The sequence below is a fragment of the Paenibacillus sp. JCM 10914 genome, assembly GCF_001315105.1.
Taxonomy (GTDB): Bacteria; Bacillota; Bacilli; order Paenibacillales; family Paenibacillaceae; genus Paenibacillus_AQ.
This window is the reverse complement of record NZ_BAZR01000031.1, coordinates 1-57,671: the sequence shown is the minus strand read 5'-3', so window position 1 is coordinate 57,671 and position 57,671 is coordinate 1. Positions and strand designations below refer to the sequence as shown.

The 57,671-nt window shown below is 47.1% G+C and carries 47 protein-coding genes and 5 pseudogenes (1 of these 52 running past the window's edge); 4 read left to right on the top strand and 48 right to left on the bottom strand.

The annotated features are described in order from the left end of the window. The 6 genes and pseudogenes from JCM10914_RS23710 to uvrB form a co-directional block, all read right to left on the bottom strand. Positions 1-612, bottom strand: the start of a protein-coding gene (locus tag JCM10914_RS23710) for a copper amine oxidase N-terminal domain-containing protein (protein ID WP_023965560.1). 1,320 nt of this gene lie to the left of the window's left edge; 612 of the gene's 1,932 nt are visible here — the first part of the coding sequence; its start codon is at positions 610-612; its stop codon lies beyond the left edge, outside the window. Beyond that, a complete protein-coding gene (locus JCM10914_RS23705) occupies positions 596-1,687 on the bottom strand; it encodes a S1C family serine protease (protein WP_052019905.1) in 1,092 nt (363 codons plus the stop codon). The genes JCM10914_RS23710 and JCM10914_RS23705 overlap by 17 nt, the downstream gene beginning before the upstream one ends. A gap of 199 nt (positions 1,688-1,886) precedes the next feature. Next, positions 1,887-2,096: a hypothetical protein gene (locus tag JCM10914_RS23700; RefSeq protein WP_023965556.1), complete on the bottom strand. Its 210-nt coding sequence runs from the start codon at positions 2,094-2,096 to the stop codon at positions 1,887-1,889. A 224-nt stretch (positions 2,097-2,320) separates the two neighbouring features. Continuing rightward, the gene (locus tag JCM10914_RS23695; RefSeq protein WP_023965554.1) at positions 2,321-3,727 is read right to left on the bottom strand and encodes an S-layer homology domain-containing protein; all 1,407 of its coding nucleotides are present in this window, start codon (positions 3,725-3,727) and stop codon (positions 2,321-2,323) included. A gap of 150 nt (positions 3,728-3,877) precedes the next feature. Further along, complete coding sequence (gene uvrA, locus JCM10914_RS23690; protein ID WP_023965552.1) at positions 3,878-6,745, bottom strand: excinuclease ABC subunit UvrA; 2,868 nt, start codon at positions 6,743-6,745, stop codon at positions 3,878-3,880. Between the two features lie 108 nt (positions 6,746-6,853). Next, positions 6,854-8,842 (bottom strand): annotated as a pseudogene (gene uvrB, locus JCM10914_RS23685) (excinuclease ABC subunit UvrB). Between the two features lie 240 nt (positions 8,843-9,082). Between uvrB and JCM10914_RS23680 the strand changes: the two are divergent. Together JCM10914_RS23680 and JCM10914_RS23675 are read left to right on the top strand one after the other, a co-directional pair. After that, positions 9,083-9,877, top strand: coding sequence for a flagellar motor protein (locus JCM10914_RS23680; protein WP_023965543.1), 795 nt, complete (start codon positions 9,083-9,085; stop codon positions 9,875-9,877). Then, positions 9,861-10,674: pseudogene (locus tag JCM10914_RS23675) on the top strand (flagellar motor protein MotB). Before JCM10914_RS23680 ends, JCM10914_RS23675 begins: the two are co-directional and overlap by 17 nt. A gap of 87 nt (positions 10,675-10,761) precedes the next feature. On the opposite strand, the gene JCM10914_RS23670 reads toward JCM10914_RS23675, so the two are convergent. The 5 genes and pseudogenes from JCM10914_RS23670 to ftsE form a co-directional block, all read right to left on the bottom strand. Continuing rightward, positions 10,762-12,075, bottom strand: coding sequence for a PDZ domain-containing protein (locus JCM10914_RS23670; protein WP_036719821.1), 1,314 nt, complete (start codon positions 12,073-12,075; stop codon positions 10,762-10,764). Between the two features lie 61 nt (positions 12,076-12,136). Then, positions 12,137-13,603, bottom strand: a complete 1,467-nt coding sequence (locus tag JCM10914_RS23665) for a S41 family peptidase (RefSeq protein WP_023965536.1) — start codon at positions 13,601-13,603, stop codon at positions 12,137-12,139. 133 nt (positions 13,604-13,736) lie between these two features. After that, positions 13,737-15,023 carry a murein hydrolase activator EnvC gene (locus JCM10914_RS23660; RefSeq protein ID WP_023965534.1) on the bottom strand — a complete coding sequence of 429 codons (1,287 nt, stop codon included), beginning with the start codon at positions 15,021-15,023 and terminating at the stop codon, positions 13,737-13,739. 32 nt (positions 15,024-15,055) lie between these two features. Then, positions 15,056-15,964: a permease-like cell division protein FtsX gene (ftsX, locus tag JCM10914_RS23655; RefSeq protein WP_023965533.1), complete on the bottom strand. Its 909-nt coding sequence runs from the start codon at positions 15,962-15,964 to the stop codon at positions 15,056-15,058. Then, positions 15,954-16,639: pseudogene (gene ftsE / locus JCM10914_RS23650) on the bottom strand (cell division ATP-binding protein FtsE). The gene ftsX and the pseudogene ftsE overlap by 11 nt, the downstream one beginning before the upstream one ends. A gap of 205 nt (positions 16,640-16,844) precedes the next feature. Between ftsE and JCM10914_RS23645 the strand changes: the two are divergent. Continuing rightward, a complete protein-coding gene (locus JCM10914_RS23645; RefSeq protein WP_023965530.1) occupies positions 16,845-18,287 on the top strand; it encodes a VanW family protein in 1,443 nt (480 codons plus the stop codon). Between the two features lie 78 nt (positions 18,288-18,365). On the opposite strand, the gene JCM10914_RS23640 is transcribed toward JCM10914_RS23645, so the two are convergent. After that, a complete protein-coding gene (locus tag JCM10914_RS23640) occupies positions 18,366-19,097 on the bottom strand; it encodes a polymer-forming cytoskeletal protein (protein ID WP_023965528.1) in 732 nt (243 codons plus the stop codon). A gap of 288 nt (positions 19,098-19,385) precedes the next feature. On the opposite strand from JCM10914_RS23640, the gene JCM10914_RS23635 reads away from it, so the two are divergent. After that, positions 19,386-20,159 carry an alpha/beta hydrolase family protein gene (locus tag JCM10914_RS23635; protein WP_023965526.1) on the top strand — a complete coding sequence of 258 codons (774 nt, stop codon included), beginning with the start codon at positions 19,386-19,388 and terminating at the stop codon, positions 20,157-20,159. A gap of 180 nt (positions 20,160-20,339) precedes the next feature. On the opposite strand, the pseudogene argH reads toward JCM10914_RS23635, so the two are convergent. From argH to JCM10914_RS23445, 36 genes and pseudogenes are all read right to left on the bottom strand, one after another. Further along, a pseudogene (gene argH / locus JCM10914_RS23630) lies at positions 20,340-21,754 on the bottom strand (argininosuccinate lyase). 132 nt (positions 21,755-21,886) lie between these two features. Continuing rightward, positions 21,887-23,119 (bottom strand): argininosuccinate synthase, encoded by a 1,233-nt coding sequence (locus JCM10914_RS23625; protein ID WP_023965519.1) that lies wholly within the window; start codon positions 23,117-23,119, stop codon positions 21,887-21,889. A gap of 59 nt (positions 23,120-23,178) precedes the next feature. Further along, the gene (argF, locus tag JCM10914_RS23620) at positions 23,179-24,135 is read right to left on the bottom strand and encodes an ornithine carbamoyltransferase (protein WP_023965517.1); all 957 of its coding nucleotides are present in this window, start codon (positions 24,133-24,135) and stop codon (positions 23,179-23,181) included. 55 nt (positions 24,136-24,190) lie between these two features. After that, positions 24,191-25,411, bottom strand: a complete 1,221-nt coding sequence (locus JCM10914_RS23615) for an acetylornithine transaminase (RefSeq protein ID WP_036719836.1) — start codon at positions 25,409-25,411, stop codon at positions 24,191-24,193. Positions 25,412-25,618: 207 nt separating this feature from the next. Then, complete coding sequence (argB, locus tag JCM10914_RS23610) at positions 25,619-26,422, bottom strand: acetylglutamate kinase (protein ID WP_023965510.1); 804 nt, start codon at positions 26,420-26,422, stop codon at positions 25,619-25,621. A 63-nt stretch (positions 26,423-26,485) separates the two neighbouring features. Continuing rightward, positions 26,486-27,712, bottom strand: a complete 1,227-nt coding sequence (argJ, locus tag JCM10914_RS23605; protein WP_023965508.1) for a bifunctional glutamate N-acetyltransferase/amino-acid acetyltransferase ArgJ — start codon at positions 27,710-27,712, stop codon at positions 26,486-26,488. Between the two features lie 20 nt (positions 27,713-27,732). Then, positions 27,733-28,787: pseudogene (gene argC / locus JCM10914_RS23600) on the bottom strand (N-acetyl-gamma-glutamyl-phosphate reductase). Positions 28,788-29,135: 348 nt separating this feature from the next. Beyond that, positions 29,136-30,038 (bottom strand): YitT family protein, encoded by a 903-nt coding sequence (locus JCM10914_RS23595; protein WP_023965502.1) that lies wholly within the window; start codon positions 30,036-30,038, stop codon positions 29,136-29,138. 27 nt (positions 30,039-30,065) lie between these two features. Continuing rightward, a protein-coding gene (gene prfB / locus JCM10914_RS23590; protein WP_148300250.1) for a peptide chain release factor 2 occupies positions 30,066-31,179 on the bottom strand; the annotation gives its coding sequence in 2 pieces (ribosomal slippage) (positions 30,066-31,106 and positions 31,108-31,179; 1,113 coding nt in all). A 267-nt stretch (positions 31,180-31,446) separates the two neighbouring features. Then, positions 31,447-33,957: a preprotein translocase subunit SecA gene (gene secA, locus JCM10914_RS23585; RefSeq protein WP_023965498.1), complete on the bottom strand. Its 2,511-nt coding sequence runs from the start codon at positions 33,955-33,957 to the stop codon at positions 31,447-31,449. Between the two features lie 437 nt (positions 33,958-34,394). Next, complete coding sequence (gene hpf / locus JCM10914_RS23580; protein WP_023965496.1) at positions 34,395-34,958, bottom strand: ribosome hibernation-promoting factor, HPF/YfiA family; 564 nt, start codon at positions 34,956-34,958, stop codon at positions 34,395-34,397. A gap of 263 nt (positions 34,959-35,221) precedes the next feature. Next, positions 35,222-35,419, bottom strand: a complete 198-nt coding sequence (locus tag JCM10914_RS23575) for a cold shock domain-containing protein (protein WP_006213042.1) — start codon at positions 35,417-35,419, stop codon at positions 35,222-35,224. 440 nt (positions 35,420-35,859) lie between these two features. Beyond that, on the bottom strand, positions 35,860-36,840 hold the full coding sequence (locus tag JCM10914_RS23565; protein WP_023965494.1) for a polysaccharide pyruvyl transferase family protein: 981 nt from the start codon (positions 36,838-36,840) through the stop codon (positions 35,860-35,862). 49 nt (positions 36,841-36,889) lie between these two features. Beyond that, positions 36,890-37,945 carry an NAD(P)-dependent oxidoreductase gene (locus JCM10914_RS23560; RefSeq protein WP_023965492.1) on the bottom strand — a complete coding sequence of 352 codons (1,056 nt, stop codon included), beginning with the start codon at positions 37,943-37,945 and terminating at the stop codon, positions 36,890-36,892. A gap of 12 nt (positions 37,946-37,957) precedes the next feature. Beyond that, the gene (locus JCM10914_RS23555; protein WP_023965490.1) at positions 37,958-38,686 is read right to left on the bottom strand and encodes a 2-C-methyl-D-erythritol 4-phosphate cytidylyltransferase; all 729 of its coding nucleotides are present in this window, start codon (positions 38,684-38,686) and stop codon (positions 37,958-37,960) included. Positions 38,687-38,712: 26 nt separating this feature from the next. Beyond that, positions 38,713-39,582: a phosphorylcholine transferase LicD gene (locus JCM10914_RS23550; RefSeq protein ID WP_023965488.1), complete on the bottom strand. Its 870-nt coding sequence runs from the start codon at positions 39,580-39,582 to the stop codon at positions 38,713-38,715. 395 nt (positions 39,583-39,977) lie between these two features. After that, positions 39,978-40,346 carry a hypothetical protein gene (locus tag JCM10914_RS23545; protein ID WP_036719809.1) on the bottom strand — a complete coding sequence of 123 codons (369 nt, stop codon included), beginning with the start codon at positions 40,344-40,346 and terminating at the stop codon, positions 39,978-39,980. 539 nt (positions 40,347-40,885) lie between these two features. Continuing rightward, a complete protein-coding gene (locus tag JCM10914_RS23535) occupies positions 40,886-42,361 on the bottom strand; it encodes a hypothetical protein (protein ID WP_023965482.1) in 1,476 nt (491 codons plus the stop codon). A gap of 142 nt (positions 42,362-42,503) precedes the next feature. After that, positions 42,504-43,610 carry a glycosyltransferase gene (locus tag JCM10914_RS23530; protein WP_023965480.1) on the bottom strand — a complete coding sequence of 369 codons (1,107 nt, stop codon included), beginning with the start codon at positions 43,608-43,610 and terminating at the stop codon, positions 42,504-42,506. Between the two features lie 75 nt (positions 43,611-43,685). Further along, positions 43,686-44,726 (bottom strand): IPT/TIG domain-containing protein, encoded by a 1,041-nt coding sequence (locus JCM10914_RS23525; protein ID WP_023965478.1) that lies wholly within the window; start codon positions 44,724-44,726, stop codon positions 43,686-43,688. Continuing rightward, positions 44,723-46,861, bottom strand: coding sequence for an IPT/TIG domain-containing protein (locus tag JCM10914_RS23520; protein WP_023965476.1), 2,139 nt, complete (start codon positions 46,859-46,861; stop codon positions 44,723-44,725). The genes JCM10914_RS23525 and JCM10914_RS23520 overlap by 4 nt, the downstream gene beginning before the upstream one ends. Before the next feature lie 14 nt (positions 46,862-46,875). Next, positions 46,876-47,196, bottom strand: coding sequence for a hypothetical protein (locus JCM10914_RS23515; protein WP_036719802.1), 321 nt, complete (start codon positions 47,194-47,196; stop codon positions 46,876-46,878). Position 47,197: 1 nt separating this feature from the next. Continuing rightward, complete coding sequence (fliS, locus tag JCM10914_RS23510; RefSeq protein ID WP_023965474.1) at positions 47,198-47,584, bottom strand: flagellar export chaperone FliS; 387 nt, start codon at positions 47,582-47,584, stop codon at positions 47,198-47,200. 66 nt (positions 47,585-47,650) lie between these two features. Next, positions 47,651-49,171: a flagellar filament capping protein FliD gene (fliD, locus tag JCM10914_RS23505; RefSeq protein ID WP_023965472.1), complete on the bottom strand. Its 1,521-nt coding sequence runs from the start codon at positions 49,169-49,171 to the stop codon at positions 47,651-47,653. Between the two features lie 18 nt (positions 49,172-49,189). Further along, positions 49,190-49,528 (bottom strand): flagellar protein FlaG, encoded by a 339-nt coding sequence (locus JCM10914_RS23500; protein ID WP_036719799.1) that lies wholly within the window; start codon positions 49,526-49,528, stop codon positions 49,190-49,192. 76 nt (positions 49,529-49,604) lie between these two features. Continuing rightward, positions 49,605-50,429: a flagellin gene (locus JCM10914_RS23495; protein WP_023965470.1), complete on the bottom strand. Its 825-nt coding sequence runs from the start codon at positions 50,427-50,429 to the stop codon at positions 49,605-49,607. Positions 50,430-50,595: 166 nt separating this feature from the next. After that, on the bottom strand, positions 50,596-50,796 hold the full coding sequence (locus JCM10914_RS23490) for a carbon storage regulator (RefSeq protein WP_231638746.1): 201 nt from the start codon (positions 50,794-50,796) through the stop codon (positions 50,596-50,598). A 13-nt stretch (positions 50,797-50,809) separates the two neighbouring features. Further along, complete coding sequence (gene fliW / locus JCM10914_RS23485; protein WP_036719796.1) at positions 50,810-51,274, bottom strand: flagellar assembly protein FliW; 465 nt, start codon at positions 51,272-51,274, stop codon at positions 50,810-50,812. Between the two features lie 73 nt (positions 51,275-51,347). Then, positions 51,348-51,923, bottom strand: coding sequence for a DUF6470 family protein (locus JCM10914_RS23480; RefSeq protein WP_023965466.1), 576 nt, complete (start codon positions 51,921-51,923; stop codon positions 51,348-51,350). A 13-nt stretch (positions 51,924-51,936) separates the two neighbouring features. After that, positions 51,937-52,830 (bottom strand): flagellar hook-associated protein FlgL, encoded by an 894-nt coding sequence (gene flgL, locus JCM10914_RS23475; protein WP_023965464.1) that lies wholly within the window; start codon positions 52,828-52,830, stop codon positions 51,937-51,939. Between the two features lie 12 nt (positions 52,831-52,842). Next, positions 52,843-54,414 (bottom strand): flagellar hook-associated protein FlgK, encoded by a 1,572-nt coding sequence (flgK, locus tag JCM10914_RS23470; protein WP_023965462.1) that lies wholly within the window; start codon positions 54,412-54,414, stop codon positions 52,843-52,845. 19 nt (positions 54,415-54,433) lie between these two features. Beyond that, positions 54,434-54,934, bottom strand: coding sequence for a flagellar protein FlgN (locus JCM10914_RS23465; protein WP_023965460.1), 501 nt, complete (start codon positions 54,932-54,934; stop codon positions 54,434-54,436). Next, a complete protein-coding gene (gene flgM, locus JCM10914_RS23460; protein ID WP_023965458.1) occupies positions 54,931-55,227 on the bottom strand; it encodes a flagellar biosynthesis anti-sigma factor FlgM in 297 nt (98 codons plus the stop codon). The genes JCM10914_RS23465 and flgM overlap by 4 nt, the downstream gene beginning before the upstream one ends. Positions 55,228-55,312: 85 nt before the next feature. After that, positions 55,313-55,723, bottom strand: a complete 411-nt coding sequence (locus JCM10914_RS23455; RefSeq protein WP_036719793.1) for a TIGR03826 family flagellar region protein — start codon at positions 55,721-55,723, stop codon at positions 55,313-55,315. A 117-nt stretch (positions 55,724-55,840) separates the two neighbouring features. Further along, positions 55,841-56,659, bottom strand: coding sequence for a ComF family protein (locus JCM10914_RS23450; protein WP_036719828.1), 819 nt, complete (start codon positions 56,657-56,659; stop codon positions 55,841-55,843). A 5-nt stretch (positions 56,660-56,664) separates the two neighbouring features. Further along, the coding region (locus JCM10914_RS23445) for a helicase-related protein (RefSeq protein WP_036719790.1) at positions 56,665-57,671 on the bottom strand (1,007 nt) is incomplete at its 5' end.

Genomic DNA, 57,671 nt, shown 5'->3' with positions numbered 1-57,671 from the left:
CGTCCCATAGCCGACAATCATCCACGAAGGATAGTTAATGCTCCAGCCGTAATAACTGTTACCGACCCTGGTCTTGCCGCTACTGTTGTTGATCACGTCCTGGTCTGGCTTATCCTCTTTATCCTTGACCGTGAGGCTGATCGATAGCTTACCGCTGTCAGAACTTACTGCTGCTCCTATTCCTGTGGCGACTGCTCTAAGCGGTACCATGAGCGTTCCGTTGATCATTGTCGGCTCAGCGGGCAACTGCACTTTCTTCCCATCGATCCAAGCCACGCGGTTATCCAACACGAGCACAATCGTATGCGGGCCCTGCAGAAGCCGAACCCGGTTCTCTCCTTCGAGACGAATCTCGCTGCCAAACGCTTTCTTAAACACGCCAAGCGGTACCATCAGCACGCCTTGTCTAACGATGGGCTTCGCTATCGTGTAGGAAGTGCCATTCACCGAAGCCGTGCTGCTCCCACTCTGGACCGTTAATGTTCGTGTCTCCGCAGGTGTATCCGCCCAGGCCGGAATGGACAGGGTCGTAAACAGCAACAAGCTTGACATCATACCTATTGAGACTTGCCGCAGGCGGTGCGGCCATCTTGATTTATTTTCTCTTAACATTGACAAACTCCCCTTCTCCACCCTCGACTGCCATCGCTCCATCCTGACTCAGTTTCAGTGTCACTTCGATGATATCTCCATCCCGCTGCATCAGCAGCCTAACCTGCTGACCCGGCATGAATGATTTCAACCGCTCATTAATGTCGACCACGGAGTACACCCGCTTGCCGTTAATGGCGTACAGCACATCTTGATCTTCTATGCCGGCCTTACGAGCTTCACCAGATCGTACCTTCGTGACGGTTAATGGATCGTCGGATGGAAGCCCCACAATCGCTGACCAGCTCTCCTCAAGTTCCAACCCTAACGAAGCTCTGCGAACCTCGCCATACTTCAGCAAATGATTCGCTACATAAGAAACCGTCTCCGCAGGAATCGAGAAACCCATGTTCTCAATGCCAACCGCTGCAAATTTCTTGCTGTTGATTCCAATAACCTCGCCCTTGAGATTGACCAGCGGGCCTCCGCTGTTGCCAGGATTGATCGCTGTATCGGTCTGAATCAGCCGATAGGAGCCATCCACGCTCCGATTCAGTCCGCTAACGACACCGACTGAAGCTGAATTCCTCAATGAGAAGGAAATCGGGGTACCGATTGCTACCACCGTTTCACCTACAATCGCCTCTTGTGCAGAGGCAGCGAATTTGGCTGGCTTCAGTGACTTCGCATTGATCTTGACCAGGGCAATATCGCTTTTAGGGTCGCTATGCACCGCCCTGGCTTTGTAGGATTTGCCGTCCGATGTGACAACTGTAATCCCGCTAAGCCCGTCCACCACATGGGCATTGGTGATGATCCAGCCATCTGACTTCCAGATAACGCCCGTGCCATGCGCGAGATTATATCGATCATCCACATCATTCATGCTGCCAGGCGTCACCTTGCCAATAATGCCGACTACCGACGGGGACATGCGGCTAATCACCTGTGGTACTCCAGTCTGTTCATATGTACTCTTACTCTTGGATACTGCATCTGCTGTCACGACATTACCGTCAACAGTCATTACACTACCTGCTATCAAAACGCTCCCTAGCAGTACGGCTATCGATTTCTTATGCCGATTCGTATTCATGTACTCACCTGTTCCTCCCCTGTCCCATCCTTTATCCATCATGCTTCTTCAATCTATCATATTCTTCCAATTTCAACCATTGCTTCTAGTCCTATCTTTCTTGAACTCCCGTTGCGTAACAAGCGCGACCAACACAAAAAGACACCTCACACTGCAGCAGCAGAAGGTGTCTTGTTTGTATGTATGAAATTATGGGGCGCTAATTGTTAATCCAGTTCATCACCATGGCGTAGTCAGAATACAGGAACACAAACAAGCTGACAAGACCGAAAGCGATTGCGAATTTATTTTTTTGGCGGGCCATCAGCAAACGAACCACACCAACAAAGATCAGAATCGTAAACAGGATCATGAAAATATCGAAATGCTTAAACGTCGCGCTTGCATCCGCAGCTGCTGCAATGATCATGGAACGTACCTCCTCTTGAGTATCTATCTCCGGCATTTTTGCATATCTTCTTATATGTTATCCATGTGCCCGTCCAGATGCAAGCCCCATACGCCCATAATTGAAAAAAAGTCATAGAAATTTCTTATTTTCAATCCATTTTGATGCGGTTTGCACTTGGATATCGCCTTGGTTTACTGCTATTCGATGGTACTCATGACAATCAGTCACTTCTGACTTCCATGTCAACTTGGCTCTCCGTGCTGATACGGCTGGGCGGGAACAATCGTCCCGGGTACGGTTATCACCGGCGGCTCGTCATCCAGATCATCACTCGGCTCCGCTACGGAAGGGTCCATTATAGTCAATCGATCCTCCGGCTCTTTCTTGACGTGCAGCACGATTTCGTTGGACCGGTCACTGATCATTTTTAAACCATTTAAAGCTACCACATAGATCGTGTACTTACCGGAGCGGCCAGATAATAAATTTCGATTGGCGATGACATACTCAGGTCTTCCGATAAATTCATCATTCAGTCGATAATGAACTCCGTCTGGACTTATGTAGTATACGTTGTAATGAACATCCACCTGGGAATCGGACCATGTCAAATTTATGGATTCCTCTTCCTCATTTAGGATAGCCTGAAGACTACTTACTTTATGCGGACGGTTTGAAACTTCATTGGAAAAATGACTCTTTCCGGCTGAATTAACAGCTTCCACCACATAAAATGTTTCCTCTGACTGAAAAACATCCGTGATCAGGAATGAACCGGCATTCAGATCATTACCACCATCAAGTAAAATGTAATCTGTTCCGGATTCCAAACTGGAGTAAACGTTATAGGTTTCGCCATACTTCTGCGTCCATGTCAAAAGAATTTCCCCGCTACCGTATCGAAATAACAGATCATCCGGTGCCGATGGAATCGTAATTTCAATTGGTGTCACTACTCCGTGAATAGGACCTTCACGCTGCCCAGGCTCGACCGTATCCGTCTGATCCTGACCCGCCTGCGGCTTGTCTCCTTCAACATGCAATTGCTGCTCATAGGTTCTAAACCACTTAGATATGACGGAGATCGTCTCTTCCGATGTTACAGTAGCTTGGGGCACGAAAGTCTCGATCACATCCGGGAATAATCTTGTCTTCATCGCATATGCCACAGCATCTTTGGCATATTGTGCAGCTTGAGTGATATCTTCTGTCTTCGCATCTTCATCTTGAACCGGATCTATCTCCAGCTTCTTCAGGGCACGATAGAATACTACAGCCATGTCCTGCCTGGTTATGGGTTGTTCTAGTCCAAATCGTCCTTGTCCAACACCTTGAATAAGCCCGGCTTGTACCGCGGTCTCGATTGCAGCAAATGCATAATGACCGGAAGGCACATCCTTGAACGTTTCTGATGCAGGTGTACTCTTGATACCATCCAACTTCAGTACATCGACCAGCATGATCACAAAATCCTGTCTGTTGATCATGGTTTGCGAATCTGACGTCCTTGTCCATTTATCTGCATTAAAGTGGGATTGTGCATACTCGCTATTTGATAGCACAGCGCTGGCATGCGCTGGCGTGGGTGAGCTGATGTATAAAGCACTTGCTGTCACAGCAATCAGAATGGATAGCGTCATTCTCTTCATACAATCCCTCCAACAATCAAAATCACCAAAATCATACCATATATTGGGATGCAAAGGAATTGGAGGAGTTTATAAATTTCTTCTAACAGCCCAAATAGCCTTGGTAATTATACCAAAGCTATTTGGGACTATATTGGCAATGAACCTGCTCTACTGCGCTGCGCCAACCTTCTCCAGCGCTGCAGTCCGCTTCGTATCGCGCTCCAAAATTGGCTTCAAGTACTTGCCTGTGTAGGAGTCCTTCACTTTCACCAGATCCTCGGGAGTTCCAGTCGCAATAATTGTACCGCCTCCACTACCCCCTTCTGGCCCAAGATCGATGAGATAATCGGCGGTCTTGATGACATCCAGGTTATGCTCGATCACAAGAACCGATTCCCCGGAATCTACAAGTCGATGAAGTACAACCAGCAACCGATCGATATCATCCACGTGCAGGCCTGTCGTTGGCTCATCGAGGATATACATCGTCTTGCCCGTGCTGCGACGGTACAGTTCAGATGCCAGTTTCACACGTTGCGCCTCACCACCTGAGAGCGTAGTCGCAGGCTGTCCCAACGTAATATAACCCAGACCCACATCCATCAATGTCTGCATCTTACGATGAATCTTGGGTATATTCTGGAAGAAATCAGTAGCATTCTCTACTGTCATCTCCAGCACCTCGGAGATATTCTTGCCCTTATATTTCACTTCCAGGGTTTCGCGGTTATAACGCTTACCCTTGCACACCTCGCAAGGCACGTAGACGTCCGGCAAGAAATGCATTTCGATCTTGATGATGCCGTCGCCGCGACAAGCCTCACAGCGTCCACCCTTCACGTTAAAGCTGAAGCGTCCCTTCTTGTAACCGCGAATCTTCGCCTCATTCGTCTGAGCGTATATATCACGGATATCATCGAAGACGCCTGTATAGGTCGCAGGGTTGGAACGCGGTGTGCGGCCAATCGGAGATTGATCAATGTCAATCACCTTCTCAATATGCTCAAGCCCCTTCATTTCCCGATATTGACCCGGACGTACTTTGGCTCGGTTCAGATCGCGCGCCAACGTCTTATACAGGATCTCATTAACAAGTGTAGACTTCCCTGATCCAGAAACACCAGTTACAGCCGTAAATACACCGATTGGGATCTTGACATTAATGTTCTTGAGATTATTCTCTCTCGCACCCTTAATCTCCAGCCAGCGACCATTCGTCTTCCGCCGCTTACCCGTAACCGGTATGAATTTGCGACCACTCAAATACTGCCCAGTCAGAGAAGCCGGGTCTTCCATAATCTCCTTCGGTGTTCCTTGGGCGATCACCTGACCACCATGGATGCCAGCTCCTGGCCCAATATCAATAATATAATCCGCCGCCATCATGGTATCTTCGTCATGCTCTACAACAATCAAGGTATTGCCCAAATCACGCATATGCTCCAGTGTTGCGATCAATCTGTCATTATCGCGCTGATGCAATCCGATACTAGGCTCGTCCAAAATGTACAATACCCCCATCAAACTAGAACCAATCTGTGTAGCCAGTCGAATCCGCTGTGCTTCACCACCAGAGAGGGTACCCGCCGAACGGCTTAACGTCAAGTAATCGAGTCCTACATTCACCAGGAATCCTAGTCTGCTGTGAATCTCCTTCAAGATTAGATTAGCGATCTGCTTCTCCTTCTCACTCAGCTCCACGCCATCGAAGAACTTCAGCGAATCCCCGATCGAGAGACTCGTCACATAAGCCATGTTGCGATCATTAATCGTAACGGCCAGGCTCTCCTTACGGAGACGATGACCTTTACATACATCACAAGGCTTACTGCTCATGTAGCCTTCGATGTATTCACGAATGCCATCTGAATTCGTATCCCGATAACGACGCTCCAGGTTCGGAATAATACCTTCAAAGGTTACGTGCGCTTCCTTCCGCTGCCCGAAGTCGTTCTCGTAACGGAAATGCACCTTCTCTTTACCCGTGCCATAGAGCAACTTGTTCATATGTTCCTGGCTGAGAGTGCTCACGGGTTTATCCAACGGAATGTCATAATGCACGCACACGGATTTCAGAAATTGGGGGTAATACGTTGATGTCCCCCCGCTCCACGCAAGAAACGCACCTTCTTCGATGCTCTTGCTCATGTCCGGCACCAACAACTCAGGGTCAACAATCATTTCCACACCCAGCCCATCACAATCCGGGCAAGCGCCAAACGGCGTATTGAACGAGAACATTCTTGGCGTCAGTTCTTCCATACTAAAGCCACAGATCGGACAAGCGAAGTTCGAGCTGAAGCGCAGCTCTTCCTGACCCATAATATCTACCAGCAGCTGACCACCTGACAGGTTCAACGCCGTCTCAATCGAGTCAGCTAGACGCGCCTCAATCTCTTCCTTGACCACGATCCGGTCCACAACAACTTCGATCGTATGCTTCTTGTTCTTCTCCAGCTCGATATTCTCTGATACATCGCGCAATTCACCATCTACGCGCACCCTTACAAAACCCTGCTTCGCAATATCAGTAAACAGACTCTTATGCTCGCCTTTACGTCCCGAGATGACCGGAGCCAGAATTTGCAATCGAGTCTTCTCCGGATACTGCATAATTCGGTCTACCATCTGTTCTACGGTCTGGGAGGTAATCTCAATCCCATGCTCCGGACAATGAGGATGACCGATCCGGGCAAAGAGCAGACGCAAATAATCGTAGATTTCGGTTACGGTTCCGACGGTAGAACGCGGGTTGCGACTGGTTGTCTTCTGATCAATCGAGATTGCAGGTGATAAGCCTTCAATCGAATCTAGGTCCGGCTTCTCCATCTGTCCTAGAAACTGACGGGCATATGCAGACAACGATTCCACGTACCGACGCTGACCCTCGGCATAAATCGTATCAAACGCAAGCGAGGATTTGCCCGAGCCGCTGAGTCCGGTCAGCACGACAAACTTGTCGCGCGGGATCGTAACGTCAATATTCTTCAAATTGTGTGCACGTGCGCCTTTGATCACTATGTTTTCAATTGCCAAACGATATCATCTCCTACTCCAAATGGCATGCATCAGTCATTTATATTTCACAAAGAGAACGACCCAACCGGCCATACTCCTTGATATGAACCTCTTGAATCGTTGGTCTTACTCTGCCTGCAGTTCCAACAAAGCATCGCGAAGCTCGGCTGCACGCTCGAATTGCAGGTTCTTCGCAGCGTCTTTCATCTCGGCTTCCAGACGCTGAATCAGACTTTGGCGATCTTTCTTCGACATCTTCTGTCCTTCGCCCACCAGATAGTCTGATTTGCCTTCGGCGACCTTGGTTGCTTCAATCACGTCGCGTATCTTCTTGCGAATCGTCTGCGGTGTAATCCCATGCTCTTCATTATAATTAATCTGCATACTCCGGCGACGTTCCGTTTCCTTAATGGCCCGATCCATCGAATCGGTTATCTTGTCCCCGTACATAATAACCCTGCCCTCTGAATTTCGGGCAGCCCGGCCAATGGTTTGGATCAGAGAGCGGTCCGAACGGAGGAAACCTTCCTTATCGGCATCCAGTATGGCTACTAGAGAGACTTCTGGTAGATCGAGCCCTTCACGTAGAAGGTTAATACCCACCAGCACGTGGAATGTACCAAGTCGCAGGTCACGCAGAATCTGCATCCGCTCCAGTGTCTTGATATCCGAGTGCATATAACGCACCTTAATTCCAATCTCCTTCAAGTAGTCTGTGAGATCCTCTGACATCTTCTTCGTAAGCGTAGTGACCAGCACTCGCTCGTCTCTTGCCACACGATCATGGATCTCGTTAATCAAATCATCAATCTGCCCTTGCGTTGGGCGAACATCAATAATCGGATCAAGCAGTCCGGTTGGACGTATAATCTGCTCTACCATCGTATCGCAGTGCTCTATTTCGTAAGGACCTGGCGTTGCCGATACATACACGATCTGATTTACCTTGTCCTCGAACTCTTCAAACTTGAGCGGACGATTGTCGAGAGCTGATTCCAGGCGGAAGCATGATCCACGAGTACCGTCTTACGGGCACGGTCACCGTTATACATCGCGCGAATCTGCGGCAAGGTTACATGCGATTCATCGATGACAAACAGCATGTCGTCTGGAAAGTAATCGAGAAGAGTGTAAGGTGTCGCACCTCGTTCCCGGAATGTCAACGGTCCAGAATAATTCTCGATTCCGGAGCAGAACCCAACTTCCTTCATCATCTCGATGTCGTAACGGGTACGCTGTTCCAGACGCTGAGCCTCCAGCAGTTTCCCTTCAGATCGCAGCAGCTCCAAACGCTCTTCCAGTTCCCGCTCAATATTCACAATTGCCACCCGCATCGTCTCCTCGCGGGTAACGAAGTGAGATGCAGAAGATAGCTACGTGTTCACGTTCCCCGATGAGCTCACCGGTCAACACGTCGATCTCCGTAATCCGCTCAATCTCGTCACCGAACAGTTCCACCCGTACGGCATGCTCACCGTTCGAAGCCGGGAAGATCTCCACTACGTCTCCTCGTACACGAAACGTACCGCGGACGAAGTTAATGTCGTTGCGCTGATACTGTATATCGACTAACCGAGACAGAATCTGATTTCGCGGTTTCTCCATCCCCACACGCAGCGAGAGCAGCAATTCGCCATATTCATGCGGAGAACCGAGACCATATATACAGGATACGCTCGCAACGATAATGACATCGCGCCGTTCAAAGAGCGAGCTCGTAGCCGAGTGACGAAGCTTATCGATCTCTTCATTAATACTAGAATCCTTCTCTATATAAGTGTCAGATGACGGTATATAGGCTTCCGGTTGATAATAGTCGTAATAGCTGACGAAATAATCCACAGAATTATTGGGGAAGAACTCCTTGAACTCACTGGCCAGCTGTGCAGCCAACGTCTTGTTATGTGCAATGACGAGTGTCGGACGGTTCACGCGGGCGATGGTCTGCGCAATCGTAAAGGTCTTCCCCGTTCCTGTTGCACCGAGCAGGGTCTGATGTTTCTTGCCTTGGTTTAATCCTTCGACCAACGCATCAATAGCCGAGGGTTGATCACCCTGCGGCTGAAATTCAGACTCAATCTCAAAAGATTTGGTACTGATTACTAAATCGCTCATTGTCCTTCATCACCCTCATAATCTAAAATATAAAACAGGCTAAAAGATATGTCGAAACTTCCCGATGATATACTATTGGGAAATTAGTGGTCTAATGATTAAGGAATAAGAATATCTGTTCCCGTCCCATTATACTCCTTCCCTTTTTTGATGCAAACCATTTGTATTCAATGGCAAAAGATTCATCTATACAAATGATAAGTATATAAGACTACTACCTCAAGGAGATGATACTACATCGTGGATATAACAATCATATTAGGTATAATTGCCGGCTTAGCTGCATTGATCGGTGGTTTCTTATGGGAAGGCGGGCACATCAGCGGTTTGCTGCAGGGGGCTGCTGCCCTCATTGTATTCGGGGGCACCTTCGCCGCTGTGATGATCAGCTTCCCACTGGCCAGACTGCGGACCATTCCCGCTGCGCTAAAGCTGGCCTTCGGCCGCAGCGACCGCTCATCTGACGAACTCATCGATTCTATCGTCGAAATGTCGGTCATCGCTCGCAAAGACGGTGTGCTTGCATTGGAGCGGATCTCGTCGGAACATAGCGACCCTTTTCTTAACGAGGGCATGCAGATGGTGGTAGACGGCTCCGATCCCGAGACCGTTCGTCAAATCCTGGAGCTTGAAATCACGGCAGCCGAGCAAAAGCATGAAGGTTATGCCAAGATCTTCGAATCAGCCGGCGGCTACGCTCCGACGATGGGCATTATCGGTACGGTCATGGGGTTGATCCACGTGCTCGGAAGCCTGCAAAGCCCGACAGACCTTGGCTCGTCCATTGCCGTCGCATTTACAGCTACGTTGTACGGCGTAGTCAGTGCCAATATTATCTTTTTGCCCATTGCATCGAAGATTAAAGCACGTTCTGAAGAAGAAATTGCGAATATGGAGCTGATACTCGAAGGAGTCGTGTCGGTACAGAACGGGGAGCATCCGCTGTTGATTCGCAAAAAGCTGACCTCCTTCGCTTCCGGCGGCAGTGCCAATATCCCGTCTTCGAGGGGGATTGCGCATGAAACAGCCGAATAGAAGGCAACGACTGCGTAGAAATCGTAACCACCAACATGATCAACGTGACCGCTGGATGATTACATACGCCGATCTGATTACGCTGCTTCTCATCTTCTTCGTGGTTATGTATGCCATGAGCCGGCTGGACACCGAAAAGTATGAGTTGGTCACGCATGCGCTTCAATCCACCTTTAAGAGCGGAGACAGTGTGCTGGAGATGGGATCGGGAGTAACAGGGACAGCCGATACGGAAAAGCATAAGAATCCTCCTCCGACCGTCGAGCCGACCGAGCCAGAGACACCCAAGGGAGAAGAGCCATTAAGCCAGCGAGAACTCGCCTTCCGGGCGCAGGAGGAAGAACTCGCCGGGTTCATGGAGGTTATACGTCAATATGTAGCCGACAACCAACTCGAAGAGGATATATTCATTGCGGACGAGCCGCAAGGGATCGCCATTACATTAAGCGACCGGTTTCTGTTTGATGTAGCAGAGCGGATCTTAAACCAGGAGCCGCGCCAGTGCTTAGCAAACTCTCCACCTCTTCGGCGACCTTGATTCCATCATCAGCATTGAAGGTCATACAGATAACGTACCTGTCGGCAGCAACTCCAGTTATAAAGACAATTGGGAGCTCTCCGGCGCGCGCGCAATGTCCGTGCTAAGATTCTTCCTTGAAGTCGGCGATCTCAATCCGGCAGGCTTCCAATATGCGGGTTACGCCGACACGCGTCCAACAGGAGACAATGCCACCATGGAAGGCAGACAAAAGAACCGCCGGGTTGAAATCACGGTCCTGCGGCAATTAAAGGAGTAAGGAACAAACGCTTGAATAGAAAAATGTCGGTGTGGGTCATTATATCCCTGCACCGACATTTTTGGTTTATAATTATTTCTCTTCTAATTAGTCCACACTTTCAGAAGTTACTGCGATTTCTCTTGCCGCTGCCGAACTTCGTTTGTTCCGGATATGAAGTTTATTCGCCAAAAGTGCGAATAAACTCACCGGCTTCAGACCGACTGCTATATCATCTCGCGGGTCCGGTGCCACAATGGCACCAAGCTGATGATGATCACCGTCATAAATGGCTCGCTGCAGAAATTTACTCTCCCCGTCATGATTCTGAACCTCCAACTTGCAGAAGGCCGGGCTCTGCCGCAATGCGCCATGCAACTGCTCCTTATTATGAATCAGGGTACCATTAACCTTCAGTATCGTTTCGCCGGGCAGAATACCGAGCTCGTGAGCAGGACTGTCCGGCAATACCGCCAGTACACGTAAACCGCGCACGGGATGCACGTAGATTGGGCTTCGCTGTTGTTCTTCGTATCGGCTGTACCATACTAAGCCTTCGTGCAGGATCAGTGTAGCCAGCGCAGCTACGATCATCAGCGGCGCCCACCAGTCAGCGAGCAGGCTGAGAGCGAGCACAATGGCTCCGTAGAAAATAAGACGCTTTGATGTAATGTTTGCTTTCTCCTGCGTTAGCATACTCTGCGTCATTTCGCCAAAACCGATGACAACAGGCAGCGCCATCATCATGAACCCTCCGCTCCATGCGTCCCCACCAAAGAACGGTGTCCATGGCAGCGTGCCGCCTCCACTGCTTGCAGGCACCAGAAGAAACAACGGCAGCGGCCAGAAACTCTGCATATGATATCCGCCTACCAGCTTCCCACGCTTGCCCTGTAGAAATAAAGGTGTAGCGAAACCTGCTCCCTGTAACCTGACCAGCAGCGCTTCAGCAAAATGAAGGATTGCAGCCAAAGCCAACAGCGCCGGAATATTTAAACTCAGGATCGTGGAAACCACCGTCTCGGTCCAACCTGTTGGCTGCCAATTCGGAAACCAGCTTAAACCGAACTGGATGATACCTAGCAGGCCGATCGAATAAGCAAAGCATAGATATCGTATATGAAACAACATAAGAATAAGAGATGTCACCCAGATGCATAGAATCGCGCCCAAAGTTAATGTAACGCCCAGAAAAGCAACGATCAGAGACACTCCAATGCCGGCTATCAAGCCGCCAAGAACCGTTCTCCAGGTCTGCATCCCCCAGGAATGCAACTTGACGTGGAACAGCTTACGCTCAAGCAGCACCTGTCTTCGGTATACCAACATGACAAACAAAATCGAAATATAATAAAAGGGCTGTGTCAGCAGTTGTAACCCTGCATCCATACCGTACTTTAGAAATTGTTCCAGTGTTTCCAAGGCAGCCTGCCACACTCCTTCCTACGATAAAAGAAAAAAAGAAGGCTAAATTTCAGCCTTCTTATTTGTTCGACGTCTTTGCTGCGATTTCCTTCTGCACCTCGGCAATTCCACGATTCATTTGGTTATCCTCTTTCGGATCCTGAATCTTCTCGATTAATGCTGCTTCTAGCGCCTCAGCCGTTGCGCTGTCGATGATACCATCCGACTTCAGCTTGTGCTTCGTCTGGAAGTTCTTAATCGCCTTCTCCGTATTACGATCAAAGTAACCGTCGGTGCGACCCGTATCGTAACCAACCGCTTCCAGCATGATCTGCGCGCTCTTCACATCCGTGCTGTTCGCGTCGAATGCGTAGGTCTTCTTCTTATCGATTGGAGCGACCGTAAAGTATCCAGGTTGAGCCACGTTAATGTCCGGCTCGATGCCATCCTCATGAATCCAGGTACCATTAGGTGTCAACCATTTAGCGATGGTAACCTTGATCATGCTTCCATCTCCAAATTGCTTGTCGAAGCTGGTCTGCACCGTACCTTTGCCAAAAGAATGCTCGCCAAGCAGCGTAGCGCCTGCTGACTGCTGCAGCGCACCTGCCAATATCTCTGAGGCGCTTGCACTTCCCTTGTTCAACAGAACGGCAACAGGATAAGGTTTCGCTTGCCCTTTCGACAAATGCTCCTCTCGCTTCTCGTTCTTATCTTCAACCTGAACGATCAGCTCGCCCTTAGGAACGAATTGCTCCGCTATGTCGATGACGACGGATAACACACCGCCCGGATTATTCCGTACATCGATCACTAGCCCCTTCATGCCCTGGCTCTCCAGGCTTTCCAATTCCTGTTTGAACCTCTCGGCCGTATTCACGGAGAACTGTGAAATTTCAATCACGCCAACGCCGTTAGCCTCCATACGTGAGGAAACCGTCTCGAGATCCACCTCATCCCGAACGATGGTAAACTCAATCGGCTTTTCGGAACCTGCACGCTTGACCTGCAATACAGCTTCGGAACCCTTCGGGCCGCGTATTTTGTTAACGGCTATATTCAAATCAAGTCCTTGCAGAGATTCGCCGTTAACGGATAGAATGAGATCCTTCGCTCGAATCCCTGCCTTCTCGGCAGGTGATCCCTTAATCGGGGATACCACAATGACATTGCCATCCTGCGAAGATACCTCTGCACCGATTCCAGTAAAGGAGCCTTCGATGCTCTCTTGGAACTGAGCTGCCGTGTCTTTCGCCATATAGTTGGAATATGGATCTTCCAGGGCATCCATCATCCCGTTGATCGCGCCGTCGATTAACTTCGACCGGTCGATATCCTTGTAATAATTGCTCTCGATCAGATCCAGCACCGTGCCTAATTTCTTAGCCTCGGCCTGTTCCAATCCGTTCTTGTCTCCGATACTGGCTAGCAAACCCTCACCATTGCCAGTCTGGCTGGCAGGCAGCTGGGTTAAAGCCATGCTTATCATAATCCCGCACAACATGGCAGCTATGACCAGAAATACAGCCGTTCGTTTTTTGAGCAAGTACCTCACCGCCTTTGTACGTATCAACTGCTAAACACACACGGGGAATCCCGTCCACCTAGTATATGATTGGCTTGTCGGGAATATTTATACAGCGGCCTTGATAAGGTTACCATTCTTGCCCGAAGCCAGGCTACAGATACGGCGAAGGATTAACCGGCGATCCATTAACCCGGACTTCAAAATGAAGATGAGGACCTGTGCTTTGACCGGTTGATCCAACCTCAGCAATCTTTTGTCCTCTGGATACCTTGTCGCCTTCACTTACTTTGATGCCGCCGTTACGGATATGACCATACAGGGTCCAAACTCCGCCCCCATGATCAACAATAACACAGTTTCCGTAGCCGCTCCACCATTCGGCCATAATTACGGTACCACCTTCGGCTGCACGAATATCCGTTCCTTGAGGAGCTGCAAAGTCTACGCCTGTATGCATCTTGCCGACTTGACCCGTTACCGGATGGACACGCGGTCCATAACCGGAGGACAGTCGGGCCCCGGATACCGGAATCGCAAACGGCCCACCGTTACCCGTAAATCCAGCACTCTTGCTTCCACCACCCTTACTTCCACCAAGCTTGGTGGCTTGAGCTTGAGCCCGCTTCGCTGCTGCTGCTTTGGCTGCGGCCGCTTTGCGAGCTGCTTCTTCGGCAGCCAATTTGTTCTTCTCTTTCTGCAAGTCAGAGCGCTTGCTTGCCAGAGCTACGAGCATTCGATCCTGCTCTTCGGTCAAGATATCCGCGTCCTCGATCTCTTGATCATACTGGGCAATCAACACACGCTTCTCCTGTTCCTTCTCGTTCAGGATGCTCTTGCGATCCTCCATCTGACCGTAAAGATCTTTGGCGGTAGCATATTGTCCTTCAAGCTCCTTCTTCTTATCGATCACCAGCAGCTTGTCCTGTTTATGCTGTACAAGCAGATCCTGATCTTGATCAACGATCGTCTTCAAGGAATCCGCCCGTTCAATGAAATCGCTGAAGCTTGTTGAGGAGAGCAGTACGTCAAGATACGATACTTGCCCGTCCATATAGATGAGACGAACGCGAGACTCTAACAGCTTCTCGCGAGATTCAATACGTTCCTCGGCAGCTTCCAGTTCAACCGTAGTTATTCTAAGCTGGTCCTCCGTCTCCTCGATCTTCATGGAGATTTTGGTCAACTCATTACTCACAATACTAATCTGTTCCATCACATATTTCAGATTATTCGTCGTCTTGTTCTTATAGTGCTGCGCTTCTTGTTTATCATCGGCGGCTTTGCTCTTCTGCTCCCGCGCCTTCTTCACCTGCTCCTGCAGGGTCTTCAGTTCCTTGTCTACATCAGCTGCCGTCTTCTTCTGTGCTTCTGAGGCAGTAGGTTGGATCATAACAGTGGCCAGTAATAAGGCTGCTAAGCCAGCGGCGATTTTTTTCAACGTTCGCTCCCCATCCTTTACTCTGTTATTTATTATACTTTCAGGAATTTACGTATCGACATCGTGCTTCCCCAAATGCCTATGATCATGCCAAGTCCAATGATGGTTCCCCCGAGCAGCATCCATAGATCTCCAAGTGGAATCAAACTTTGCGCAAGGGTTATGTCACTCTGAACCGCAGTGTGCAAGCGGGAGTAACCCACGAACAACAAGGCAACGGTAACGATGGAACCAAGCAGGCCGATCATAGCCCCTTCCACGAAAAACGGCCAGCGGATAAAGTTGTTCGTCGCTCCGACCAGCTTCATGATGCTGATCTCACGGCGGCGGGCCAGAATGGTTACCCGGATCGTATTGGATATCAGGAACATCGACATCAAGGCTAGACCACCTACGAAAATAAACCCGATATTCCGCACGGTTCTTGTGATTTTGAACAACGTCTCAACGGTGCCCTCACCATACTTCACTCGCAGGATCGGCTGTTCCGCATGCTTCTCGTTCAAGGCGCTGATCTTGTCCGCCACAAAAGCGACGGTGGTCGGTTCAATGACCGAAACTTCAAACGCATCCGGCAACGGGTTCTGATCCTCTTCGCTAAAGCCTTCCAGCCATTCGGAACTCAAGCTTTCCTCAAGCTGCTTCATCCCCTCTTCCTTGGAGACGAACTTAACCGTACTGACTTCCGGCATGGCTTTGATCTCGTCCTCTACCGTCGAACGCATATCCTCATCCACATTCAGATTGAGGTATGTATTGATCTGTACGTTGCTATCTGCTTTATCGGCTAATGCATTCACATTCATGACAAGTAGGATGAAGACACCCAATATAAATAAAGACACCACGATGGAGGTAATGGATGCGACCGACATCCAGCCGTTCCGGAAAACGCTCTTTGCCCCTTCCCGCAAGTGCCGCAAGAAGGTTCTAAAATTCATATCCGTAATCCCCTCTCTGTTGGTCGCGCACAATCTGCCCCTGCTCAATGGCAAGCACCCGCTTGCGCATCGTATTCACGATATCCCGGTTATGGGTCGCCATCACGATCGTCGTTCCCCTGAAATTAATCTCGTCGAGCAGCTGCATGATTCCCCACGACGTTTCCGGATCCAGGTTACCGGTAGGCTCGTCCGCGATGATAACCGAGGGATTGTTCACGATCGCTCTTGCAATCGCAATCCGCTGTTGCTCCCCGCCGGAGAGCTGGGAAGGTTCACGAGTCGCCTTGGACTTGAGTCCCACCAAATCCAGTACCTCCATCACCCGCTTCTTAATGATGCGCTGCGGCGCTTCAATAACTTCCATTGCGAATGCTACATTCTCATAAGCGGACAGCTTCGGCAGTAATCGATAATCTTGGAAAATAACCCCGATATTTCGACGAACATACGGATTTTACGTTGCTTCAGCTTCCCGATATTAAACCCGTTAACGGATATTTGCCCTTTCGTAGGTACTTCTTCTCTATAAATAAGTTTCATAAATGTCGACTTGCCTGCACCTGACGGGCCGACAACATACACGAATTCATTACGGTCAATCTTAACGGAAACTCCCTGAAGCGCATGAGCACCAGTAGGATAGGTCTTCCATACGTCCTGCATTTCAATCACTTCATCACTTCCCAATCCATAATTAGCCATTATACTTTCGACAGTTTCCATCGAATTCCTTTAAAAATATAGAAAATTCCTCACGACATCACTCATTGTAACAAAATTGTTACCTTTTTTGTACCCGAAAGTTTGAGCCTATCGTGACATATACATGAACAAGCGCATGAACCGTGGCTAATACGAAGTTAAGAAGGTGGTTATCATGAAAAAGATTCATCTAACCCTCATCATTATCATCAGCTTTGCTCTTCTGCTCTCCGTCGGTTTTGGCTTGTTGACGATCTACGTCAATCAGAAAGAACTTCCCAAAGGAGTCGTATTATCGGACTGGAATGTCGGTGGCCAACCGGCTGATAACGTACTGTCGGAGCTGGAAGATAAACTTCAGACAATATCGGCGATGACGATTCAATTGCAATCGGATGCTCTGAAGGGGGAACGCGTGAGTATCAATATGCTGGAGGCCGGGGTTACGTTTCAAGCGGAGGCTTTTCGGGCTGGAGTGCAACAGCTATTCGAAGGATCGCTATGGGAACGCGCCGTGTATAGACGTAATTTCAAGCAAGAATGGCATATCGCCACGGAATGGGACCGGGATGTGTTGAAGAAGAGATTCAATTTGGCATGGGAAAAAGAGCACTTCGGTGAACCCGTGCCCGCGGTACGTAGTATTTCCAAGGACGACATCGTCCGCTATACACCCGAGAAAACCGCCTACCGCATTCACTGGGCAGCTCTTTACGAAAGGCTAAGCGCTGCTCTGCCAAATGAGCATAATATCACGGAACTGCAACAACAGGAGCATCAGGGTATCGTCATTGAGCTACCACTGATTAGACAGAAGCCCGACGTCACCGTGAAGACGCTTCAAGCTGAAGGAATCGCGAGAAAGGTTGTCGAGTTCTCGACCAGTCTGGGCGCCAGCGCGCCTGGCCGAATCCATAACGTTAGCGCCGCGGCTAAGACAGTTGACGGTATGATTCTCAAACCTGGGGATGAGTTCAATTATGCGCATATCATCGATACCGCCAAAAAAGAATACGGATTCAAGGAAGCGCCTGTCATCGTAAACGGCAAGCTTGTGCCTGGCATCGGCGGCGGCATCTGTCAGGTGTCGAGTACGGTTTATCACGCTGCGCTGCTGATGGGGCTGGATATCACGGAGCGTCGTAACCATTCGTTACCTGTTAGCTATTTGCCTAAAGGACAGGATGCTACCTTTGCCGAAGGTGCAATTAACTTTCGTTTCCGCAACAATACAGATAAGCACCTGCTTATCCTGGCCGATGTCTCCAATGACACGCTCACTTTGAAAATGTTCGGAACTTTCCCGGAAAATACGGAGTACGCGATTGAATCCAATACGATTGAGACGTTGCCTTCACCGGAGAAAGTCATTCATAACACCGCGCTGCCACCCGGATTCAAGCAAGTGGTTCAGAATGGGAAACCCGGTTATGTCGTTGAGACCTACCGGACCAAGAAAGTGAACGGCGAGGTCGTGGAGAAGGTCAAAATATCCAAGGACACGTATCGCGCCCAGAACAGCATCGTGGCGATCAATCCAAGCAATGAGATTCCGATGCCGAATACCAAGGAGCCATCAAAAGAGGAAGTTGTCGAGGATGGTGTCAGTACGCCCTAAACCATAACAGGGACCTCACAGGGCTATATAGCCCTGTGAGGTCCCTGTTTATCCGCTCGTTTGGATTCTTCAACGCAATCAGATTCGGTCAGACGCTCCAACCTCCGCTTCGGGATGTTGATTATACTCATCCCGATATTCAACTTGACGCACTTGGCATCCCTTACCCAGAATGACCCGATTGCCGCGGACGATATCCGCTTCCACGTACTCAAGGTCGAGCACATCGCCTTCGATGACACGTGCCTCCAGGCGATTGCCGCGCAGGTTAATGGAGAGCATATCCCAGAAGCGCTGCCCTTTACGGCGAACCGTAATCCGATCCCCCACGATCTCACGCGCAATGCTGCGACCGAGCACCTGGATGTGGGCGGAGCCGACATGTAAACGACCATCAATATTAAACAATCCGTTAAACGTCGCCTTTTCACTCCGTACATCACCATGCACACGTAGATTCCCGTTCACTTCAAGACTTTCCGATTCAGAATCGCCTTTGACACTGGTGTGTCCATCGATCCCAATCGATCGGGAACGCAGGTTGCCTTTTATATTGAGATTACCGGCTACTTCAAGATCTTCGGACTGTAAAGAACCCTTCACGCTGCCCGAGCCGTTCACCACCATCGATTGGGTGGCAACGCTTCCGCTCACATTCGCTGAACCATTTATTACGAAGGACTCACAATCCACGTCGCCGTCAACACGCCCTGCGCCATCGATCCTCACCTTGTTATAGTAACCCCCACTGGCACTCCCAGCCCCTGCGATCTTCATATCCTGACGTTTGTGCTCTTGCTCCATCATCATAAGCCCTCCCGGTTATTAATAGTCATTATCATATTTTGCTATTCACGAATCGTATTATTGTATCTCACTCCCTTTAAGATACCATAATGCGAATATCCGCTAAACCGACCGTTGACGGAATTTGTTCTCGGTCTTAAGACCGAGGTGTTACGTTCTGGTGCCCCAGCACCTAAATTCTAGTAGTGAGATCTCCATTTAAGTGGAGCCCAACCTATGCGATTATGATATGATCCCTGTAGGTAATGTGTTAAATGATATATATGAAAGAATGAAGGGAGAAACGAAGCAATGGCACTTATGCAATGTCACTTTTTCTCTGAGGTACTCGGACTTAGTACATCCATGACGGTGATTCTCCCGCAGCAGACCTCATCACAGATCGGTATGACCAACAACGCACACGGAGGGCTTCACAAGACGCTCTACCTGCTGCATGGCTTGTCCGATGACGATTCAATCTGGCTGCGCCGCACTTCGATTGAGCGTTATGTCGCGGCCATGGGGATCGCGGTCGTGATGCCGCAGGTTCATCGCAGCTTCTATACCGACATGGAATACGGCGGCAAGTATTGGACCTTTATCAGTAAGGAGCTCCCTGCTATCGCCAGATCCTTCTTCCCGTTGTCACATGCAAGAGAAGATAACTTTGTAGCCGGATTATCCATGGGCGGCTATGGTGCATTCAAGTTGGCCCTGCGCTGTCCGGATACGTTCGCCGCCGCTGCCAGTCTATCGGGTGCGCTCGATATGGCAGGAAGGATCGGGGAGGATAACCGGCAGTACGATCATACTTTAGTCTACGGGGAACGGAACATCTCCGGCACAGAGGAAGACCTGCTGTGGCTGCTTCGTGAAGTGGATGCATCCACGGGGCCCAAGCCGAAGCTATACCAAACATGCGGTACAGAGGACTTCCTATATGAAGATAATCAGGTATTCCGAAGCGCCTGCGAAGGCACCACTCTTGATTTCACCTATCATGAAGCACCCGGCGGCCATGATTGGGGCTACTGGGATACCTACATTCAAGATATTCTGAAGTGGCTGCCGCTCCAAGACTAAGGAATTCATGAGCGAAATCTGCTGTTAGGAAAAAGATGCATGCACCTTATGTTAAGCGGAATTCACCCTATTACTTGAATTCGCCGCCATCTGAGGGCTTGCATCTATTTTTTTGAACCGCTTCATAAAAAAATGGACTCGCGGCTTCATGCCGCAAATCCATTCTCTTCAACCCATCCGTTACTCTACATGTCCTTGACGAACACCGAGCCAACCCTCGGTCACTTGCAGCGTCGTTACACTGCGATCGATGGCTGCCTTTACCTGCTCCGTGGCCGTTCCACCGTAAACATTGCGTGCATTTACCACCGTCTCCGGCTGCAGCACCTCATAGATGCTGTCGTCGAACAGCTCGGAGAACTGCTGGAATTCTTCCAGGGTCAGATCGAGCAAATACTTCTGGTTCTGAATGCAATACAATACCGTCTTACCAATCACTTCATGTGCCTGACGGAACGGAAGTCCCTTACCCACGAGGAAATCGGCGATATCCGTTGCATTCGAGAAGTCGGTATTTACCGCTTCCCGCATACGGCCTTTGTTCACCTTCATCGTGGCGATCATTGGTGCGAACAGTTGCAATGCACCCTCCAGCGTAGCCACGGTGTCGAACATCCCTTCCTTATCCTCTTGCATGTCTTTGTTGTATGCAAGCGGAAGCGACTTCAGCACAGTCAGCAGACCGATCAGATTACCGTAGACGCGTCCGGTCTTGCCGCGGACCAGTTCCGGTACGTCCGGATTTTTCTTCTGCGGCATAATGCTGCTGCCCGTGCAGAAGGCATCATCCAGCTCAACGAAGTTGAATTCCGTGCTGCTCCAGAGCACCAACTCCTCGCTGAGGCGAGACAGATGCATCATAATAATCGAGGCATCCGACAGGAATTCCAGAATAAAGTCACGATCACTCACCGCATCGAGACTGTTCTCATATACCCCGTCAAAGCCCAGTTGTTCAGCCACAAAATGACGATCAATCGGGAAGGTCGTTCCCGCAAGCGCTCCGGCTCCAAGTGGCAGTATGTTAATACGTTTGTAGCTGTCGATCAGACGGTCGATGTCACGCTGGAACATCGATACGTACGCCATCAGATGATGCGCGAACAAGATCGGCTGTGCCCGCTGCAGATGCGTATAGCCTGGGATGATGGTGTCCAGGTTGTCCTTCGCTTGTCCAATCAATGCGGTCTGCAGCTCATGCAGCATACCCGTCAATGCCACCACGCGGTTACGCAAATACAAGTGCATGTCCGTTGCGACCTGATCGTTACGACTGCGGCCCGTGTGCAGCTTACCGCCGACTGGACCCACTTCCTCGATCAAGTTCTTCTCGATATTCATATGAATATCCTCATCCGACACCGAGAATTCAATCGTGCCTTCACGAATGCGTTCGAGCACCTTGTTCAAACCTGCCTTGATCGTCTCCACATCTTCTTCCGGTACGATCCCGCATTTGCCGAGCATCGATACATGCGCCAGACTGCTTGAATATCTTCTTCTGCCAGTTGCTTATCAAAACCGATGGAAGCCGTATACTCTTCCACCAATGCGTTCGTCTGCTTCGTGAAGCGTCCGCCCCATAACTTGCTCACAGCACTTGCCCCTCTCTGTTTACAGCAGAGGGCCGCTTCCCGCCGGATCGTCATCCGCCCCACATGCAGTTGCAGGGAAACGGATAACATTCGAGCATGGAAACGGCCTTCAGCCACTTTATGATTATGATCTTATTGATTCTGGTTAACCCCGGTCGCCACTTTCAAACGCAGCGCGTTCAAACGGATAAAGCCCGTTGCATCACCTTGATCGTAAGCTTGCGTCGGATCGGCTTCCATGGTGGCGATGTCCGGATTATACAAGCTGACCGGACTCTTCACGCCAGCGCCGATGATGTTCCCCTTATACAGTTTCACGCGCACGGTGCCGCTGACGTTCTTCTGACTCTCGGTCACCAGCGCCTGGAGCGCCAGACGCTCCGGTGCGAACCAGAAGCCGTTATACACTAGTGTGCTGTACCGAGTGATCAGACTGTCACGCAGGTTCATGACTTCGCGGTCCATCGTAATGGACTCCATCTTGCGGTGAGCCGTGAACAGAATCGTGCCGCCCGGCGTCTCGTAGACACCGCGGCTCTTCATCCCGACGAAGCGGTTCTCTACCATGTCAACCCGGCCGATCCCGTGCTTACCGCCGAGTTCATTGAGCTTCTCCATCACTTGCAGCGGAGTCAGCGACTCGCCGTTCAGCGCGGTTACGTTCCCTTGCTCAAACGTCAATTCCAGGTATTCTGCTTCATCCGGTGCATCCTCTGGGGATACGCTCAGCAGATACATATCCTTGCTATCCTCGGCGCTAGCATCGAACCAAGGGTCCTCCAGCACGCCGCTCTCATAACTGATATGGAGAAGGTTGCGGTCCATGGAATACGATTTGGCCGCGGAAGCCGTTACCGGAATGCCATGTACTTCTGCATATGCGATCATCTCGGCGCGTCCTGGGAAGGAATTACGGAACTCCTCGATACGCCATGGCGCAATCACTTCAATGTCTGGAGCTAGACCAGCGACACCCAGTTCAAAGCGAACCTGGTCATTCCCCTTACCGGTAGCTCCGTGTGCGATAGCCGTAGCTCCTTCTGCACGCGCAATATCCACCATACGCTTGGCAATCAGTGGACGAGCAATACTTGTTCCTAGCAGATACTGCCCTTCATACATCGCACCGGATTGAAACATCGGATAGATGAAGTCATTCGCGAACTCATCGCGCAGATCGTCGATGTACACTTTGGAAGCGCCCGTTGCCAGCGCTTTTTCTTCGAGACCATCGAGTTCTTCCTTCTGGCCGATGTCAGCCGTGAACGCAATGATCTCGGCGTCGTACGTTTCTTTCAGCCATTTCAAAATAACAGACGTGTCCAGACCGCCGGAATACGCCAGTACGATTTTTTGTTTTGCCATGCAATATAACTCCCTCTCATGAATACTCTACTCTATCAATTAGTCCCGTTCATCATTGTTTAAGCCATCAACGCAACCATCAACGCCTTCTGCGCATGCAGACGGTTCTCGGCCTGATCAAAAATCACGGAGTTGCCTCCGTCGATCACGCCTTCACTCACCTCTTCGCCGCGATGGGCAGGCAGACAATGCAGGAATAAATAATCGGATTTCGCGACTTTGACAAGTTCTTCATTCACCTGAAAATCGGCGAATGCCGCTTCACGCTGCGCCTGTTCTTCTTCAAAGCCCATGCTTGCCCATACATCGGTATAGATCACATCCGCGCCTTTCGCCGCTTCAACCGGATCTTGCGTGATCGTAATGCTGCCGCCGGTCTGGGCCGCGATTTCTTCGCTCAGCTTCACGATGCTGGCATCTGCCTCATAACCCTTCGGACTGGCTACGGCCACATGCATCCCCATCTTGGCTCCGCCAATGAGCAGCGAGTGTGCCATGTTGTTGCCATCGCCGACGAACGCCATTTTGAGACCCTTCAGTTTGCCCTTGTGCTCCAGCACCGTCTGCAGATCGGCGAGCACCTGGCACGGATGTGCCATATCGCTTAATCCATTGATGACAGGTATGGAAGCGTATTTGGCCAGATTGGTCACATTGTCATGCCCGAAAGTCCGGATCATAATACCGTCCAGATAACGGGACATCACTTGTGCCATATCGCTAATCGGCTCGCCGCGTCCAAGCTGGATATCGTTCTTGCTCAAGAAGAGGGCATGCCCGCCCAACTGGAACATTCCGGCTTCGAACGATACCCGCGTCCGCGTGGACGATTTCTCAAAAATCAAACCGATCGTCTTGCCCTTCAGCGGCTGGTATACTTCACCGTTCTTCTGTTTGCGCTTAATCTCGATGGCCGAGTCAAGCAGGAACTGGATTTCCTCCGGTGTGTAGTCGTCCAGCTCGATCATATCCCGCCCTTGCAGGCTGAGCTGTTGCACTTGTCCGCTTGCCGTCATAATCGTAAATCCTCCTTGCCGATAACTGTAGTTGTCCTTATTGTATCATGGTTTCTTACCCTTGTTTAATTGCTGAAAACTCGTGAATGAGTTCGGCTAGAATTGATACTGCCTGATCGATCTCCGGTTTGCTCACATAGAGGTTCGGCAGTAGGCGAATGACGTTCGGCCCCGCTGTAACGAACAGCAGGCCTCGGCTCTGTCCTTTCACTACAATATCGCCCACCGGCTCCGCGCATTCGATCCCGATCAGCAAGCCTTTGCCGCGAATCGCCTTCACGAACGGGTTGCTGCCAAGTGCTTCATCCAGCTTCGCCATCAAATATTCAGCAGCATCCGCTGCACGCTGCGGTACGTTATCCTCGATCATTGTCTCGATTGTCGCTTGAATGACCGCGCTGGCAATCGGCGTACCGCCGAACGTCGTAGCATGGCTTCCAGCCGTGAATGCGTCACGCAGGTATGCTTTGCCGAGCATCGCACCGACCGGGAAGCCCGAGCCAAGCCCCTTGGCCACGGTGAAAATATCCGGCTCGATACCGTAATGCTCATGCGCAAAGAGCTTACCGGTTCGGCCCATGCCCGTCTGCACTTCATCAACGATGAGCAGCAACCCGTGCTTCTTGCACAGCGCCACTACGGCTTGGATGAAGTCTGGTTCAACCGGGTGAACGCCGCCTTCGGCCTGAACCATCTCGATCATAATCGCTGCCGTTTTGTTGCCAATCGCAGCTTCTAGCGCCGGTAGATCATGCAATGGAACGCTAAGGAATCCTGCCGGAAGCGGAAGGAAGCCTTCCTTCACTTTGTCTTGCCCCGTCGCCGTCAGCGTTGCCAGCGTGCGTCCATGGAACGACTGCGTGAACGTAATGACTTCATAGCTGTCTGTTCCCTTCACCTTCTGGTGATAACGACGCGCCAGCTTAATGGCTGCTTCGTTCGCTTCCGCGCCGCTGTTGCAGAAGAATACGGCATCCGCGCATGTATTCGCGGTCAGCAAAGCTGCCGCTTTCTCCTGGCCAGGAATGTGGAACAGGTTCGAGACATGCCACAGTTCATCCAACTGCGCTTTCAGCTTCTCTTTTACTTTTACCGGCGCATGTCCGAGGTTCGTCACCGCCAGGCCTGCCATAAAATCAAGGTATTGATTGCCCTTGTCATCCCAGAGCCAGCTGCCTTCGCCTTTGACTAAAGCGATGGGATATCTGGCATAAGTCTGGAAGAGGGAGCTATCATTCCCCGTTACGATGCCATTTGCTTGTGGATCGGTTGTCATTGCGTTCACGCTCCTTTTATATAGTAAGATTCTCAGCACTTCAAATGCGGATTGTTCTTCCGATCGCTGTTGCCCCTGGATTTTCTCGAATGAGTCGATCGCGTAGTTAAAATCCATGGGCAAAGGCGAACGCTTCGCTTCTACAGTACAATTCCGCCTTCTCCGTTGAAGCATTTTAACTAAAGTAAAGTTAGTCCGGTAGATTGATCACGACATGCGTACGATCCGCGTTCCGAGCACCTCGCCTGATAGCACTCGGCTCAGCACGTTCGGCTCGCTGCCATCCACAATGACCACTTCCTGCACCCGTCCATGGATGCAGCTAATGGCCGCCCGTACTTTCGGGATCATGCCGCCGTAGATCTCACCTGTCGCGATCATATCCTCGATCTGCTGTACGGTAACGGTAGGAAGCACCCGCTTCTCGCTGCCCGCGCCTCTCATGATGCCCGGTACATCGGTCACGACGATCATCCGGTTCACGCCCAGATGCGAGGCGACCGCCCCAGCTGCTGTGTCCGCGTTGATGTTATAACGCTGCCCGGATGCATCAACCCCAATCGGGGCCACGATCGGCATATATCCCATCTCCAGCACGCCATTCAGTATCGAAGACTTCACATGGGTAACGTCTCCGACCCAGCCTACCTCCGCATGATTCGAAACAGGCTTCGCTTCAATCAAACCCCCGTCCGAGCCGGACAGGCCAATAGCCGATCCGCCAACGCTCTGAATGCGGCGTACAATCTGCTTATTAATCGTACCTGCCAGCACCATCTCCACAACGTCCAGCACTTCTTCCGTCGTCTTGCGTAGTCCGTTCACGAACTCGGTCTCGATGCCGAGCTTCTCCAGATTGCCAGAGATTGCGGGTCCACCGCCATGCACAATGACGGGATGGACTCCCTTGCGCTGCAGGCTCTTCAGGTCCTCGAAGAAACTGCTCGGCAGCGCAGCAAGCGTGCTGCCGCCGCACTTCATCACAAAAGTATCATTGCCGGTTGTATCCATCGGTTGATCTCTTTTTGATCCGTTGTGCTTGTCATGTTCGTCTCCCCCTCTTCATTCGAAAATCTAAGTACGGTACGCCGCATTAATGCGGACATAGTCATAGGTTAAATCACAGCCCCAGGCTGTCGCTGATCCATCGCCGATGTGCAGCTTCACGTCGATATCGACTGTATCGCCTTGTAGATAGACAAGCGCGGCATCCTCATCGAAGACCACCGGTCTGGACTGCTCGAGCACCGGGATCGGCCCGATGGCAATGTCCACGGTCTCCGGGTTCACAGGGCGGCCAGCGCGGCCCACCGCGGCGATAATCCGGCCCCAGTTGGCATCCGCGCCGAACACCGCCGATTTCACGAGGCTGGATCCGATAATTGTCTTCGCGATCGCCTGCGCGTCGTCATCACATTCCGCTCCATGCACACGCACTTCAATCAGACGCGAGGCACCTTCGCCATCACGCGCAATCGCCATCGCAAGCTGCTGGCATACGTAATGGAACCCGGCAGCGAACGCTTCCCAGTCCGGATGCTCCGGCGACAATTCTTCATTGTCCGCAAGTCCGCTGGCCATGGCTACCAGCATATCGTTCGTACTCGTATCTCCATCCACCGTAATCATGTTAAAAGTCAGATTCGTCGTCCGACGGAGCAGCAATTGCAGAGCGTCATGCCGGATGACTGCATCGGTGGTCATGAAACCGAGCATGGTCGCCATGTTCGGATGAATCATGCCGGACCCCTTTGCCGCACCTGCAATAGTAACCTGCTGCCCGCCAACTTGTACGGTGACGCAGGCTTCTTTTTTCACTAGATCGGTGGTCAGGATGGCTTGGCTGAATGCTTCCGCCCCCTCGCTATCCCCACGAAGCTGCGCAGGCAGATTCACGATCCCTGTCGTTACCCGATCCATCTTAAGCAGTTCTCCGATGACTCCCGTCGAGGCTACCGCCACATCCTGTGCATCGATGCCAAAACGTGCTGCAGCACTGGAACGCATCGTATAGGCGTCCTCTTCCCCTTGTATGCCTGTGCAGGCATTCGCGTTGCCGCTATTCACCACAATCGCACGCAGCTTGCCGTCCTGCAGGCTCTCGCGCGTGACCTTCAGCGGTGCAGCTTGCACGAGATTCGTTGTATATACAGCCGCCGCAACGGCTGGAACATCGCACAAAATAATTCCCAGATCGTTGCGATCCGTCTTCTTCAATCCACAGTGCAGACCAGCTGCCTTGAAACCGCGAGGCATTATGATGCTGCCCCCATCAATAATCGTAAATTGATTGTCTCCCATGTGTGTGTATCCTCAAGCGCTTACGGATAAATCGGTGTAAACGTAAGTCCGAGGCTCTCCTCCCATCCCATCATCAAGTTCAGGTTCTGGATCGCCTGGCCGGCCGCACCCTTCACCACGTTATCAATCACCGATATAATGGTCACTCGGTTCGTACGCGAATCTACTGCAAATCCGATATCACAATAATTGGAGCCGCTAACTTCCTTCGTGGCTGGCCATATCCCTTTATCCCGGATTCTTACGAATGGGCGACCCTGGAAATGTTCGCGATACAATTCAATAAAGTCATCTTCGGTATAAGTGCCGTTCAGCGTGGCATACATCGTCGTCATGATTCCTCGAGTCATTGGAACGAGGTGGGTCGTAAAGGTTACGGTAACCGGCTCCCCGGTCACACGCGTTAATACCTGCTCGACTTCGGGGATATGCTGATGCTTATTCACCTTATACGCCTTAAAGTTCTCGTTAATCTCGGCATAATGCGCCGTCAGACTCGTACCCCGTCCAGATCCGGACACACCCGACTTGGCATCGATGATCAGTGAGGCAGGATCAATCCAGCCCGCTTGGATTGCCGGAATTAGTCCGAGCAGTGTTGCCGTCGGATAACAGCCCGGATTGGAGATAAAATCAACATCCTTCACTTCTTCCCCGAACACTTCGCATAAACCATACACAGCCTGTTCAAGCAGCTCAGCACTTGGAGCGGGGTGTTTATACCACTGTTCATATACAGACCCGTCCTTCAGACGGAAATCGCCTGACAAATCGATGACTTTCAAACCTGCATTCAGCAGATCGGGTACCAACTTCGCGCTAACGCCGGAAGGCGTCGCTGCAAATACCACATCAGCTACCTTGCGATCTCCGCCGGGTCTACACCATCCAGGTCCCGCTTGATAATGTTCGTCAGATGCGGAAAGCCATCCGATATCGGCACGCCTGCACTGGATGAAGATATGACCGATGTTATCTCTACTTGCGGATGCGCCTGCAGCAAACGGATCAACTCCACCCCGCCGTATCCGGTAGATCCGACAATCGCTACTCTCACTGTTGCTGTACTCGTCATTTCGTTCATTCCTCTCCCCACAGAACGGTTAAAGGACCTTAAACAAGGTCCGTCATCCCATTCATGTATTCAATTCATTAACACCATCGCAGCGGATAGTGAACAACTTCAAATCCGTCTCTTAAATATGTATTATTATACGACCGTATTCATATAAATACAATGTATTATTACAATTTGGGTTATTTTAGCGAGCAAAACAAGCTCATTCTTCATTCATTTATAATTATAGGCCCTTTAGCTAAAAAATAAAGAATTATTCACCGTGTTATCAGCAATCAATCCCTATTACGCAAAAAAAAAGGCAGCGCATTCGCGCTGCCCTTTCATCTGAAGGCAATTTGCTCCTTAGATTTTAATATTTCGAAATCCCTCACCCAGCACCTCGTGTGCATTGCTGATGATAACGAACGCGTTCGGGTCCACGGACTGGACCAAGGTCTTCAGCCGTGGAATCTCACTCTGCCCCACGACGACCATCAGCACCGTTCGATGTTCACCGGTATAACCACCCTCTGCGGTCAGCTTCGTGAGCCCCCGATCCAAATCCTCCAATATGGCCTTCGTGATCGGCTCGGTATGATCCGATATAACGTACGCCACCTTCGTAAAACTGAACCCGAGTTCAACAGCATCGATTACCTTGCCTGTAACATAGAGACCGATCAAAGCGTAGAGCGCTTGTTCGAATGACAGCACCAGGGCTGCGGACGAGATGACAATCGCGTCCAGCAGCACGACGCAAAGGGAGAAGGTGAGCCCGCTGTATTTTTGCAACAGCTGCGCAACGATGGTCAGTCCGCCTGTGGAGCCTCGGCCCCGGTATACCAGCCCCATTCCAATCCCGACGCCAATCCCCCCATAGATGGAGGCCAGCAGCGGGTTCGAGGTCGGTACCGGCCAGTCCTTGGTGAGAAAAACAAACAACGGCAAGATGACGCTTCCGAGCAGAGACCGGATCCCATACTCACGCCCAAGCAGCCAAAATCCCATGACGAACAGCGGGATATTCAAAGCCCACTGCGTGTATGCCGGTTCAATGCCAAGCCAAGCCTCAGCCAGTACCGACAGCCCGGATACGCCGCCGGAGGCTATCCCGTTCGGCAAGAAGAACAGGTTGAAGGATAAAGCCATAATGAAGGAACCTACCACGATGAAGACGGTATCCGCCGCCTGCCGCAGCGGACCGTTAATCGGGATGAGCGGTTCTCTTTTTCTTCGATTGATCGTATTACCAGCGGATTGCGCCATAGTTCACTAAATCGCTCCTCAACTTACCTACTCAACTTCATGCTTGATCTGGCTGCGCAAATATCCATCGATGAACGTATCCAGATCGCCGTCCATCACCGCGCCGACATTGCCTGTCTCCACCTGGGTGCGATGGTCTTTGACCATGCTGTATGGATGAAAGACATAAGAGCGAATCTGGCTGCCCCACGCGATGTCCGACTGCTCACCGCGAATCTCGGCAAGCTCTTGCTTCTGCTCTTCAATCTTGCGCTCGTAGAGCTTGGAGCGGAGCATCGTCATCGCGCGCTCGCGGTTCTTGATCTGGGAGCGCTCGTTCTGACACGTCACGACGACGCCCGTCGGCAAGTGCGTAATTCGCACCGCGGAGTCGGTCGTATTGATATGCTGTCCGCCGGCGCCGCTGGCGCGGTACGTATCGATCTTCAGATCCTCGGTGCGGATGTCAACTTCGACATCATCCGTGATCTCGGGTACGACATCGCAGGACACAAACGAAGTATGTCTTCTGCCAGAGGAATCGAATGGGGAGATACGGACCAGTCGATGAACCCCTTTTTCCGCTTTCAAATACCCATACGCATTAAATCCCTTAATCAGCAGCGTCACACTCTTGATACCTGCTTCATCACCCGGAAGATAATCGAGCGTCTCCACCTTAAAACCGCGCTTCTCCGCCCAGCGGGTGTACATCCGATGCAGCATCTGGCCCCAATCCTGAGACTCGGTGCCCCCTGCGCCAGGATGGAGTTCAAGAATGGCATTCATTTTATCATATGGCTGGTTTAACAGCAGTTGGAGCTCGAACTCCTCCACGCGCGCAACCAGTTCTTTGATCGTATCGGCAATCTCGCCAGCGAGCGAATCGTCGCCCTCCTCATCCGCCAGCTCGATCATCACCACCGCATCATCATAATCCTGCTGCAGCTTCAGATATTGATCAACCGAGGATTTGACCGCATTCATCTCAGCGATCACGCCCTGCGCTTTCTCATTATCATCCCAAAAATCAGGGGCAGCCATCTTCTCCTCGAAGTTCTCAATTAATTCCTGCTTGAGATCTAAGTCAAAGAGACCCCCTAAGATTGGTTAGTTTCTTGCTGATTTCGCGCAGGTCTTGCTTCACACTTGGATCGATCATGTTCCTCGTCCCTTTCTTATCGCACATATTATCTACACAGTATACCCTGTATGGCTTGAAAAACGTTCCAATCCCGGACCAAAAATATACATGCCGTTATTTATTCAGATAAACTCCCTTAAGCGTAACGGAGGAAACGCAGAAACGATGGCTGCTTCAGCCACCATTCCTCGCCCCAGCTGCTCTTAAGGGAGTTGAAAGTCCATGTCTATTCGTTAGACAGGATATATAATGTTGTTCAGACAAACACTCCAGGCACGTTAGGGCTTATGCACCCTGCCCATGACAATGCTTGAACTTCTTGCCGCTGCCGCAAGGACAAGGATCGTTACGTCCGATCTGATCGGCCACTTGTACCGGACGCTTCTGTGCAGGCTCGCTGCTGTTCGTGGATACCTTGTTCTCATCCACAACGGCTTGACGCTCCTGATTGGTTGCGATCTGTGCTTTCATGACGTACGTCGAGACTTCCTCTTGAATCGTAGCAATCATGGCGTGGAACATCTCGAACCCTTCGAACTGGTATTCGCGAAGCGGATCGGTACCGCCATAAGCACGGAGATGAATACCTTGACGAAGTTGGTCCATCGCATCGATGTGATCCATCCACTTGCTATCAACCGCACGCAGCACGATAACCTTCTCGAACTCGCGTACCATCTCTTCGCCAATTGCCTCTTCACGTTCCGTGTATTTCTTCATGACACGATCGAACAGATATTCCGTGATTTCTTCAGCTTCCTTACCCCAGAGGTCTTCACGAGTTATAACACCTTCGTCAAACAGCTTGCTGTTCACATAATCGGCCACGTTCTGCAGTTCCCAGTTCTCCGGAATGTCGTCACTGCAGTGCGCTTGAACGACCCGTTCGATAACCGGCTTAATCATCTCAACAACGATCTGCTTAATGTCTGCCGATTCCAGAATTTCACGACGCTGCTTATAAATAATCTCACGCTGCTGGTTCATCACGTCATCATATTGGAGAACGACTTTACGCATATCGAAGTTGTTACCCTCAACCCGCTTCTGAGCCGACTCCACCGCACGGGTGATCATCTTGCTCTCAATCGGTTGATCTTCTTCGAAGCCGAGACGTTCCATCATATTGAGGACGTTATCGGTACCGAAACGCTTCATCAATTCATCGCCAAGCGACAGGTAGAATTGCGTAGACCCCGGATCGCCTTGGCGTCCGGCACGACCGCGCAACTGGTTATCAATCCGGCGCGATTCATGGCGCTCTGTACCGATGATATGCAGACCGCCTACCGCTTGTACGCCATCACCGAGCACGATATCCGTACCACGGCCCGCCATGTTCGTGGCGATCGTCACCGATCCCGGTTGACCGGCGCGAGAGATAATATCCGCTTCTTCTGCATGGTATTTCGCGTTCAATACTTTATGCTGCACGCCTTTACGCTTCAGCATATCGGACAGGCGCTCCGAGTTCTCGATCGAAACCGTACCGACCAGAATCGGCTGGTTGTTCTTGTGACGCTCTACGATCTCCGTCACTACCGCTTTGAACTTGCCTTCCTCCGTCTTATACACGACATCCGGCATATCATTACGTTGATTTGGTTTATTGGTAGGGACCTGAAGAACCTCAAGACCATAAATCTTCTTGAACTCCTCTTCCTCCGTCTTCGCTGTACCAGTCATACCGGCAAGCTTGCGGTACATACGGAAGTAGTTCTGGAACGTAATCGTAGCGAGCGTCATGCTCTCGTTCTGAACCTCGATACCTTCCTTCGCTTCAATCGCCTGGTGGAGACCATCGCTATAGCGACGTCCGGCCATCAGACGGCCCGTAAATTCGTCCACGATGACGACTTCATCGTCCGTGACAACGTAGTCCACATCAAGACGCATGATGACATTCGCCTTGAGTGCCTGCACAATGTGATGGTTCAACGTCACATGATTTTGGTCGTACAGGTTCTCAATGCCGAAGGAACGCTCGGCTGTGGCTACGCCTTTTTCCGTCAGGGCTACGGACTTCACCTTAATATCTACTGTATAATCCTCTTCAGCCGTCAGGCGTTTCACGAAACGGTCTGCAGCATAATACAAGTCCGTTGATTTCTGGGCCTGTCCGGAAATAATGAGCGGTGTACGTGCTTCATCGACCAGAATGGAGTCCACTTCATCAATAATACAGAAGTACAGCGGACGCTGAACCATCTGCTCTTTGTACAACACCATGTTGTCACGCAGGTAATCGAAGCCAAACTCATTGTTCGTACCATACGTAATATCGCAAGCATACGCTTGCTGTTTATCCGGGTGCTCCATGCCGCTCAGGTTCACCCCGACCGTCATGCCCAGGAAGTTATATATCTGCGCCATCTCTTGGCTGTCACGCTGTGCCAGATAATCGTTGACGGTTACCACGTGAACTCCTTTGCCAAGCAGGGCATTCAAGTATACCGGAAGGGTACCTACCAGGGTTTTACCTTCACCGGTCTTCATCTCTGCAATTCTGCCTTCGTTGAGGGCCATACCTCCAAGGAGCTGCACGTCATAATGACGTTTGCCCAAGGCACGCCTGGATGCTTCACGAACCGTGGCAAAGGCTTCGGGAAGGATCTCCTCCAGCGTCTCGCCTTTCTCAATCCGTGCACGGAACTCTGCGGTCTTGCCTTGAAGTTGCTCATCCGAGAGTGCCTCAAATTCCGGTTCCATTTTGTTGATTACCTCGACCGTCTTCATGAGACGTTTGACATCACGCTCGTTGGTGTCGCCGAATATCTTTTTGACAAGTCCTAGCATGGTTAACCCCTTTCGTGCAAAACAAGTGATAGAATCAACTTCATTAAATGCCAAAGGGTTAAATGATGAAATCGATTCATAATACCATATGATGATCTCATAACTGCGCAGGTTAAACAGACCTGTCCCACAGTAATGAGGGTTTGCATAAATTGTAACAGTTTGTAAGGGATGCCGCAACAAATTGCTGTGCTGACACGAAGAGTTCTATGACAGCCTTACTAGGTATTAGACGACGATCCACACGTAAAAGTTGCGTGGTGGATTTACCCAAGCTTGTAATAGCCGCATCCCTGCCTCTGTACTCAAATATATTATCCATCCGAGTAAGCGGAGTTCTGTACCTAAGAAATACGCGTCCTATTCAAATAAAGAGCCCCACCCGCTGGAAGCGGATGAAGCTCATCTTACATATGCATGTTTAAGTTAACATTACCTTAATCTCGTTCAATCAAGCCATACTTGCCGTCATCGCGCTTGTAGACGACATTCACTTCCTCAGTTTCAATGTTGGAGAATACGAAGAAATTATGGCCGACCATGTTCATCTGCAGGATCGCTTCTTCCACGTCCATCGGTTTCATGGTAAAACGCTTTGTACGAACCACTTCGTAGTTGTCTTCATCATACATCGGCTCGGCTTCCGCCTGGCTGGTTGCCGCCACACCGTTCTCAGCAATGAGCGCCTTGAGGCCGCCTTCTTGCTTGATCTTGCGGTTCAGCTTCGTCTTGTGCTTGCGAATCTGACGTTCCAACTTGTCCACAACAGCGTCAATCGAAGCGTACATATCATCGCTCCGGTCTTCCGCACGCAGTACCACGCCTGTGAGCGGAATGGTTACTTCCACTGTGTGCATTCCTCGAATGACATTAAGGGTTACATATCCTTCGGAGGCGGGGGGTGCTTCAAAATACTTATCTAGCCTGCTGAGTTTCTTGTCAACATAGTCCTTCAAAGCATCGGTCACATCGATTTGTTGACCTCGGATACTGAATTGCATTGGGCACTCCTCCTTTGCATCTTCATTATAGCATTTTGTTAAGCCCATGTAAAAGTCGGAATTGTGAATTATTGCACAACTCGGATTGTTATTATTTAACCCGGATATCGGGTGCTGAAACGACCTCCGGAGAACTCCTTCTCGGTGTGATCTGCCCGATATAAAAATAGAAAAAGACTCCGGAATGATCCGGAGTCTTTCGCTAGCGAATCTTCAATTGTTAACCATCTATACCGTTTATGTAGGTCGCTATGCCGGGATGATTAGATCTTGATTACGTTAGCTGCTTGCGGGCCACGAGCGCCTTCAACGATCTCGAATTCAACGGATTGTCCTTCTTCCAGCGTCTTGAAGCCTTCGGATTGAATCGCGGAGAAGTGTACAAATACATCGCCGCCGTCCTCAGTCTCGATGAAGCCATAACCTTTCTCTGCGTTGAACCATTTAACTTTACCTTGCATGCACTAACATTCCCTTCATTGTCAAATAAAGTGTGACACTAATTGTCCACATTTCCGACTATAGCACCCGGCGTTTGCAGTGTCAATTACCCTAAAGACGGTTTTTCTTAAAAGGATACGTCTAATATTGTCGAAAAGTCTTATCGACATCCTTAGACACTGAGTTTGCTAGACGATAGTGAAAAAAGAGGGTTATTAGGTTTAAGGTTATTTAACCATGCAGGCAGATTGTGAAACATATTTTCACAGCGTATTAATAAAAATATCTAAATATATGTCTGTTAACTGTTTTAGTTCATCTCTTTGTTTTACATCATAATCATCATGACGTTTTTTTTCTACCATATCGACTATAAACTGCGCATTAATATTAGTAACATTCAAAAAATTTTGTTCCTTACCAATTAATTCTCCAAACAGCGTTAGCTTTTCATTCCAGATCAACCAATCGCTGGGATATCTAACGAGTAGGCTGTAATAATAGCATGCAAACGCGCTCCAACTATAACGTCAAATTTTGAAACCATACCAACATATTCTTTCGTATTTTTCGGTCGCGGCATAAGATTATTACGATCCATGCCTAAACTATCTAGCAACTGTAATCCAAAATTATAATCAGAAGTAAAACCATTCGAGAATAACGTCCATGGAAGCTTTCTTTTCTCAAGCTCTTTGACAATATCCTGATATAGATTCATCACTTGATCTTCTGAATAATTAATTCCATATTTCATAAAATTATCACTTCGAATTATTCCCAGACCGATTCGACCGCTTCTTACCCTTTCAATCTGATAATATTCTGGAATATAAAATGCAGGATCTCCGACCAGTGCAGTAATTATAGATTTATTGTCGATGTACTTTTCATTTAGCAGTGTTAGATTGTCTCTCGTCGTAATCATCTTTACACATGGTCTATTAATAGCTTCTTTAAGTTTTTGGCATCTTCGATCTGTTGAACTATAACCTTCTAAGCCCATTCCACTCATCATCACCGGGATATCTTGTTTCATGGCTATTTCGGTGACCATGTCTACTAAATAGTTCAGTTCTTGTGTATGATATTTGATAAAAGCACCGCCAGTAAAAATAATAGCATCTGCTTTATTTAAGTGTTGTTTATAATAATTATACAGTTTGATTTTCCATGAAAAGTATTGGATATAATAGGTAACTTCGTCTGAACGCTTAAAAAGTTTAGAGATAGGCTCTAGCTTTCTAATTAAATTAAAACATTTGAACCGAATCGGTATCTTTTCTTCGCAAAAAGAATCGTATGGATTGATGTCCACAAAATATGTTTCAACTTTATCCTCCCGCTTCTTTTGAACCAGATACTGCATAGTTTCCGATATGATTTGATCTCCCATGTTATTAAAATTATTAAGTCCCACTAAAGCAATCTTCTTTTTCATCGCCATACCTGCTTATCATTATTTTCTTCACTTTAATCTCAAGGCTTTATCAGACTAATTTCATACTTTTTATTAGATTTTGGAACATTTCTTCCAACCCTACCTCGGCTGACCAACCTAGTGTTTTCAGACGGGAACTGTCAAGACAGATTTTAACCGGCGGATTATATCCGTGTTTTTCGTTATCAGCGCATTCGAACACAATCTCCGTATCGGAACCAAACTTAGATGCAAGTTCGGCCATATCACGGATCGATATGCCAGTATCCATATTTGCTACATTGTAAGCCGATTCTTTTTTTCCTTTTAATAAAATATAAAATAACGCTCTAATTGCGTCACTGGTGTAACAGTAATTTCTAACCGTGCTTCCATCTGTGTGCATCACAATGTTTTTTTGCTCAATAACACTTCTCGCGAATTGGGCAAAGACTCGATTGTCGTTATATGACACGCCTGGACCAAACGTTTGTGTAAGTCTTGCAACTTTTACGGGAAGCCCATATTCCGACGAGTAAGCACAACATAGATTTTCTACCATACGTTTACTTTCTGAATAACTGCTCCTAACCACTAGCGGATCGATATAACCCCCTGCTTCTTCCTTTACGGGAATATCAGAGTTGAATGTACCATATATCTCTAGTGACGACATATATACCATACCTTTTATATTTTTCAACTTTGCCAGCTCTAACACTTGATTCGTTCCGTTAATGGCTGTAAAAATAGTCTCTACGGGATGCTCTACAAAATCTCTAGAAGAAGTCACACTTGCTCCGTGAATAATATAATCTATAGGTTCACTAATATCAGGAATATCCACAATATCTCCGACAATTATTCGTAATTTATCATCATGAATCAGGTTACCAAAAGTTGCTTCAGCTTTCTCCGAGCTCCTTACTAATGCAACTATAGACACATTAAAACGATAGCAGCGATTCAAACATAGTAGCGATTTAACAGTAAGCGAACCCAATAAACCGCTTGCGCCTGTTACAAAAATCGTTTTGTGATTGAGCTCGGGGAAATTCACCAACTCCCGAGCAACTCTATTAATATCTCTTTGCAATATGCAATCGTTAGGTGCTTCAATATTCATCTATTAGTCATCTCACAATCCAAAAATCTGAGAGTTTTCTCGAGCTTCATATATAGCTCTGAAAATGTAGTAATCCAAAGGAGTCGTTATCTTGATGTTTTCAACGGGACCGTCCACGGTATGCAGTTTGTAACCATAATGCAACATTAATGATGCCGAATCCACCATCTTCACATTATTTTCTTTTATCGCTTTTAGGTGCGCACCCATAATATCATTGAGATAGAAACTTTGAGGAGCTTTGGCTATTTTCGCAAGATTTCGATCCTGAATGTCAACAATTTCATTCTGGTCATTCGTACTAATTACGGTCTCTACTGCTTTAGTCACAGTGATTGCCGATCCAAATTGTTTTACAGCAGCTATATTATCGGAAATAACTTTCTCATTAATTAACGGTCTAACACCGTCATGTATTAAAACAATTGTATCTTGCGGGTTATCACATGATTCATAGATTGCTTTTAGTCCATTAAATATCGATTTTTGCCCCGTTTCACCTCCAGGGACTACCCAGCGCACTTTCTCGAAAAAATGATGTTTTAGTTGTTCTTTAAGATAATCTATCCAATCCTCACGACAAACAACAGCTATACTGCTAATCTCTTGACTATATTCAAAATGTTCCAACGTATGAATAAGGATCGGTTTACCGTGTAACTCGAGGAATTGTTTTGGTTTTGATCTGCTATTCATTCTGGAACCGGTGCCACCTGCGAATATTAGTGCAGTTGTCATCATGTATAATTACGCTTCCCCTCATACAATTAATAATCCTTGTTTACTTTGAGCTCTGTCGGTTCTATGAATGAGTAACTTGAGCAGGGGATATGGCTTGCTCTATCCTTTTCTGCCGGGGGTGTCATGTAGTCGTTATAAATCGATTTTAGATACCAGTCATATTCGGTAAATCCCAAAAACTTGTGGCCTTCAAATTCGTACTCACTTAAAGAGTTGAATAGACTCCTTGGAAAACCATAGGAGTGTTTTGGGGGATGTGGCGAACACATATGTCGAACTAAAGTCGATTGATCATTCTTGTTACATAAATCAGCAACTTTATCTCTTATATGGAATAGGGACTCTTTGCTGATTTTCGATATGAGTTTGTAGTAAGTTCGTAAAAGAAGATTCGGATGTACAATCTTTCCTACCTCAGACCATAAAGATTTTCGGATGCAGTAGCAAATAAATTTATGAAGGACTCTTCCTAAATAAGGATTCGGAACGCTATCCAAAGTGAAAATATCTACAAACACACCATTTTGTGATTTAAGATGTTCGTGTCCTGCCCTAACGTACGAAGTGCCTTTCCGAAGCAATCGAGCGTAACCCCATCTGTAATATTGGTCCGTTTTATAATCTTGCAAGAAAAAACAAGAGTGGTTCAGTTCTTCTTCACAGGCATATTTAAACCTTTCGTAATCTTTCCTCAAAATCACGATATCTGCGTCAGGATCCCATGGAATAAATCCTTTATGGCGAACCGCACCAAGAAATGTCCCTCCATCTAAAGAATACTTTATTTTATGTTTTCGGCAGATACGATCAATTTCAATCAGTATCTCAAGCATATTCATTTGCATTTTGCGTAATTCGCTTTTAGAAAGTTCAACGGTTTGAACTTCTCTTCTCATTGCATATCTCATCGTTTTCAAGTACCTTTGATTTAAATTTCAATGATATCTGTTTTGTTTTTAATAAGAAAACATCTGTTCTTTCAGAAACTTGGATGCAAAGTCATGAGCGGCTTCAGGAACAACAAAATAAATTATTTTCTTATTCAAATCAGGGATATCTTTAGACTTTCTAATCTTATACCCTTGATATTCACCGTGTAGTTATCGTCTATAACCGTACATAAGTTCCATTTAGGGAAATGATCGGCGATTATATGGTGCAGGTTCATCGTCTCTCCCTTTACACCACATAATGCATAATTTACTTGTTCCGGCAATTCTGATATTTGTTCTAATGAATCAATGATTCCTTTATTATACACCGATCTCCGTCTATTCTTGTATAAACCGCTTCACTCGTATAAGAGGTGGTTTTCCTCATACGCCTTCTTTATTCTGTAAATGAATTGTTTCTTAATTATCTTTTTGTCCTCTTCGTAGTCGACAGGACTCGGATTCCAGTTGATTTCGCTAAACTCGCCAGGAGTATAGAGTGGCAAATACTTATCAATCCATGAGAATCTGCCGTCAAAGTTTTCACTGACAAGTATGACAGGTATCCCCATTGCCATGCAGGGTGCAGCTACATGTAATCTTGAAGTTACAACGAGACTAGCATTATTTTCATAAAGCTTAAGTTGATTAACACCTTGCTGATAATAATTTTGTTCTTCCTCGTCTGTTAGAAAGATATCTTCGGAAACCCTTCGAATATAAGGCATATGCGTAAGAAACTCCGAATTATCTAAAATACTTTGTGGAATGAAATTCTTCAGACTTGGGGACAATCGACAAAGTAAATCTTGCTATCTTTTGGTGTTTTTTGTCGTTTCGGTAACGTTGCTGTAACACATCCTGACAAATAAGCACGAATACCGTGACTTCTTAAAACAGCCATAGTTTCTTCCGTCCCTACATCCTATTGGCTCATAAGTCTTCAAATGATGTACGAGTTCTGAATCTAAGTTACGCGAATGTAAATGAAAACTTACAAAAACAGGGGTGATCTTGTCTAAAACCGGTAACGCATTATGTTTTTTTCTATCGAAAATCATATTAAAGCAATGGAAAGATAACATAGTCTCCGTCATATGTCTTTGATGAATTTCTATTGATTTTAACGAGTTCAGACTCCCGTATGCCCATCTCTTCATAAATTTTAATCATTGCGTAAGACTGAATGGGATCTCCCAAGTTTGTCCATTTTGTGCCATTGGGTCTAACTGCTTTTCTATATGAGATAATTCCGTACCTCATCCGCTCACCTCAGAAGACTAATTATTTGATGGTTTACTTTTTTGCCACAAGAGCCGTCCGTATTCACTATTGAATTTCTTACATCCCTCAATCGCTCCGCCTTCTTTTCGTCTTCACCGGAAATAAGCAAACGACAAAACTCCTCTATGTTGTAACCATCATTTAAAAAATAGCTGGAAAAATGATCAAATACACATAATTTGCCATTTTTAGCTCGGCTAGTTCCCTGAAGCATTAACACAGGCTTTCCAGTTGCGATATATTGACGTGCCCAAGAACTGGTGTCGCTTATCATCCCGCATGACGCTATGGTTGCAGATAATGTACCTCCAGACTGATCAAGGACAGCATTCTCATGTTTCTGAACCATTTGAATGATTTCATTATACTCACCTAATAAAGCTGGTCTCATAGAGGAGATAGTGGTTTTTAGTAAAGGATGAGGTCTCCATATGAGAAATAATTCATTAAAAGACAGTATGATTGATATTCTTTGCTTTAATTCAGTAAGATAGTTTGGAGCTACCAATAGAGAACCGATGCTGCTATTTAATACAACCGCTTTCTTTCCTTCCATCTTCTTAATCCAATCTGTAGGAATTAGACTTTGCTCCTTGACCATATTTTTCACAGAGTCCAATTTAGGAGAACCAAGTACAAGTAATTTATTTTCATTCACTCCACAGGCTGAATACAGTTTCTTGTGCATATGTGACTGAACAACAATTTGATCCACTGATTTTAAACATGATGTAAGGTGTTTCTGTGCAAAAGCCTCAACATTCGCGTACACTCCGGAAATAAAATATGGAACATAGACAAGTATATTCGTGTATTGTTTTAAATGATGGGAATAATATCTCGGATCAACTGAAGTAACCCTGTTGCTGTCATCATAAGGATTATGAATATATATGATGTCTGGTAAATTTGAACTTAAATCATAGTTGTCATAGTGTACAATGGGGACTTGGTCGGGAAACTGTCCCCCCTCATAATGTATTGCTGCTACCGTTCCATCTGGGTGCTTATCATAATAGGGAATCGGTATAACGGTCGGATTGCACCTCTTGTCTTCCTTAGCCGCTAACCATATACTTTCAAGGCTATCCCACATACTTGATTTATAGGGCATGAAAACCACTTCGATCTTCACTTCAGATTCTTGTTCCAGCTCCCTCTCAACTTTACGAAGCACTTTCTTAAATTTATAAGATAAATCAGAAGCTGCATGACCAGAAGCTGTTTTTTCATGAATATTCTCAAGTATTTCTAATGTCTCATTTAATAAACCTTGATAAAAGTCGAACCGTTCTTCTGTAAGTCCGATTTTAAAAAAATCCATTATAGATTTAATTGTGGAATAGCAGTCGCCAAGGACAATAGCTGCTTGCTGCGAATTCGTAGTCACGGCATAGTTAACACCTTCCAGGATAGTTGGAAGAATACTCATTATTTGTAGTTGTACTTGCTTTCTCACGTTGAGCCTCCGTATCTAGCAGATAATTTACCTAATATATTTATCGACGTTTATTCCAATGATTGTTATGCTATTCAAAAAAAACCCCGTAATCTCCTACTTATATAGGCAGATTCACGGAGTTATTTGTGAAAAAATCAAATTATCTATGTTTTTTTATGTTTTCAACTCGTATCCTGGCTGGTTCAAAATTCATTTCAGCACTTTCATTATAGCAATTGATGGCTATTTCAACTTGGTTTGTCGCCTCATAATATACTCCGAGATTATAGTACGATCTATATGACCCAACACCTTCAACAGACTCGTATATTGGATTTGTCACTTCACCCATTGCAATACAATGCTCGAATGTTTCCTTAATGACTTCTATATCTTTCAGATTACCCCTTTGGATTAGAGAAACTCCATATAGGAAATACAAATCAGTGTAATCAGGGAAGAATTCAAATGCATCATTCAAAAGACGATCTAATATTGGATACTGTGAAGTATTATGCAAGCAGTAACCATATGAAAGGAAAACTGTAGGAAGAAAGGACGGAATTGTGTCCTGTGACGAGATTAATTGCAATACTTCATCAAAATTTTCTATCGCCTGATGATAATGACCGCCTACATAATATGTTTGGCCTATTTGATACCTTAAGTAAGTGGACTCTGGTTCGCTTTTTAGTTGCTTTTCCAGCAGTTCCAAGTTCCTGTTAATTTTTTGTTTTTTCTTTACTTCTGCTTCATCATAGCCAAAATGATGCAAAACAACATTTGTTGTTTTTACTTCATTGATAGAATTTCCTTTATAATAAAGTTGTTCATGAATCATCCCATGATAACGATAATCTTCAGAATTAGGAAATAAACGTGTTATTCTAGAGTTTACATTTCTATAACGATCCAATTTGCTCACTATGTTAACTGAAGCAGGGAGATTTCTAGAATGAGACAAGTATTCATTTAAAGAGGGCACTGTACTTGGGTCTAAAGTTTCATCAGCATCTATAACCAATATGGTTGGCTCACTAGCCAAACTGATAGCATAATTTCTTGCTTCAGAGAAACTATTATTCCATTCGTAATGAAACACGTTAATGCTATTCTGTTCCAACTTTGCAAGGGTCTGATCTGTAGAACCCGTATCCACAACAATGATTTCATTAACTACTGGTTTTAACGATTGAATACACTGTTCGATATACATTTCCTCATCTTTTACAATCAAACAAGCCGAAATCGGTAAAGTTGTTATCATAATCAAGTCCTCACAATAAATTTGAATATATAAATATATAAAGGGCCATTGGCCCTTTATATATTTATAACCGCTTTACTTATATTCAAAATTCAATGTACCGCTTTGCTGTCCATCTGGATTCACAATATAAAAAGATATAATACCCGCTGCGGAAGCTGCCGGGGTTTTAAAGACTACTCGGGTAGAATTCACGAAGGTCACAGCATATTCGATACCGTTAAAAACGATCTTGGCACCAGACCTCAAATTTCTTCCATCAATGTAGATATTCGTACCACCTCTGATTGGACCTGTTGTTGGAGATAACCCTGTTAAAGTTGGAGCAGGTAGAACAGGAGGTGCCTCATAAGTAAATGTCGTTGTTGACGCAGCTCCTGATGGGCTTGATACTGTAAGTTCTACATCTCCTGGAGTTGAAGCAGCAGGTGTTCTAACCACTATCCGAGTGGAATTCACATACGTATACGTCAACTCAACATGATCTAATGTAACGATCATATTAGACGTGAAGTACCTACCGTCAACATAAATATTGGTTCCCCCAGCCATAGGGCCAGAGCTTGGTGAAATACCTGTAATCACTGGCAGGTCTTCAAGGTAGGTATACCCTCCGACAAGGGTGTGAGACTTTCCATCCGGGTTGATTATGGTTACGTCCACGGCTCCTTCCGTACTTACCGCCGGCACCCTGACTCTTACATTAGTTGTACTCATATAAGCAGCCAAATCCAATTGTTCAGTTCCTAATACTACACGGGCACCGCGCTGGAAACCCGTTCCATATAAATCGATCAAGTTACCTCCACGCTTGCTTCCCTGGTTTGGAGCAATACTTGTAATGACCGGATCTGGAAATACTGGGGGTGCATCGTAAGTGAAACCGCCAGCCAATACACCAGACTTCCCATCGGCATTTACAACTTTAACATCCACGGGGCCGGGCATCGTCCCAACAGGAGTCTTAGCTACTAATCTGGTAGCATTAACAAAAGTAGCGTTTAACTCAACTTCTTGTCCATCCATTATGAAATACAGCTTGGAATCTGTTGTAAAGGAAGTTCCATCTATATAAATAGTCGTTCCTCCACCCAATGGCCCATTAGCTGGACTCATCCTCTGAGTGTTGGGGCAGGTCTTTCTGGAGGAGGGTTATAAGTATAGGACCCAGGCAAAGTATGGGATTGCCCATCAGGGTTTACTACTGTTATATCTACCGTTTCAGGTGTGGACCATGCCGGCGTTCTAAATGTCACTCTTGTCGAACTAACATAATTGGCATCTACAGTTTCAGTGCCACCTATTACGATTTTAGCTCCTGATACAAAAAACTTTCCGTCCACATAAACAATTGTCCCCCCAGTCAGCGCTCCATTACTAGGACTTAGCGTTGAGATCAATGGTGCACTAGGCGCAGGCGGCTCTGTATAAGTAAAAGCTTGTTGCAAAACAGACTCTGTTCCATCCCTGTTAACAACTTTTACATCCACCGTCTCCGGTTGTGCCCAGGCAGGAGTTTTCGCTGTTATTCTAGTATTGTCATTATATGCAACAGAGGATGCTTCTACATCGTTAAAGTACACTTTGCTTGTATTATTAAACAGCTTGCCCGTTAAGGTAACAATTGTTCCTCCTGTGACTACACCTTCATTTGGAGACACAGATAATAGTTCAACAGAAGGAAGAGGTTCGTATGTAAAGGCATTTGGAAGTATTAATTCTGTTCCGTCTGGATTTTCGATTGTTACGTCTACTAGGCCCGGTTGTTCAACTTCTGGAGTAACTGCAAATAGATAGGTTGAAGAATGATACGTCACATTCTGCGAGTAATTATCACCAACCTTTACTTTTACACCAGACAAGAAATGCTTACCATTGATGATTAGCCTAGTGCCCCCCGATACCGGACCTTTGTCTGGAGTTAAACTAGATACCTCAGGTTGAGCATAAAATCCAAAATCCGCAGTAGCTGATTGGTTATCTGTATTGGTTAGAGTAACTGTAGTATTGCCTTGTTTGACTGAAGGAGTAGTGACCCTTACTTCAGTATCGCTAATATAGGTTACATTCTTTGCACTCGCTCCACCAAATCTCACTCTCGGATCAGGGAGGAAATTCTCTCCTGTAATCGTGACCTCTTCATTACCTGAAATATGCCCCTTGCTGGGATTAACCAAAGTAATAATAGGTGCAGGATATTTCACTACTACATTAGCTGAAGGAATCGTATATTGTTTATTTGAACCTGCATAATCTTTATAAGTAATATTTGAAGACGATGTAGTTACAGGATATGTACCTGCTACTCTATCGGATTTGTGGCGAACCTTATAAGTAAACTGTAGGTTATCGTTTTTCAACTCCAAAAAACTCCATGTGAGTGTATTACCGTTAACTGTAGGTTTAGGTATGTTTTTGTCGTAAGACCCCGGTACAATTTCGAATGCATTATTGACAACTGCAGTCACAACAATGTCATAAGCGCTAGCCAGGCCAATCTCTTGTACAATAGCTCTGTAAATATCAGCCAACCCTACAGAACCTAGCACAAAATGATGGTGATGTGCAGTAGTGGCCATATTTTTTAATAAGATGTTAGGAGCACTTGTCTCTGGATCGGCATTGGAATTAAGTAATGCAATTGTGTAGAATACAATTCCTGCATCCTTAGCTTCATTCGCCTTTTTCAAAGTATAATCGAAGGCGTTCAATCCATCACCGGTTCCTGTCGCCTCTCCATCTGTCAACAAAACAATAACCGGTTGCGCATCCGTGCGATGAGTAGCCAATAATTCAGTTGCCCTCTGAATAGCATCACCGGTATTAGTCTGGCCACTGGCTCTCAAGGTATCAATATATGCTTTTACGCTTTGTGTATCAGTAGTCAATTCAGTTGACGATATTGTATCACTATAATCAACGATTCCAACACGATGTTTCGTAAAGTCCATTAAATCGATAAAGCCTTTAGCCGAATCCTTGGCGGCATTCATTTTTTCAGTCCCCATGCTTCCAGATCGGTCGATGATGAGGATAACATCATTAGGTTTAACAACATTGACAGGGGGTGTTCCTTTAATATTCAATGTCACCTCTGTCTCGTCCCCGACCAAGATCTCAGTTGGATTAACCTTTGTTGATGCAGTTACATAATCTCCTACTGCACTTTCAATTGGAGTTAATGGAACTACTAGATTTGCACTAACGAATAACATTAAAAGCACTATCAAAAGCTTCCTCAGCTTGATCATACACACCCTCCTAATTATAATTTTCGATCATAGAAATATGATTCTGCGATTCCAGGTGTCTCGTACTGTTTTGATGCTCTTGGTGTCTGCATGCGAGTATGTTGCAATTGATTCATCGAATCCACTAACAACTCTTCCATAGCATGATTTAATTCAGATATGATCTTGAGCAAGTCTCTTTCTGAATCGCTATAAGGGTCATGAGAAAGAGCTTGCAATTCTAGGAATGCTTCATCAATTTCGGACTCTCTTTGTAAAAAACGATTCGCATCTCTGTATTGCAAAATTCCCTCGTATGTCTCCTTTAGTTTCAGCATTAACTGGTAACGGTTCATATCAGTTCCCTCTTGTTGTCTTTGCAATTTGAACTGCTTCTTTCCAAGTCAATGCAAATCCCTGGGCAAATTCCAGGACTTGCTCTAATAACTCTATATCCTTTTCAATGACAAAGGCATTAAGCTGTCTCAAATAAAACATATACAAATCTCGAAGCTGTCCAGAAATTTCATAGTCGAAATTAAGTGTTCCTAGTAACTCGTACAATATAGAACTAGCTCCGTGAATTCTTTCTAACGTCTCCGTTTGTTGATTCTTGAGAAAGTGTACTTTAGCCATATTCAACTTTCGATACAACTCTTCGTATAAAAGGAGAGTTAGTTCACCTGGACTAGCTGTTTCAACCTTGGTTTTAACATATTGTTGTTGATAATTTAACGCATTCATTTCTGCTCTCTCCCTTTTAAACTAGGTTGTCTTTAATTTGAATATGGTATTTACAACAAACACTAATCAACTATACAACTGTGACATAAGCCAAGAACTTTTATTGTTCAATTTTTGCATGGCAAGTTCCATGGCTGTAAATTGCTTATAATAGCGATCTTCGATCATCTTTAGTCTTGCTTCCATAGTAGACATCCGGTCGTTAATGGTGTCGATTTTCTGACCCAGTTGACTCCCATCAACGGCATCAGCTACGGTCCCTGAACCGATTCTTTTAATTATTTTGTTAACAGAGTTCGTAAGCGTCGTATATAATCTTTCCGCATAACCTATTTGGCTCTGGTAAGCACTGTCCTTTGGGTCTAGTGAGCTTGTTTTCGTAAACAACCTCATAATACCATCAGGATCATTGGTTACGGCCTCATTCAGCTTAGTCTCATCGATTTCCAACTTGCCTAGTTCCGTTGTTTTCAAGCCAGTAGTATATTTCTTGAAGGTTATGCCAATATCAGATAACGAATTCATCTCGTCCTTCAAACCACTAACATTATTCACAAGCGCACTATGAAGAGCAGACAGTGTCTCTTGGAGTATATCATCGCGATATAACAAACCAGACTTCGCCTTTGATTCCCATAGATCGATCTGCTTCTCACTCATTGATTCCTTTTGCTCGTCTGTCAATGGGGTATAGTTACGATTGGGAGTAGACTTGGTTTTATCATTCACCAAATCAACTAAACTGTTGTATTGTTCAACAAAGCTTTTAATCTGGTCGACAATATTAGAAGTATCCTTGGCAACGGTAACAGAAACCGTTGTATTTGATACACCTTTTAGATCAAATCGAACCCCATTAAATTCGAAGGCATTATTTTCTATTTCCATATTTTTCCCATTCACTTGCACTAAAGCATTAGATCCTGCAACTGCGCGATTCTCTCTTATTGGATTTCCATCTTGATCAGTTGTATCAACCATCGTGGTCAGTCCAAAAAATTGTGCGGCGGTACTGCTCGAATCATCGTTAACTAGAATGGTTGATGTCTTTCCCGTCGTATTTGAACTCAACATAAATCGGCCATTGATACTATCATAACTCATCGTAACCCCGATGTTGGAACCGTTTACTTGCTTCATAACCGATTCATATGTTGAATCAGCTGTTATCTGTACGGACTTACTGCCGTTTGGACCAACAATTTCAAAAGATCCGGGGGTGTTGATTTTTGATTTTAAGTCGACCGTGACCTTATCACCCGCAATAAGAGCACTCGACGCAAGACTGTCGACGCGAATCGCGAAACTGCCACTGGAAGCCGTAGAAGAAGCCGTTGCCGTAACCACACTATTATCGCTGCTTGAAGCAGACTGCTTGTTAAAAGCATTGGAGAAACGCATCTTCTCAACCAGATTACGAATCGAGGTTAAAGCTGTATTCGTTTCTCTATAAGACTCTCTTTTCCAAGCGATGGTTTGCTTCTCTTGAATCAGCTTATTTAACGGTGTCCTCTGAGCTTGCATGAGCTCTTTAATTAAAGTGTCTGTATCCAATCCTGAAGCCATTCCACTCAATCTTATCGGCATTTTTTTCCCTCCCAACCTTTATTTCCTTTCGTCTAGGAATAAACCGACTTGCTCGCATAAATTTTGAACTAAATCAAGATATTTCTCAGGAGGAATCTCTCGCACAATTTCATCCGTTTCCGTATTTAAAACTTTGACGATTAATTTTTGGCTTTGCTTATGCAAAGACCATTGCAGATGAGTATCCATTCGTTGAAGGACCTTATTCCCATGCTCGATTAAATCGTTGAGTCGTTTCTCGCCGATAGAGTTAATATTATTTACTTGCTGACTGGTGCTCTTACCTTCGTTCTGACTCAACTGAAGGGACTCTTGCGATGGGGGAATTTTCACATCAGAGAACGCATCTACTCGCATCCTTCTCAACTCCCTGAATTAATTATAGAAAAAGAGCCCGCCGGTTAACCCGGCCGGCTCCACGTTAAATTATCAATTAACGAAGCAACTGCAGTACGCCTTGTGGTTGTTGGTTAGCTTGTGCCAACATCGCAGTCGCAGCTTGCTGAAGAATATTAATCTTCGTGGATTCACTCATTTCTTTCGCCATATCTACATCACGGATACGGGATTCGGCAGCTTGCAAGTTTTCAGAAGTCGTTCCCAGGTTATTGATTGTGTGTTCCAAACGATTTTGAACAGCACCAAGATTGGAACGGATATCAGACACCGTGTCAATTGCCGCCTTGATGATCGTCATATTCCCTTTAGCTTGATCATTTGTGGCATCTTCCAGATCTTCCAAATCATCGAGACCAAGCTCTGTAGCAGTAGCCTTTTGAAGGTTAATAGTAATCGTCTCATCTTCATTGGCACCTACTTGGAAAGTAAGGGAGGCTGGAGCAGCATTCCCGAGAAGATTCTTAGTATTAAAGGAAGTTTGTTCGGCAATGTTATTAATTTGTTCTTTCAACTGTGTAATTTCTGATTGAATTTTCGTTACGTCCGAAGTAGTCAACGTTTCGTTGGCAGCTTGAGTAAACAGTTCACCCATACGTTGGAGCATTGCATGAGTCTCATTCAGTGCACCTTCAGCAGTTTGAATCAGAGAGATACCATCCAGAGCATTTTTGGAAGCTTGCTCCAGACCGCGGATTTGATTACGCATTTTCTCGGAAATCGCCAAACCAGCAGCATCATCAGCTGCGCGGTTAATACGGTAACCCGAAGACAATTTCTCCAAAGATTTACTTTGAGCATTGTTGTTAGCGGTCAGCTGACGCTGAGTGTTGTAAGAACTGATATTGTGGTTAATACGCATGATAGAATTCCTCCCTGGAATGTGTTGGTGATTAGCATCCATGCTTCACCCATTTGTGATCGAAGAATAGCGTTCGGCCGTCACTGCCATATCTTCCGACCCATATTATATATATCGGCTTATTCACCCTTTTGTTTATAGCTATTTAAGAAATTCAATAAGATTTCTAATTCTTTTTTTGTCTGGCTAGACCATTTAAAATACCCTTAATTTCGACGTTAAACTCAATGGCATGCTGGTTCTGCTGTTTAATCGATTCATAAATTTCTTCACGGTATATCGAGACATTCGATGGAGCCTCAATGCCAATCCGAACTTGATCCCCATTGATTTCAATGATGGAGAGAACGATATTGTCATTGATCATGATTTTCTGACCTCTATTCCTGGACAAGATCAACATTCGAATCTTCTCCTTCCTTCCCACCAAACAACGAGTGTTTTGTCGTATAGCTCCCATGCTCCAATACAATTTGAGCTGCAAAGCTTTTAGCCCTGTTTAGTACGATCGGTGCTCTTAAATTGCAAGTAATATCACTAGCTGAACGAGCCGTTACGATTACTAGTACCTGAACATCCTTCTCATCGACTACTTCTAAAGCATCCATCCAATGGGAGTCCAAATGAAATTCATACTCGTTAACGAAAACAAATGGATCTGTCACTATAAACGTCAAGTTTTGATCTTCTACGGATTGCAGGAATTCGAATGGAAGTTGGCTGTCTTCAGATTGAATAAAAACATACTTTTGAAAGTAGCCAAACCCCAAAATTGGACCCTTGAAGGTAATTACTTCTTTCTCATCAATTTCAATTTCCCCAAATCTTCTGGTATTGACAATCATGTTTCTAAACCTCCCTTTCTAACAACAATAGCTATAACGACAGGTGTCTATTATAGCTATTGTATATCTGCCGTTAGACAACCGCATTCAGTTGTCCCCCCGCCACAGACATAGATATGTAATTTTTTTGGATCAGATACGAATTAACCTTGCCGGGATAATAATCAACAACCGGCTTATAGGTTTCAGGACTGAAGGTCACTCCTCCAGGTGTATAATTCATTTGCAATTTCCCAGGAGTAAAAGTGACATCCACATTATCATACCCCGGCTCTCCCACGATCTCAACTCTAGGCCGAGCTTTAAATACATTATCCCTTGCAATCTCCGCAAATACATTCTTACTTTTTTGAAAGTGCATCATCCGGTCTCCGTTACGGGCAATCTCCGCGATATTATGCATTGATATCTCCATAGAAGATTGTGCAATACGGTCATTAACTTCTACAATACGCGCTATGCCTAGAGCTGACCAGGCTTTTCTCGAATCAATCTCCAATGTAGGATTGGTTCTTTTCACTTCAATTTCACCTTGTTGCTGATTCATATTCAAGGAAGGCCGGGGTTGCTCAATGTTATGCTTTCCTCTGGTTGTTTCGATCCCTAATCTGGAATATTCCTGCTGAATTTGAATACGAGGGAAGTTCATTCATTTCCCTCCTCTATCTAAGGAAGTCCATTAAACTTGGACGAATAATACGAGCCATCGTATCCAATGACGCCTGATAGATACTTTCCGATGTTTTCAATCCAATAATAACTTTTGAGATATCAGCATCCTCGACTTTGGATTGTAGATCCATATAGTTCAAATTCAAATCGCCTAGGCGACTCAGAGTAAATTCCAGACGATTTTGTTTGCCGCCCATTTCTGCCTGTGCAGTAATGGTTGTCTCCAAATTTTTCTGTAGTGAAGGGATGGCACTTTGAATTCCTGCTGTATCATCTGCCAATAAAGCCTGCTTCAAGTTATTAACAACCGCGAAGATACCATCAGCATCACCATGAGATCCAAATACCTGCTCCCCGAGCGTATTCACAGACACAGTGATCCCTGCGCCCACTTGATACCTTACTTCGCCGTTATCCAAATCATAAGCAGTGTTAATTGGATCATCAGGAAAAGGCTTCTGATCCGTTCTTTCTCCATTAAATATATATTTTCCTTTGAATTGAGAATTACCCAGTGAGACAAGTTGTTGATATAACTGATCCACCTCAGCTGCAATATTTTCCCTTGCATCCTTTGGAACTGTATCTGTTCCACCCTGCACTGCCAGTTCTGAAAGCTTTTGGATAATTTGAGTGACCTCGGTCATCACCGTGTCTCCATATTTCAGCCAAGCATCTGCGTCCTCCGCATTCTGTTCGAACTGCGTGGTAGCCGTAATCTGCCCACGGTATTGTAGTGCACTGGCTATACCCACCGGATCGTCGGAAGGGCGGTTGATGCGGCGCTGGGTCATCATCTGTTCCTGGTATTTGTCAAGACGTTTGTAGTTCCCCTGCAAGCCGCTCATCATGGAACTAGTCATCATAGATTGGGTTATACGCATGGATTAAGCCTCCTATCTGCCGACGATGCCGGTACCGTTAATTAGTTTGTCCAACATTTCATCAATCGTGGTTACGACGCGGGATGAAGCACTGTAAGCATGTTGGAATCGAATCAAATCCGACATTTCCTCGTCTAGCGATACACTGCTGATCGATAGACGCAATGTGTCTGCATGCTCTACGAGCAGTGTGCCGTTCTCTACCATCTTAATGGCGTTGCTGCTGTCTGAACCCAATTTGGAGATAACGGACTGCAGATAACCTTCGAAGTTCGTAATATCCGTAATGGCACCGTTATTATTGTTCGGATTAAAGCTGAACGTCCGCTCAGATAAACCAGCAATCAGAAGCGCCATGCCCCCGTTACCCTTCAGCACCACTTCCGAAGTGGAACCATCCGGATTGTTGCGCATTTCCGTACGAAGGGAAGCCCCGATATTCTTCAAATCGGATTGGACGCTTTGGCTAAGCCTCATATTACCCGCAGTAATCGTTCCGCCATCGGCTGCAACGAAGAAGTCGGTTCCATTGGTTGCCGGCTCATTAAGCGTGTAGCCCAGCTTGTGCAGGCCATTCAATCCATCCACGGTATGCTTCGTATCCTCTGCAAGCTTACGCGGATTACCCGGGTCCATGACCGCACCTGGGATAGTTACTCCAGGAGGAAGAATCGTACCTGCGGGTAACGTCACTTCCACTTGACCGGTAGCGAGCGTATTGGCCATAATGTTGAGCTGCGAGATGTATCCTTGTACATGAACATCACGCGAGGTAACATAGCCAGCAATCTCACCGCCTGTAAGAGTAGCCGTAATCGCTGCAGTTATTGGCGTTGAGATCATATCGTCCACTACTAGCTGGCCACCGAAGGTTACTTGGTAAGTATCACCGGTCTCGTTCACGTTCACGTTCCCAAGCATGGACAGTTGGTCAACGAGCAAGTCCCGCTTATCCCGCAGGTCGTTCGCGTTATCGCCAAGACCTTCGATTCGCTTAATACTCTGCGTAAGTTCCGCAATCTGGTCTATGTAATTGTTCGCTTCCCCAACCTTCGTGTCGATACGGGATGTCAGGTTATTGCTGAGCGTCGTTAGCTGCGAGTGTATATGGTTGAATGTCTCCGTCAATGCGATTGCTTTCTGCTGCACGGCCATACGAGCCGACAAGTCGGTATCGCTCGGGTTCTTGCTTAGCGTCTGCCAAGCTGTCCAGAACTCGGCAATACTAGCACTTAAACTGCTGTCTGAAGGTTCATTAAAAATACCCTCTATATTAGAAAGTGTCTCTTGTTGTACACTCCAAGTCGAAAGATTCGTATTCTGATTACGATATTCAATATCCAACAGGAAGTCCCGCACGCGCCTAATGCTATCAGCTTCAACCCCCATACCAAGCTGACCCGCTGCCATGGTCCGCTGCAGACCGGGAAAAGAAAGCGGATTAGCCGCTACGAGTCTCGTGGTCTGGCGAGAATAACCTGGTGTATTGGCATTCGTAACGTTATGTCCTGCTGTATTCAGCGCTGCTTGCTGGGCGATCAAGCCCCTCTTACCAATTTCGAGCAAGTGAAATGTCGATCTCATCGTTCATGTTCCTTTCTTCTTATGCCCTGGTATCAAACATGCTTCGGCCTTTGCCTGCACTCTGCTGCTGCTTCGGATGTTGATATAACAGATCGTCTTCCGGACGGCTAACCAGCAGATTGAGGCTATAATCAATGAACGCTAATGACTGCTCAATCAGTTCCTTATTCATTGCATTCAATTCCTTTAATGCCATGAGCCTGTCCATTAACTGTTGCTGCACTTGAAGCAACTCGTTCTTCTCATCCGGATTGAATACAAGACGGGTCATTTCGGTAACCGTCAGCTGAAGCTGGGAGCGGATGCCCTTCTCACGTAAGAACTCATCTGCGGCATCTTGCCTCTGCCTCTCCGTTTCCGCCACCTGCTTCAGCAGGCGGTTCTCCTTGGTCATGACCGATGTCAGACGCTCTACATCGTTATCCAAGATCGCCTGCCGTTTGTCTTGTCCTGCGGCGATCAGCTGTTCATGCAGCTCATCCTGCCGCTTCATATAATCGATAATGGATCTAACACTCAATTGGATTCACCCGATTTATTATAAGATTGAAAATAGGGGAGCATCTTGTCTGCCAAACGATCCGCCGGTACCTCATAGGTGCCGTTGGCTACGGACTCCTTCAGGCGCTGGATCTTCTCCGCGCGCTCAGGGTCCTGAACCTTACTCATTGCGCTGAGCTCCATCGCCTGCGGCGAAATGGACACCTCATCCTTGCGACGTTTCTTCTTATCGATTGGCTGCATCTCCCGTGATTCTATATTCCGCTGATACGAATTGATGCCGTTCACACGTCCCGATTCGTTAATCTTCACGTCAATCACCTCACTTAAAATAAAAGACCGATAAGCTTTACTAAGTTTATCGGCCGGATATGAAACATTGTTAATAGTTCTATAGTTAGTATTTACGCTCGTTATCCACGGCACGGTATGTCTGGCGCTCATGCGTAGACCCAGTCTTATGGTCCTGGTCCGTCGATGTCGCTTGCCGCAGCTCCCTTGTCAGGCGAGTCCGACAGGAGTCGCACATATTGCTCTCCCGGATCAATATCCCGCATACTTCGCAGGGGTAGGCCAAGTTCGGCGCATTCGCGATCGAGATCCGACCTTCCTTGATAAACTTCGTGATTTGCCTTACGGATACTTCCGTGGCTTCAGATACTTCATGAATGGTTGCACCCTTCTGCTCACGCAGATAGGTGACGCACTTCTCGTATTCTTTCTCGATTAATTTCATGCACGCAGGACAGAGTTCCCGTAGGTTCAGCGTATATAGCTTACCACAGCGCGGACAATTTCCCAGATTCATGCTCAACAACCTCCATGCTACATCGAACCTTTTTTGATAACCCTAGATTACCTTATCTTAAGTCCTGCGTCTATCACCCAAAGCGAGATTTCATACTTTTTACCTGATTTGCAGCGATTACGACCTCGCCCACGTTAAACTATAGATTTCGATCGGCCAGCCAAGCTGCACTTCATACCGTTTTAATACCGCAGCGCAGGCATTGATGGTACTGCCTGTGGTGTAGATATCATCTATCAATAGTAGACAGAGCGGTGTTTGCCCTCGTTCATCTACAGATTCCTTCACGCGCATCCTTACAATCTGATCTAGCGTTCCAGGCGCCTCCGGCATGACACCGAATACATTTTGCATGTCTCTCAACCGATCCATTCGGCTCTTGAAGCTTTGCTTGTCCGTGTGTCGGTTTCGGACTAACAATCTAACATAAGGAAGCTGCATTCGCGCTGCCAATCCTTGAGCAAGAACCTCCGCTTGATTGAATCCACGCTCGCGTAATCGTTCATCGCTAACGGGAACCGAGGTCACCGCATGTATATTCCACTGTCGGTGTTGATCACGCGTCCCATGATTGGCTTCACGATGCAATTGCGCATACGCCCGAACCAGCATTGCGATCAGCACATTCGCATATCCTTCATTTCCTCTGTATTTATACTGTGCCAGCCATTCTCTCATCTGCTCGGTATAGGTCACCGCGCTTCGGTTAAGCACAAAGCTGCGTTCATCCAGGTCCACTCGACTACAATCCGGACACCCTATCCCTCTTCCACAGCGTAGACAACGCACGTTTGCAATCCAGGGAATACGGCTGCGGCAGGCATGACATACATTCGGCAACTCCCGTGTAAATGAACCGGTCTTGCCGCAAGTCAGGCAATTTTCCTTCTCAGGTGCCATCAGGCGATGCGCATAGCCCAGCAAACGATTAAACATTCCGATCAATGATCCCGCCTCCTCTTGGCTTCTTGAGTACCTTCTAGCAAATACCCGCCTTTACGCGCAATCCGGTTCATCGCTTTGATCTGGCTAACGGCTGCGCTTTGACCGCGCGTCCAATATGGCGCTGCAAACACGACCCTGCCCGCAGGATCGTCCTTCGATCTCCCGGCACGTCCCGCCATCTGAATCAAAGCCGCCTCATCAAACAGCTCACTATCGGCGTCTGCAATAAACACATCGCTCATCGGGACGGTCACTCCTCGCTCCAATATCGTGGTCGTCACAAGCAAGCGAATGGCCCGGTTCCGAAAGGACATCACTTTCTCTGCCCTGGCGGGATCCACCGAGGATGTGCCCTCAATCTGCAAATTCGGTATAGCGCTGCGAAGCAAGTCCAGAAACGGTTCGATGTGCTTGATCCTTGAGACGAAGAGGAACACTTGCGCTCCGCGTTCAAGTGATGCTTTCAAACTCCGTACCAAAGCCATCGGCAACTTCTTCTGCTGCAGACAGCGGGCAACCGTCGCTATTTTCAGCTTGCGAGGAACCGGTAAAGGGTGCCCATGGAACCGGGCCGGCACCTTAGCGTGCGGCAGTATTCCGGCCTTGGCCTCTCGTTGCAGCGGAGCCGGGGGCGTGGCTGATAAGTAAATATATTTGCCACCAATCTTGCACGCCCCTCGTGCTGCATGATCCAGCATCGGATCATTGTGATAGGGGAACGCATCGATCTCATCTATAACAACCAGATCAAAGGCTTCGTTAAAGCGCAGTAGTTGATGTGTCGTGGATAACGTAATCGTCCCGCGCTTCCAGCGATCCGGACTGCCGCCATAGAGCGTGACCACGTTCTCATCAGGAAAAGCCTTCGCTAACCGCGGCGCAAGCTCGAGCACCACGTCACGCCTCGGTGCAGCGACCAGCACACGCCCGCCCGCATCCAAAATCGCTTGCAGCAGCGGAAAGATCATCTCCGTCTTTCCGGCCCCGGTCACCGCCCAGATGA

Coding starts and splice junctions, on each gene's coding strand:
- JCM10914_RS23705 (WP_052019905.1), bottom strand. CDS start 1,687: ATGAATACGAATCGGCATAAGAAATCGATAGCCGTACTGCTAGGGAGC.
- JCM10914_RS23700 (WP_023965556.1), bottom strand. CDS start 2,096: ATGATCATTGCAGCAGCTGCGGATGCAAGCGCGACGTTTAAGCATTTC.
- JCM10914_RS23695 (WP_023965554.1), bottom strand. CDS start 3,727: ATGAAGAGAATGACGCTATCCATTCTGATTGCTGTGACAGCAAGTGCT.
- ftsX (WP_023965533.1), bottom strand. CDS start 15,964: ATGAATTTTAGAACCTTCTTGCGGCACTTGCGGGAAGGGGCAAAGAGC.
- JCM10914_RS23645 (WP_023965530.1), top strand. CDS start 16,845: ATGAAAAAGATTCATCTAACCCTCATCATTATCATCAGCTTTGCTCTT.
- JCM10914_RS23640 (WP_023965528.1), bottom strand. CDS start 19,097: ATGATGATGGAGCAAGAGCACAAACGTCAGGATATGAAGATCGCAGGG.
- JCM10914_RS23635 (WP_023965526.1), top strand. CDS start 19,386: ATGGCACTTATGCAATGTCACTTTTTCTCTGAGGTACTCGGACTTAGT.
- JCM10914_RS23625 (WP_023965519.1), bottom strand. CDS start 23,119: ATGGCAAAACAAAAAATCGTACTGGCGTATTCCGGCGGTCTGGACACG.
- argF (WP_023965517.1), bottom strand. CDS start 24,135: ATGACGGCAAGCGGACAAGTGCAACAGCTCAGCCTGCAAGGGCGGGAT.
- JCM10914_RS23615 (WP_036719836.1), bottom strand. CDS start 25,411: ATGACAACCGATCCACAAGCAAATGGCATCGTAACGGGGAATGATAGC.
- argB (WP_023965510.1), bottom strand. CDS start 26,422: ATGGATACAACCGGCAATGATACTTTTGTGATGAAGTGCGGCGGCAGC.
- argJ (WP_023965508.1), bottom strand. CDS start 27,712: ATGGGAGACAATCAATTTACGATTATTGATGGGGGCAGCATCATAATG.
- JCM10914_RS23595 (WP_023965502.1), bottom strand. CDS start 30,038: ATGGCGCAATCCGCTGGTAATACGATCAATCGAAGAAAAAGAGAACCG.
- secA (WP_023965498.1), bottom strand. CDS start 33,957: ATGCTAGGACTTGTCAAAAAGATATTCGGCGACACCAACGAGCGTGAT.
- hpf (WP_023965496.1), bottom strand. CDS start 34,958: ATGCAATTCAGTATCCGAGGTCAACAAATCGATGTGACCGATGCTTTG.
- JCM10914_RS23575 (WP_006213042.1), bottom strand. CDS start 35,419: ATGCAAGGTAAAGTTAAATGGTTCAACGCAGAGAAAGGTTATGGCTTC.
- JCM10914_RS23565 (WP_023965494.1), bottom strand. CDS start 36,840: ATGAAAAAGAAGATTGCTTTAGTGGGACTTAATAATTTTAATAACATG.
- JCM10914_RS23560 (WP_023965492.1), bottom strand. CDS start 37,945: ATGAATATTGAAGCACCTAACGATTGCATATTGCAAAGAGATATTAAT.
- JCM10914_RS23555 (WP_023965490.1), bottom strand. CDS start 38,686: ATGATGACAACTGCACTAATATTCGCAGGTGGCACCGGTTCCAGAATG.
- JCM10914_RS23550 (WP_023965488.1), bottom strand. CDS start 39,582: ATGAGAAGAGAAGTTCAAACCGTTGAACTTTCTAAAAGCGAATTACGC.
- JCM10914_RS23545 (WP_036719809.1), bottom strand. CDS start 40,346: ATGCCTTATATTCGAAGGGTTTCCGAAGATATCTTTCTAACAGACGAG.
- JCM10914_RS23530 (WP_023965480.1), bottom strand. CDS start 43,610: ATGATAACAACTTTACCGATTTCGGCTTGTTTGATTGTAAAAGATGAG.
- JCM10914_RS23525 (WP_023965478.1), bottom strand. CDS start 44,726: ATGAGTCCAGCTAATGGGCCATTGGGTGGAGGAACGACTATTTATATA.
- JCM10914_RS23520 (WP_023965476.1), bottom strand. CDS start 46,861: ATGATCAAGCTGAGGAAGCTTTTGATAGTGCTTTTAATGTTATTCGTT.
- JCM10914_RS23515 (WP_036719802.1), bottom strand. CDS start 47,196: ATGAACCGTTACCAGTTAATGCTGAAACTAAAGGAGACATACGAGGGA.
- fliS (WP_023965474.1), bottom strand. CDS start 47,584: ATGAATGCGTTAAATTATCAACAACAATATGTTAAAACCAAGGTTGAA.
- fliD (WP_023965472.1), bottom strand. CDS start 49,171: ATGCCGATAAGATTGAGTGGAATGGCTTCAGGATTGGATACAGACACT.
- JCM10914_RS23500 (WP_036719799.1), bottom strand. CDS start 49,528: ATGCGAGTAGATGCGTTCTCTGATGTGAAAATTCCCCCATCGCAAGAG.
- JCM10914_RS23495 (WP_023965470.1), bottom strand. CDS start 50,429: ATGCGTATTAACCACAATATCAGTTCTTACAACACTCAGCGTCAGCTG.
- JCM10914_RS23490 (WP_231638746.1), bottom strand. CDS start 50,796: ATGATCAATGACAATATCGTTCTCTCCATCATTGAAATCAATGGGGAT.
- fliW (WP_036719796.1), bottom strand. CDS start 51,274: ATGATTGTCAATACCAGAAGATTTGGGGAAATTGAAATTGATGAGAAA.
- JCM10914_RS23480 (WP_023965466.1), bottom strand. CDS start 51,923: ATGAACTTCCCTCGTATTCAAATTCAGCAGGAATATTCCAGATTAGGG.
- flgL (WP_023965464.1), bottom strand. CDS start 52,830: ATGCGTATAACCCAATCTATGATGACTAGTTCCATGATGAGCGGCTTG.
- flgK (WP_023965462.1), bottom strand. CDS start 54,414: ATGAGATCGACATTTCACTTGCTCGAAATTGGTAAGAGGGGCTTGATC.
- JCM10914_RS23455 (WP_036719793.1), bottom strand. CDS start 55,723: ATGAATCTGGGAAATTGTCCGCGCTGTGGTAAGCTATATACGCTGAAC.
- JCM10914_RS23450 (WP_036719828.1), bottom strand. CDS start 56,659: ATGTTTAATCGTTTGCTGGGCTATGCGCATCGCCTGATGGCACCTGAG.